The 55494-nt window shown below is 60.0% G+C and carries 55 protein-coding genes and 1 pseudogene (1 of these 56 only partly in view); 25 read left to right on the forward strand and 31 right to left on the reverse strand.

The window, feature by feature from the left end; translation table 11 throughout:
• Together F8N85_RS07060 and F8N85_RS07065 are read left to right on the forward strand one after the other, a co-directional pair.
• Window positions 1–93 (forward strand): annotated as a pseudogene (locus F8N85_RS07060) (prolipoprotein diacylglyceryl transferase); the annotation flags it as partial.
• A 48-nt stretch (window positions 94–141) separates the two neighbouring features.
• Complete coding sequence (locus tag F8N85_RS07065; protein ID WP_150802939.1) at window positions 142–1113, forward strand: thymidylate synthase; 972 nt, start codon at window positions 142–144, stop codon at window positions 1111–1113.
• Window positions 1114–1278: 165 nt separating this feature from the next.
• Here the strand turns inward: F8N85_RS07065 and cadR are convergent, their stop codons facing one another.
• Window positions 1279–1728: a Cd(II)/Pb(II)-responsive transcriptional regulator gene (gene cadR / locus F8N85_RS07070; protein WP_150802940.1), complete on the reverse strand. Its 450-nt coding sequence runs from the start codon at window positions 1726–1728 to the stop codon at window positions 1279–1281.
• 85 nt (window positions 1729–1813) lie between these two features.
• Between cadR and F8N85_RS07075 the strand changes: the two genes are divergently transcribed.
• The 8 genes from F8N85_RS07075 to F8N85_RS07110 all read left to right on the forward strand — a co-directional run bounded on the left by F8N85_RS07075 (window position 1814) and on the right by F8N85_RS07110 (window position 11643).
• Window positions 1814–4072 carry a heavy metal translocating P-type ATPase gene (locus F8N85_RS07075; RefSeq protein WP_150802941.1) on the forward strand — a complete coding sequence of 753 codons (2259 nt, stop codon included), beginning with the start codon at window positions 1814–1816 and terminating at the stop codon, window positions 4070–4072.
• 16 nt (window positions 4073–4088) lie between these two features.
• Entirely contained in the window at window positions 4089–4952 is an 864-nt protein-coding gene (locus F8N85_RS07080; protein ID WP_150802942.1) for a LysR family transcriptional regulator, read from the forward strand.
• Window positions 4953–5217: 265 nt separating this feature from the next.
• Window positions 5218–6294, forward strand: a complete 1077-nt coding sequence (locus F8N85_RS07085; protein WP_150802943.1) for a putative 2-aminoethylphosphonate ABC transporter ATP-binding protein — start codon at window positions 5218–5220, stop codon at window positions 6292–6294.
• Window positions 6294–8018 carry a putative 2-aminoethylphosphonate ABC transporter permease subunit gene (locus F8N85_RS07090; protein WP_150802944.1) on the forward strand — a complete coding sequence of 575 codons (1725 nt, stop codon included), beginning with the start codon at window positions 6294–6296 and terminating at the stop codon, window positions 8016–8018. Before F8N85_RS07085 ends, F8N85_RS07090 begins: the two co-directional genes overlap by 1 nt.
• Window positions 8019–8064: 46 nt before the next feature.
• Window positions 8065–9090, forward strand: a complete 1026-nt coding sequence (locus tag F8N85_RS07095; RefSeq protein ID WP_150802945.1) for a putative 2-aminoethylphosphonate ABC transporter substrate-binding protein — start codon at window positions 8065–8067, stop codon at window positions 9088–9090.
• A gap of 207 nt (window positions 9091–9297) precedes the next feature.
• Window positions 9298–10434, forward strand: a complete 1137-nt coding sequence (locus F8N85_RS07100; protein WP_150802946.1) for a TIGR03364 family FAD-dependent oxidoreductase — start codon at window positions 9298–9300, stop codon at window positions 10432–10434.
• The gene (locus tag F8N85_RS07105) at window positions 10431–10988 is read left to right on the forward strand and encodes a phosphonate degradation HD-domain oxygenase (RefSeq protein ID WP_150802947.1); all 558 of its coding nucleotides are present in this window, start codon (window positions 10431–10433) and stop codon (window positions 10986–10988) included. Before F8N85_RS07100 ends, F8N85_RS07105 begins: the two co-directional genes overlap by 4 nt.
• Before the next feature lie 118 nt (window positions 10989–11106).
• A complete protein-coding gene (locus F8N85_RS07110) occupies window positions 11107–11643 on the forward strand; it encodes a hypothetical protein (RefSeq protein ID WP_150802948.1) in 537 nt (178 codons plus the stop codon).
• 14 nt (window positions 11644–11657) lie between these two features.
• Here the strand turns inward: F8N85_RS07110 and F8N85_RS07115 are convergent, their stop codons facing one another.
• Both F8N85_RS07115 and F8N85_RS07120 read right to left on the reverse strand, forming a co-directional pair.
• Window positions 11658–13031 (reverse strand): GTPase/DUF3482 domain-containing protein, encoded by a 1374-nt coding sequence (locus tag F8N85_RS07115; RefSeq protein ID WP_150802949.1) that lies wholly within the window; start codon window positions 13029–13031, stop codon window positions 11658–11660.
• Window positions 13024–14403: a DUF2868 domain-containing protein gene (locus tag F8N85_RS07120; RefSeq protein WP_150802950.1), complete on the reverse strand. Its 1380-nt coding sequence runs from the start codon at window positions 14401–14403 to the stop codon at window positions 13024–13026. Before F8N85_RS07120 ends, F8N85_RS07115 begins: the two co-directional genes overlap by 8 nt.
• A 94-nt stretch (window positions 14404–14497) precedes the next feature.
• Here F8N85_RS07120 and F8N85_RS07125 point away from each other — a divergent pair, with 94 nt between their 5' ends.
• Entirely contained in the window at window positions 14498–15010 is a 513-nt protein-coding gene (locus tag F8N85_RS07125) for a dihydrofolate reductase (RefSeq protein ID WP_150802951.1), read from the forward strand.
• Between the two features lie 139 nt (window positions 15011–15149).
• Here F8N85_RS07125 and F8N85_RS07130 read toward each other — a convergent pair whose 3' ends face one another.
• Window positions 15150–16541: an L-cystine transporter gene (locus tag F8N85_RS07130; protein WP_150802952.1), complete on the reverse strand. Its 1392-nt coding sequence runs from the start codon at window positions 16539–16541 to the stop codon at window positions 15150–15152.
• A 241-nt stretch (window positions 16542–16782) separates the two neighbouring features.
• Here F8N85_RS07130 and F8N85_RS07135 point away from each other — a divergent pair, with 241 nt between their 5' ends.
• A complete protein-coding gene (locus tag F8N85_RS07135; protein WP_150802953.1) occupies window positions 16783–17838 on the forward strand; it encodes a haloacid dehalogenase-like hydrolase in 1056 nt (351 codons plus the stop codon).
• 224 nt (window positions 17839–18062) lie between these two features.
• Here F8N85_RS07135 and ilvD read toward each other — a convergent pair whose 3' ends face one another.
• The 5 genes from ilvD to F8N85_RS07160 form a co-directional block, all read right to left on the reverse strand.
• Window positions 18063–19904 carry a dihydroxy-acid dehydratase gene (gene ilvD, locus F8N85_RS07140; RefSeq protein ID WP_150802954.1) on the reverse strand — a complete coding sequence of 614 codons (1842 nt, stop codon included), beginning with the start codon at window positions 19902–19904 and terminating at the stop codon, window positions 18063–18065.
• Between the two features lie 258 nt (window positions 19905–20162).
• The gene (locus F8N85_RS07145; RefSeq protein WP_150802955.1) at window positions 20163–21368 is read right to left on the reverse strand and encodes a multidrug effflux MFS transporter; all 1206 of its coding nucleotides are present in this window, start codon (window positions 21366–21368) and stop codon (window positions 20163–20165) included.
• Entirely contained in the window at window positions 21361–22338 is a 978-nt protein-coding gene (locus tag F8N85_RS07150; RefSeq protein ID WP_150802956.1) for a diiron oxygenase, read from the reverse strand. Before F8N85_RS07150 ends, F8N85_RS07145 begins: the two co-directional genes overlap by 8 nt.
• Window positions 22335–23414, reverse strand: a complete 1080-nt coding sequence (locus F8N85_RS07155) for a SagB family peptide dehydrogenase (protein WP_150802957.1) — start codon at window positions 23412–23414, stop codon at window positions 22335–22337. The genes F8N85_RS07150 and F8N85_RS07155 overlap by 4 nt, the downstream gene beginning before the upstream one ends.
• Window positions 23415–23834: 420 nt before the next feature.
• Window positions 23835–25031, reverse strand: coding sequence for a class I SAM-dependent rRNA methyltransferase (locus tag F8N85_RS07160; protein WP_150802958.1), 1197 nt, complete (start codon window positions 25029–25031; stop codon window positions 23835–23837).
• Window positions 25032–25238: 207 nt separating this feature from the next.
• Here F8N85_RS07160 and F8N85_RS07165 point away from each other — a divergent pair, with 207 nt between their 5' ends.
• From F8N85_RS07165 to F8N85_RS07175, 3 genes are read left to right on the forward strand one after another with little or no spacing between them, the layout of a single operon-like run.
• Window positions 25239–26054: an HDOD domain-containing protein gene (locus F8N85_RS07165; RefSeq protein WP_191636136.1), complete on the forward strand. Its 816-nt coding sequence runs from the start codon at window positions 25239–25241 to the stop codon at window positions 26052–26054.
• A gap of 30 nt (window positions 26055–26084) precedes the next feature.
• Window positions 26085–26897, forward strand: coding sequence for a bifunctional DNA-formamidopyrimidine glycosylase/DNA-(apurinic or apyrimidinic site) lyase (mutM, locus tag F8N85_RS07170; protein WP_150802960.1), 813 nt, complete (start codon window positions 26085–26087; stop codon window positions 26895–26897).
• Window positions 26898–26952: 55 nt separating this feature from the next.
• Entirely contained in the window at window positions 26953–27288 is a 336-nt protein-coding gene (locus F8N85_RS07175) for a multidrug transporter (RefSeq protein WP_150802961.1), read from the forward strand.
• Between the two features lie 249 nt (window positions 27289–27537).
• Here F8N85_RS07175 and F8N85_RS07180 read toward each other — a convergent pair whose 3' ends face one another.
• From F8N85_RS07180 to F8N85_RS07200, 5 genes are all read right to left on the reverse strand, one after another.
• Window positions 27538–27789 carry a YfhL family 4Fe-4S dicluster ferredoxin gene (locus F8N85_RS07180; RefSeq protein WP_150642285.1) on the reverse strand — a complete coding sequence of 84 codons (252 nt, stop codon included), beginning with the start codon at window positions 27787–27789 and terminating at the stop codon, window positions 27538–27540.
• A gap of 133 nt (window positions 27790–27922) precedes the next feature.
• Complete coding sequence (gene coaD, locus F8N85_RS07185) at window positions 27923–28402, reverse strand: pantetheine-phosphate adenylyltransferase (protein ID WP_150802962.1); 480 nt, start codon at window positions 28400–28402, stop codon at window positions 27923–27925.
• Window positions 28403–28517: 115 nt separating this feature from the next.
• A complete protein-coding gene (locus F8N85_RS07190) occupies window positions 28518–30113 on the reverse strand; it encodes a GMC family oxidoreductase (RefSeq protein ID WP_150802963.1) in 1596 nt (531 codons plus the stop codon).
• A 62-nt stretch (window positions 30114–30175) separates the two neighbouring features.
• The gene (locus F8N85_RS07195; protein WP_150802964.1) at window positions 30176–30721 is read right to left on the reverse strand and encodes a twin-arginine translocation pathway signal protein; all 546 of its coding nucleotides are present in this window, start codon (window positions 30719–30721) and stop codon (window positions 30176–30178) included.
• A gap of 27 nt (window positions 30722–30748) precedes the next feature.
• Window positions 30749–32179 (reverse strand): coniferyl aldehyde dehydrogenase, encoded by a 1431-nt coding sequence (locus tag F8N85_RS07200; RefSeq protein ID WP_150802965.1) that lies wholly within the window; start codon window positions 32177–32179, stop codon window positions 30749–30751.
• A gap of 146 nt (window positions 32180–32325) precedes the next feature.
• Between F8N85_RS07200 and F8N85_RS07205 the strand changes: the two genes are divergently transcribed.
• On the forward strand, window positions 32326–32997 hold the full coding sequence (locus tag F8N85_RS07205) for a TetR/AcrR family transcriptional regulator (protein ID WP_150802966.1): 672 nt from the start codon (window positions 32326–32328) through the stop codon (window positions 32995–32997).
• A 33-nt stretch (window positions 32998–33030) separates the two neighbouring features.
• Complete coding sequence (locus F8N85_RS07210; protein ID WP_150802967.1) at window positions 33031–33885, forward strand: sulfurtransferase; 855 nt, start codon at window positions 33031–33033, stop codon at window positions 33883–33885.
• Between the two features lie 120 nt (window positions 33886–34005).
• Here the strand turns inward: F8N85_RS07210 and F8N85_RS07215 are convergent, their stop codons facing one another.
• The 8 genes from F8N85_RS07215 to F8N85_RS07250 form a co-directional block, all read right to left on the reverse strand.
• A complete protein-coding gene (locus F8N85_RS07215) occupies window positions 34006–34335 on the reverse strand; it encodes an AzlD domain-containing protein (RefSeq protein ID WP_150802968.1) in 330 nt (109 codons plus the stop codon).
• Entirely contained in the window at window positions 34332–35051 is a 720-nt protein-coding gene (locus tag F8N85_RS07220) for an AzlC family ABC transporter permease (RefSeq protein ID WP_150802969.1), read from the reverse strand. Before F8N85_RS07220 ends, F8N85_RS07215 begins: the two co-directional genes overlap by 4 nt.
• A 275-nt stretch (window positions 35052–35326) precedes the next feature.
• Entirely contained in the window at window positions 35327–36157 is an 831-nt protein-coding gene (locus F8N85_RS07225) for an AraC family transcriptional regulator (protein ID WP_150802970.1), read from the reverse strand.
• Window positions 36157–37161 (reverse strand): hydrolase, encoded by a 1005-nt coding sequence (locus F8N85_RS07230; protein ID WP_150802971.1) that lies wholly within the window; start codon window positions 37159–37161, stop codon window positions 36157–36159. Before F8N85_RS07230 ends, F8N85_RS07225 begins: the two co-directional genes overlap by 1 nt.
• Before the next feature lie 57 nt (window positions 37162–37218).
• Entirely contained in the window at window positions 37219–37839 is a 621-nt protein-coding gene (rsmD, locus tag F8N85_RS07235) for a 16S rRNA (guanine(966)-N(2))-methyltransferase RsmD (RefSeq protein ID WP_150802972.1), read from the reverse strand.
• On the reverse strand, window positions 37839–39329 hold the full coding sequence (locus tag F8N85_RS07240) for a M16 family metallopeptidase (RefSeq protein ID WP_150802973.1): 1491 nt from the start codon (window positions 39327–39329) through the stop codon (window positions 37839–37841). The genes rsmD and F8N85_RS07240 overlap by 1 nt, the downstream gene beginning before the upstream one ends.
• Complete coding sequence (locus tag F8N85_RS07245; protein WP_150802974.1) at window positions 39322–40677, reverse strand: M16 family metallopeptidase; 1356 nt, start codon at window positions 40675–40677, stop codon at window positions 39322–39324. Before F8N85_RS07245 ends, F8N85_RS07240 begins: the two co-directional genes overlap by 8 nt.
• A 202-nt stretch (window positions 40678–40879) precedes the next feature.
• On the reverse strand, window positions 40880–41026 hold the full coding sequence (locus F8N85_RS07250; RefSeq protein WP_191636134.1) for a hypothetical protein: 147 nt from the start codon (window positions 41024–41026) through the stop codon (window positions 40880–40882).
• Here F8N85_RS07250 and ftsY point away from each other — a divergent pair.
• The 4 genes from ftsY to rpoH all read left to right on the forward strand — a co-directional run bounded on the left by ftsY (window position 41025) and on the right by rpoH (window position 45257).
• Window positions 41025–42602 (forward strand): signal recognition particle-docking protein FtsY, encoded by a 1578-nt coding sequence (gene ftsY / locus F8N85_RS07255; protein WP_150802975.1) that lies wholly within the window; start codon window positions 41025–41027, stop codon window positions 42600–42602. The genes F8N85_RS07250 and ftsY overlap by 2 nt on opposite strands.
• A complete protein-coding gene (gene ftsE, locus F8N85_RS07260) occupies window positions 42599–43270 on the forward strand; it encodes a cell division ATP-binding protein FtsE (RefSeq protein WP_150802976.1) in 672 nt (223 codons plus the stop codon). The genes ftsY and ftsE overlap by 4 nt, the downstream gene beginning before the upstream one ends.
• Entirely contained in the window at window positions 43267–44289 is a 1023-nt protein-coding gene (gene ftsX / locus F8N85_RS07265; protein WP_150802977.1) for a permease-like cell division protein FtsX, read from the forward strand. Before ftsE ends, ftsX begins: the two co-directional genes overlap by 4 nt.
• A gap of 113 nt (window positions 44290–44402) precedes the next feature.
• The gene (rpoH, locus tag F8N85_RS07270) at window positions 44403–45257 is read left to right on the forward strand and encodes an RNA polymerase sigma factor RpoH (RefSeq protein ID WP_150802978.1); all 855 of its coding nucleotides are present in this window, start codon (window positions 44403–44405) and stop codon (window positions 45255–45257) included.
• Window positions 45258–45468: 211 nt separating this feature from the next.
• Here the strand turns inward: rpoH and mtgA are convergent, their stop codons facing one another.
• A complete protein-coding gene (mtgA, locus tag F8N85_RS07280) occupies window positions 45469–46191 on the reverse strand; it encodes a monofunctional biosynthetic peptidoglycan transglycosylase (protein ID WP_150802980.1) in 723 nt (240 codons plus the stop codon).
• A 74-nt stretch (window positions 46192–46265) separates the two neighbouring features.
• Here mtgA and F8N85_RS07285 point away from each other — a divergent pair, with 74 nt between their 5' ends.
• The 4 genes from F8N85_RS07285 to trmB all read left to right on the forward strand — a co-directional run bounded on the left by F8N85_RS07285 (window position 46266) and on the right by trmB (window position 48516).
• Window positions 46266–46646 carry a DUF423 domain-containing protein gene (locus tag F8N85_RS07285; protein WP_150802981.1) on the forward strand — a complete coding sequence of 127 codons (381 nt, stop codon included), beginning with the start codon at window positions 46266–46268 and terminating at the stop codon, window positions 46644–46646.
• 77 nt (window positions 46647–46723) lie between these two features.
• Window positions 46724–46924, forward strand: coding sequence for a sulfur carrier protein ThiS (gene thiS / locus F8N85_RS07290; RefSeq protein ID WP_175645494.1), 201 nt, complete (start codon window positions 46724–46726; stop codon window positions 46922–46924).
• Between the two features lie 62 nt (window positions 46925–46986).
• Window positions 46987–47781, forward strand: a complete 795-nt coding sequence (locus F8N85_RS07295) for a thiazole synthase (protein WP_150802982.1) — start codon at window positions 46987–46989, stop codon at window positions 47779–47781.
• 9 nt (window positions 47782–47790) lie between these two features.
• On the forward strand, window positions 47791–48516 hold the full coding sequence (trmB, locus tag F8N85_RS07300; protein WP_150802983.1) for a tRNA (guanosine(46)-N7)-methyltransferase TrmB: 726 nt from the start codon (window positions 47791–47793) through the stop codon (window positions 48514–48516).
• A gap of 142 nt (window positions 48517–48658) precedes the next feature.
• Here the strand turns inward: trmB and F8N85_RS07305 are convergent, their stop codons facing one another.
• The 8 genes from F8N85_RS07305 to putA form a co-directional block, all read right to left on the reverse strand.
• Entirely contained in the window at window positions 48659–48982 is a 324-nt protein-coding gene (locus tag F8N85_RS07305; RefSeq protein ID WP_150802984.1) for a DUF3392 domain-containing protein, read from the reverse strand.
• Window positions 48983–48991: 9 nt separating this feature from the next.
• The gene (hemW, locus tag F8N85_RS07310; RefSeq protein ID WP_150802985.1) at window positions 48992–50194 is read right to left on the reverse strand and encodes a radical SAM family heme chaperone HemW; all 1203 of its coding nucleotides are present in this window, start codon (window positions 50192–50194) and stop codon (window positions 48992–48994) included.
• Complete coding sequence (gene rdgB / locus F8N85_RS07315; protein WP_150802986.1) at window positions 50191–50784, reverse strand: RdgB/HAM1 family non-canonical purine NTP pyrophosphatase; 594 nt, start codon at window positions 50782–50784, stop codon at window positions 50191–50193. Before rdgB ends, hemW begins: the two co-directional genes overlap by 4 nt.
• Entirely contained in the window at window positions 50784–51218 is a 435-nt protein-coding gene (locus F8N85_RS07320) for a DUF4426 domain-containing protein (RefSeq protein ID WP_150802987.1), read from the reverse strand. Before F8N85_RS07320 ends, rdgB begins: the two co-directional genes overlap by 1 nt.
• Window positions 51219–51244: 26 nt before the next feature.
• Complete coding sequence (gene metW / locus F8N85_RS07325; protein WP_150802988.1) at window positions 51245–51865, reverse strand: methionine biosynthesis protein MetW; 621 nt, start codon at window positions 51863–51865, stop codon at window positions 51245–51247.
• 7 nt (window positions 51866–51872) lie between these two features.
• Window positions 51873–53012, reverse strand: a complete 1140-nt coding sequence (gene metX, locus F8N85_RS07330; protein WP_150802989.1) for a homoserine O-succinyltransferase MetX — start codon at window positions 53010–53012, stop codon at window positions 51873–51875.
• Window positions 53013–53144: 132 nt separating this feature from the next.
• Window positions 53145–54947 (reverse strand): acyl-CoA dehydrogenase, encoded by a 1803-nt coding sequence (locus F8N85_RS07335; protein WP_150802990.1) that lies wholly within the window; start codon window positions 54945–54947, stop codon window positions 53145–53147.
• A 259-nt stretch (window positions 54948–55206) separates the two neighbouring features.
• Window positions 55207–55494, reverse strand: the end of a protein-coding gene (gene putA, locus F8N85_RS07340; protein ID WP_150802991.1) for a trifunctional transcriptional regulator/proline dehydrogenase/L-glutamate gamma-semialdehyde dehydrogenase. The gene runs 3666 nt beyond the window's last position; only the last 288 of its 3954 coding nucleotides appear in the window; its start codon lies off the right edge, out of view; its stop codon occupies window positions 55207–55209.

Consider the following 55494-nt stretch of genomic DNA (forward strand, 5'->3'; position numbering starts at 1 on the left):
CAGGTGCTGTGCCTGCCGATGATCATCGGCGGCCTGGCATTGATCTGGCTGGCGTATCACCGCGCTCCGGCAAGCAAAAGCGCCGCGCTATAAACTCGAATCGCAGGGCCCGGGCCCTGCGATCAAGGACACAGGTAACTCATGAAGCAATATCTCGAACTGGTAGCCCACGTCATCAAGAACGGCACCAAGCAGGCCAACCGCACTGGCGTGAACACCATCAGCTTCCCCGGCGCCATGCTGCGCTATGACCTGAAGGAAGGTTTCCCGGCCATCACCACCCGCAGGATGGCTTTCAAATCGGCGATCGGCGAGATGGTCGGTTTCTTGCGTGGCGTGAACAACGCCGCCGAGTTCCGTGCCCTCGGCTGCAAGGTCTGGGACCAGAACGCCAACGAAAACGCCCAGTGGCTGGCCAACCCGTTCCGCCAGGGCGATGACGACCTCGGCGAAATCTACGGTGTGCAATGGCGTAAATGGCCGGCGTACAAGCAGATCCCGGTGAGTAATCAGGCTGCCATCGAACAAACGCTGAGCCAGGGCTATCGGCAGATCGCCGAAGGTGAAGAAGACGGTCAGGCCTACGTGGTGCTATACAAGGCCATCGACCAGGTTCGCCAGTGCGTCGATACCATCATGAAGGATCCAGGCAGCCGCCGGATACTGTTCCACGGCTGGAACGTCGCTCAGCTGGATGAAATGGCCTTGCCGCCGTGCCACCTGCTGTACCAGTTCCATCCGAATGTCGAAACCAAAGAAATCTCTTTGACCCTCTACATCCGTTCCAACGACCTGGGGCTGGGCACGCCGTTCAACCTGACCGAAGGCGCAGCGCTGCTGAGCCTGATCGGCCGCCTGACCGGCTACACGCCACGCTGGTTCACCTATTTCATCGGTGATGCCCACGTTTACGAAAACCACCTGGACATGCTCAACGAACAGCTCACCCGCGAGCCGTTCCCGATGCCGAAACTGGTGATTTCCGAGCGCGTGCCGGAGTTTGCCAAGACCGGTATCTACCAGCCGGAATGGCTGGAGCAGATCGAGCCGAGCGACTTCTCGCTAGAGGGTTATCAGCACCACGCGCCAATGACCGCGCCGATGGCGGTCTAAGCGTTCGCCACCCCGCCGGCCGCATACACCCGTGATATCGCGGATGTACACAAATCCTGTAGGAGCTGCCGCAGGCTGCGATCTTTTGATCTTCGGCGCTCCTGCAGGCGCCAAAAGATCGCAGCCTGCGGCAGCTCCTACAAAAGCGGTCCGCATACGAACCTTCTAATGCCCGTGGCTACGGCCGACATGTGAATGCTCAGCCTCGCTCGCCACAACCCCGCCGCTGACCTCCAGCCGCTGCAAAATCCCGCACTGATCGATATCCGGCCCTTCGCTGCAGCGTTGGCGCAGGTCGAGCAGTTGTTCCTGCAAGGCCAGCAAACCGTCGATCCGCGCCTTGACGTGGTGGATGTGTTCGTCGATCAAGGCGTTGACGCTTTGGCATTGGCCTTGTGGGCTGTCGCGCAGACCCAGCAGGCTGCGGATTTCCTCGAGGGTCATGTCCAGGGTGCGGCAGTTGCGGATAAAGGTCAGCCGCTCGCTATGGGCCTGGGTGTACAACCGATAGTTGCCTTCACTGCGCGCAGGCTCGGGCAGCAGGCCCTCGCGTTCGTAATAACGGATGGTTTCCACTGGGCAGTCAGTGAGTTTCGCCAGTTCGCCGATCTTCATAACGGCAATCTCCGAATGGGTGCTTGACCCTATAGTGGCTACAGGGTCTTTACTTGGCAACAGGCACCTTTCCGGATGGACCCTCATGAGCGATTCCCTACACACCCACAAACCCGAAGCGGGGCACGATCACAAGTTGCAGCCTGTGCAGAAGCACGAGCATGGCAGTCACGGTGATTCCTGCTGTTCTGCCAAAGCTGCGCCAGCGCGGATCTTGCTGAGCGAAACCCTGACCGCCGGCGCACGGCTGAGCAGCTTCCGCATCGAAGCCATGGACTGCCCGACCGAGCAGACGCTGATCCAGAACAAGCTCGGCAAGCTTGCGGGTGTGCAGCAACTGCAGTTCAACCTGATCAATCGGGTGCTGGAGGTAACTCACGACCTGCCGTCCACTGCACCAATCATCGAGGCGATCAAATCCCTTGGCATGCAGGCTGAACCCATCGAGCAGGGCACGGATGCCGAGATATCCATCCCGACTCCCGTGAAAAAGCCCTGGTGGCCGCTGGCCCTGTCCGGCGTCAGCGCCTTGGCCGCCGAAGTGATCCACTTCACCAGCGCGGCGCCGACCTGGGTGGTGGCGTTGGTCGCGCTGGTGTCGATCCTCAGCGGCGGTCTTGGCACTTATAAGAAGGGCTGGATCGCCCTGAAAAACTTCAACCTGAACATCAATGCACTGATGAGCATCGCGGTGACCGGCGCGGTATTGATTGGCCAGTGGCCGGAAGCGGCGATGGTGATGTTCCTGTTCACCGTGGCCGAGTTGATCGAAGCCAAATCCCTCGATCGTGCGCGCAACGCCATCAGCGGCTTGATGCAAATGACCCCGGAACGGGCCACGGTGCGGCAAACTGACGGCAGTTGGCTCGAACAGGAAGTGAAAGGCATCGAGCTGGGAGCGTTGGTGCGGGTTCGTCCCGGCGAGCGTATCGCCCTGGATGGTGAAGTGGTGTCCGGTAACTCGACCATCGATCAGGCGCCGATCACTGGCGAAAGTCTGCCCATCGAGAAAACCCTGGGCGATAAAGTCTTCGCCGGGACCATCAACCAATCCGGCTCCCTCGAATACAAGGTGACCGCTGCAGCCAATAACTCGACCCTGGCGCGGATCATTCATGCCGTCGAACAGGCACAGGGCGCGCGGGCACCGACTCAACGTTTCGTCGACAGCTTCGCCAAAGTCTACACACCAGTGGTGTTCATTTTCGCCTTGGGCGTGGCGGTGATAGCGCCGCTGTTCATGGGCGGTGTCTGGTTTGACTGGATCTACCGCGCGCTGGTGCTGCTGGTGGTCGCCTGCCCATGCGCCTTGGTAATTTCCACACCGGTGACCATTGTCAGCGGCCTCGCGGCGGCGGCGCGCAAAGGTATCCTGATTAAAGGCGGGGTCTATCTGGAAGCTGGTTACAAGCTCGACTACCTGGCTCTGGACAAGACCGGCACCATCACCCACGGCAAACCGGTGCAGACCGATTATCTGTCCCTTGATCCGATCGCCGAGCAGGTCGCACCGGGGATTGCCGCCAGTCTGGCTGGGCGCTCGGATCACCCGGTGTCGCGGGCCATTGCCAACGCGGCTGTGGATAAACAGCTAACGCTGCACTCTGTGGATAACTTCGAGGCATTGAGCGGTCGCGGTGTGCGCGGTGAAATTGGTGGTCAGCTTTATCATTTGGGCAACCATCGACTGGTGGAAGAGCTGGGACTGTGCTCGCCAGCTTTGGAAGAGAAACTGTTCGCCCTGGAGCAACAGGGCAAGTCGGTGGTGTTGCTACTCGATGCTTCTGGCCCCTTGGCGCTGTTCGCGGTGGCCGACACGGTCAAGGAGTCCAGCCGCGAGGCGATCCACCAACTGCACGAGTTGGGCATCAAGACCCTGATGTTGACCGGCGACAACGTCCACACTGCTCAGGCGATTGCTGCGCAAGTCGGCATTGATCAAGCCCGGGGCGATCTGCTGCCGATCGACAAACTGCAGGCCATTGAAGCCTTGTATGCACAGGGCCACCGAGTCGGGATGGTCGGCGACGGCATCAACGACGCCCCGGCTCTGGCCCGTGCCGAGATTGGTTTTGCCATGGCTGCCGCCGGTACCGATACCGCCATCGAGACTGCTGATGTCGCCCTGATGGACGACGATCTGCGCAAGATCCCGGCATTTATCCGGCTGTCGCGGCGGACCTCGAGTATCCTCAAGCAAAATATAGCCTTGGCCCTGGTCATCAAAGCGATCTTTCTTGGGGTAACCTTCGCCGGGCTCGCCACCATGTGGATGGCGGTGTTTGCCGACATGGGCGTGAGCTTGTTGGTGGTGTTCAATGGTTTGCGCCTGTTGCGCAAATAGACGATGAGAGGGTGCAGTGCTGAGTGCCGAGCTGAAGGCTTTTTACATGGTCGCCCGCCTGGGCAGCATTACCCAAGCGGCGAAAAAGCTCGGCCTGAGCCAACCGACGGTGACCACGCAGATTCGTCAGCTGGAAAGCCAGTACTCGGTTGAGCTGTTCTATCGCGGTGGTCGCCGCATGAGTGTCAGCGACGAGGGCGCGCGATTGCTGCCGATGGTCAAGACGCTGTTGCAGCAGGAAGCCGATATCGAATTTTTCCTGCGCAACAGCGGCCAGGTCCAAGGCACGCTACGCATCGCCGCCACGGCACCGTATTACATCCTCGATCTGGTGAAGACCTTCCGCGAGCGCTTGCCCCAGGTTGAGGTGTCGGTGGAGATCGGCAATTCGCAACAGGTGCTGGAGTCACTGGAGGAGTACCGGGTCGATATTGCCGCTTCGTCGCAGTTGCTCGAAGACTCGCGGCTGGTGCGCCGGGTGCTGGGCACTGATCCGCTGGTGCTGGCGGTGCATCGCAATCATCCGCTGGCGGTCCATGACCACGTGCCACTGAGTGCGTTGGCCGGGCATACCTTGTTGATGCGCGAAGCGGGCTCTACCACCCGCCAGTTGACCGAGGACCTGCTCAGGCACGCCAACGTCAACTTTGGCCCATTGCTGGAAATCGGCAGCCGCGAGTCCATTCGTGAAGGCGTGCTGCGCAATATCGGTATCAGCATCATCGCCCGCCACGAGGTGCCCCATGATCCGCAACTGCGGGTGTTGACCTTTGAGGGGGCGCCGCAGATCGCCGAGTATCTGTATTGCCTCAAGGAAAGAAAAGGCGCACGCCTGCCGGCGGCCTTTCTCGGGTTGGCGCAGGAGATGGCGGGTTGCTGAGGATTTGTAGCGACTTTGAGATCCTATCGCGAGCAAGCTCGCTCCCACAGTTAATCTCTGGTGTTCACAAATAGTGTGTCCACAGAAGATCCAGATGTGGGAGCGAGCTTGATCCGGGCGGCGATCCGACGATAGCGCCAGACCAGACACCCTAAAACTCAACCCAAATCCACCAATACCACTATCGGTAACTTTTGCCTCGTTGCCACATCTCCTACGCATTCGGTCCCTAGGATGAGCCTCATCTGCTTGATGAGGTCTGTCCATGAACCACTCGATCGCTACTGCCCTGACCAATCCCGGTGCGCCGATGAAGGTGCGCGGTGTGCAGAAACGCTTCGGCGCTTTCACTGCGCTGGATAACGTTTCCCTGGACGTCGCTGCTGGCGAACTGGTGTGTCTGCTCGGGCCGTCCGGCTGCGGCAAGACCACTTTGTTGCGCTGCATCGCCGGGCTGGAGCGGCAGGACAGCGGCGAGTTGTACCTCGGTGATCGGGATGTTTCGCACCTGGCGCCGCAGGCCCGGGACTACGGCATTCTGTTCCAGTCCTACGCGCTGTTCCCCAATCTCACCGTCGAAGCCAACATCGCCTACGGTCTTGCCGGCAGTGGCCGCGATGAAGTGCGCAAACGCGTCGCACAGATGCTTGAACTGGTCGGGCTGATCGGTAGCGAGAAAAAGTACCCCGGCCAATTGTCCGGCGGCCAACAGCAGCGCGTAGCGCTGGCTCGGGCCTTGGCCCCGGCGCCGTCCTTGCTGTTGCTCGACGAACCGATGTCGGCTCTCGACGCCCGGGTTCGTGAGCATTTGTGCACCGAGTTGCGTCAGCTGCAGCGCAACCTGGGCATCACCACCCTGATGGTCACCCACAATCAGGACGAAGCCATGCTGATGGCCGACCGGATTGCCGTGATGAACAACGGCAAGGTCGAGCAATACGCCACGCCCCAGGAAATCTACGACAGGCCGGCGACGCCGTTCGTGGCCGAATTCGTCGGCCAGGGCAACTGGCTGCCGTTCCAGCGCAACAGCGACAGTCACGCTCAGGTCGGCGGGATGAATGTGCGTCTGGCTGAAAACTCTGGCCGGGCAGCCTCCGGACGTTTGTTCTGTCGCCCGGAAGCCATCAGCGTCAACCCGCCGGTGCATGAAGAAAACCTGTTCCCGGCGCGGGTCCGGGAAATTACCTTTCTCGGCAACCGCTGCCGCATGAGCTTCGAACTCAACCAACTGCCGGGCCATCCGCTACTCGCCGAACTGGCACCAGAGGCCATGCCGCGCCTCGGCGCCCAGGACATCATGGTCGCCTTGCCGCCACGCAGCCTGCAGGTGTTTGCCTGATGAGCGCGCAGATCGCCCTGCCGATTCCGCGCAAGCAGCTACGGCAGACCTCCCGCGCCGAAATCGGTGACCGGGTGTTTGTGGTCGGCGGCAAGGTCTTGCTGCTGTGTCTGCTCAGCGTCGCGGTGTTGATGCCGTTGCTGGCGATCTTCTGGCGCGGTTTCAGTGCCGAGGACGGGCAGGGCGGTGGTCTGGTGGCTGCTCGCGAACTGCTGAGCAGCGCCAACTTCCACTGGCTGCTGGGTAACAGTCTGAAGGTCTCTCTCAGCGTTGCGGCCATTGTCGTACCGCTGGCCTATCTGTTTGCCTACGCCCTGCAACGTACCTTGATTCCCGGCAAGGGCATCTGGCGTGGGATGTCGCTGTTGCCGCTGATGGCGCCGTCGATGCTGCCGGGGATCGCTTTGGTTTATCTGTTCGGCAACCAGGGTATGTTGCGCGGTTTGCTCTCGGACAATATCTACGGCTTCTGGGGCATTGTGCTCGGAGAGGTCATCTACACCTTCCCACACGCCCTGATGATTCTGCTGTCGGCGTTGTCCTTGGCGGATGCGCGACTCTTCGATGCCGCCTCCAGCATGGGCGCAAGCCCGGCGAAGGCCTTTCGCAGCATCACTTGGCCGGCGACTCGTCAGGCTGTGTTCGCAGCGTTCTGTTTGGTGTTCACCCTGACCATCACCGACTTCGGCGTCCCCGTGGTAGTCGGTGGCGACTATCAGGTGCTGGCGCTGGAAGCCTACAAGGCTGTGGTCGGCCAACAGCAATTCGGTCGCGGAGCCTTGATCGGCATGGTGTTGCTGCTGCCGGCACTGTTCAGCTTTGGCGTCGACGCTTGGTTGCGGCGGCGTCATGGCGACTCCATGAGCGGTCGGGCCCAAGTCTTTCAGCCAGCGCCCTCGCGGCTGCGCGATGCCTGCTTCCTGGCCGTCGTGTTGCTGATTTGCGCGGTGCTGTTGCTGGTGTTCGGCATGGCGGTGTACTCGTCGCTGGTCAAATTCTGGCCGTACAACCTGTCGCTGTCGCTCAACCATTACCAGTTCAATGACACTGCGGGCGGCGGTTGGCTGGCCTATGGCAACAGCGTGAAGATGGCCTTGTGCACGGCGTTGATCGGCAGCGTAGTGATCTTCACCGGCGCCTACCTGATGGAGAAAACCCACGGCCAGCGTGGTTTGAATCTGGCCCTGCGCATGCTCAGTTTTGTGCCGATGGCGGTCCCGGGTTTGGTGCTCGGCCTGGGCTACGTGTTTTTCTTCAACCTCAACGGCAACCCGCTGCATGTGTTCTACGGGACCATGACCCTGCTGGTGGTCTGCACCATTGCTCACTATTTGACCACCGCGCAAATGACCGCCACCACGGCGTTACGCCAGCTCGATGCTGAGTTCGAAGCCGCCGCGCTGTCGCTCAAGGCGCCGCTGTACCGCCACTACCTGCGGGTCACCGTGCCGATCTGCCTGCCGGCGCTGCTGGATATCGTCCGCTACCTGTTCGTCTCGGCGATGACCACGGTTTCGGCGGCGATCTTTCTCTACAGCCCCGACACCATCCTCGCGGCAGTGGCGGTGCTGAACATGGACGACGCCGGCAACGTCGGCGGCGCGGCGGCCATGTCGACCCTGATTCTGTTCACCTCGGCGGGCGTCTCGCTGCTGCTGGCCTGGGCCTCGCGCGGCTTGCTGCGTCGCTCCCAGGCCTGGCGCCAGACCGCGCCCGGCAACTGATCTGCTGCACCCCTACTCTGATCCGCACTCACAAAGGAACTGCATCATGTTCAAGCCCCTGGCTCTTGCCGCTGCTGTCCTCTCCGCTTTCAGCCTGAATGCCTTTGCGGCGAAAACCGAGCTGACGGTCTACACCGCCCTCGAAGCCGAGCAACTGAAGACTTACAAACAGGCCTTCGAAGCAGCCAATCCGGATGTCGAGATCAAGTGGGTGCGCGATTCCACCGGGATCATCACCGCCAAACTGCTGGCTGAAAAAGCCCGGCCACAGGCTGACGCGGTCTGGGGCCTGGCGGCGTCGAGCCTGGCGATCCTCGATCAGCAGGGCATGCTGCAAAGCTACGCGCCGAAGGACCTGGGCAAGATCGGCAGCAACTACCGCGACGCAGCCAACCCGCCAGCCTGGGTCGGCATGGACATCTGGGCCGCGACCATTTGCTTCAACACCGTCGAAGCCGAGAAGCAAGGCCTGACCAAGCCCGTGAGTTGGCAGGACCTGACCAAGCCGGAGTACAAAGGCAAGATCGTCATGCCCAACCCGGCATCCTCCGGTACCGGCTTTCTCGACGTCAGCGCCTGGCTGCAGACCTTCGGCGAGAAGCAGGGCTGGCAGTACATGGACGACCTGCACCAGAACATCGGCCAGTACGTTCACTCCGGTTCCAAACCGTGCAAGCTGGCGGCAGCGGGTGAATTCCCAATCGGTATCTCCTTCGAATACCCGGCAGTGCAGCTCAAACGCCAGGGCGCACCCCTGGACATCGTCCTGCCAAAAGAAGGCCTGGGCTGGGAAATCGAAGCCACTGCGGTGATCAAGGGCACGCCGCATGAAGACGCGGCGAAGAAACTCGCCGACTTCTCCGCCAGCCCAGCGGCGATGGAGCTGTACAAGGAGAACTTCGCGGTACTCGCGCAGCCCGGTATCGCCAAACCGCAGACCGAACTGCCGGCCGACTACGAGCAGCGCCTGATCAAGAACGACTTCGCCTGGGCCTCGAAGAACCGCGACGAGATTCTCACCGAGTGGCGCAAGCGTTATGACGGCAAGTCGGAGAAGGTGGCTGCCAAGTAACTGACACAACCCCCCTGTGGCGAGGGAGCTTGCTGTGGCGAGGGGGCTTGCCCCCGCTGGAGTGCGAAGCGCTCCTAAAACCTGCAACCGAGTTCTGCCAGGTAGAACGCGTTGGATGGTTTTACGACTGCTGCGCAGCCGAGCGCGGGCAAGCCCGCTCGCCACAGGGGATCTCAGTTGTGCGCAAGAATTGTTCAGGGCATAAATATGGCTAATCACAGCGACATACTGATCGTAGGCGCCGGCATTCTCGGCCTGTCCCACGCTTATGCCGCGGCCAGACGCGGTCTCAAGGTCAAAGTTTTCGAACGCAGCGAAACGCCCTTGGGCGCTTCGGTGCGCAATTTCGGCCAGGCACTGGTCACAGGCCAACCCCCCGGGCCGATGCTTGATCTGGCGCGGGCCAGCCGCGATATCTGGGGTCAATGGGCACAACTGGCGGGTCTGCAACTCAAGCGCAACGGCTCGTACCTGTTTGCCCGAAACGAAGCCGAAGAACACTTGCTCGAAGCGTTCTGCGCCGGTCGCGCAGTGGAGCACGGCTACCGCGTCGAGCTGCTGCGCGGTGCGGCATTGCGCGACGTGTACGCTGGCCAGTTCACTCATCATCGCGCGGCATTGCACGGTCTGGATGATCAGCAACTGTACTCCCGCGAGGCGATTCCCCAACTGATCGACTACCTGCGCGGCGAGTTGGGCGTGGAGTTTCATTTCTCGACGCTGGTTCGTGACATCGAACCGGGTCAGTTGCACAGCACTGCGGGGATCTTCAGTGGCAAGCAGATCGTGGTCTGTTCCGGTCATGATTATCAGACGCTGCTGGCCGAGCAGATCGCTGAACTGAACCCGCAAATCTGTCGTCTGCAAATGCTCCGCGCCCGGCCGCAACTCAATCTGAATGTGCAACATGCATTGCTCACCGGTTTGAGTTGCGTGCATTACGGCGCCTTTGCCGATCTGCCGGAAGCCGCGGCGGTGCAAGCACAGATCCTTCGCCAGACGCCTCATCTGCACGAACACGGGATTCATCTGTTGATCAGCCCTACGCCTTACGGCGAGCTGATCATCGGTGACTCCCACGATTACGCCCGTGATCCATCTCCGTTCAACGGCGAGCAGGTGGATAGCTGGCTGATTGAACTGGCCGAGCAGACGCTGGGTTGCAAGGTGCAGGTGGTCGAACGCTGGCAGGGCGTCTATGGTTCTCGCGGGCCTGGTCCATTCTCGTTCCTGCGCCCGGCGCCGGGGGTGAGCGTGGCACTGATGCACACGGGTGTGGGCATGAGTGTCGGGCCGGCAATGGCTGAGCGAAATGTCGCAACCTTGTTGGGGGAGACTGGATGAACCGTAGTGAGCAGGTGATTGCCGAGGTCTTCGGCTTGTATGAGCAATTCGGTGCCAGCGATTACATCGGCGAACCGGTGTCGCAGCTCGAGCATATGTCCCAGGCCGCGCAGCTGGCACTGGCCGAAGGCTTCGACGATGAAGTGGTGCTGGCGGCGTTCTTTCACGATATCGGGCATCTCTGCGGGCAGGGTGCCGAGAACATGGGCGGGTATGGCGTGGTCAGCCATGAACGGCTCGGTGCGGATTATTTGCGCCGCGCCGGCTTCAGCGAACGCATGGCGCGGCTGGTGGAGTATCACGTCCAGGCCAAGCGTTATCTGACACTGAAAGAGTCGGGATACTACGACCGACTCAGCGAAGCCAGCCGGCGGACCCTGGAGTATCAGGGCGGGGTAATGACGATTGAAGAGGCTGAGGCGTTCGAGCAGGACCCATTGTGCTCCGTCAGCCTGCGGATGAGGCATTGGGATGAGCAGGCCAAGGACATGGGGGTGCCAGTGCTGGACCTTAAAGACTTGAAGGAAAAGGCCCGGCGCTTGCTGATGGCGTGACCTGATTGTCTCTCGCGGATTAGAGAAAGCTCTTACTGCAAAACAGGAGTTGTCACATGGGGCATTCTTGCGGCTGACGATAGTCTTGAAGCACCTTTTGCCTTCAAGAGACACCTGCATGCGCTATTTGAAAGTCACCGCCCAGGATCGCAGCGGCAATCACCGGGCCGATACGGTTCTTCTGCATTTTTTCGAAGAGGTCTGCGGCGCTGAAGACAAACTGATTCGCAAGGCTTACGCGCTGGATATCACGGCTGATGGTGGTGTCGACTTCCAGGCTGGCGATGCCAATGGCGACGGTCAGGAAACCATCAAGGACGAGCAGTTACTGAAGGCATTCGCCGACGCTTTCCTGAAACTCAACTGGTTCAATCATGGAGATACCTGGGCGCGTTACCTGAAGATTTTCACTGAGGACTTTTTCCAGGATGGCTCACCCGATACGGTGCGTTTGCATTTTCATGAGGGGACTGGAACCCCGCGCGATCAGACGATTGCCTATACCGCCTCGGCGTATGACACCAACAATGACGGCAAACTGGATTCGTTAATCCATTTTGACGTCAACAATGACGGTACCACCGGCAAGGCGGATTATGATCTGGTCAAGTTATTGAGTCGTGGATTTCTGGCATTCAACTGGTATGGCCATTAAGCAGTGCGGGATGCTCAGACTTCGCCGATTTGCTCCGAGAGAGCATCGATCTGCTCTTGCCTCTCTGCCTGACTCAACCGCGCATGCGGATTAAGCGACGACCATTGTGGGTGTGCCCGGGCCTTGTGCAGCGCTTCTGGCAGCTTGCCCTCGCGCCAGGTTTTATCTTGCGGGGTGGCGACCTGGATGCTGTCCATTGCCGCATGACCGCGCAGGTCCAACGCTTGCAGTAATTGCCGTTGGCGCAGGGCCAACAGACGCAGAACGCTGTCGTCGACGGTCAATTCGCGCTGGCCCCTGATCTTGCCGAGCAAGCGGCTGCCATAGCTGCGGGCGGTTTGCAGTGCGCCACCGGCAATCGCACCCGCTAATGCTGCCGCACCGAGGGTCAAGCCGCCCACCAGTAGATCGACTCCGGCACCGGCGGCCGCGCCCGCGGCGATCCCACCACCGACTCGAACGCCCAGTTGCTTGAGGGTTTCGGGGTTGAACAAGTCGTCACCCCAGCGGCCATCGAGCAGGGGTAAATCACTGGCGGCAGCGTCCTGCGGGCGGAAGGCGTAGAGCTTGAGCAGCGCTTCGACGCAGCGTTGTTCGCGCTGGCGAACGGCTTTGCGCAGTTCGCTGATAGCTTGCTGTTCTTGCTCGGCTTCGCTGACCACACTGCGGCGACAGGCCGCGCAATCAATCAACAGTTCGGCGATCAAGCGCGAGGCACTTTGCTGACGAGCCAGACGTTGCTTGTGCTGGTCGGCAATCAATCGCTCCAACTGGCCGCGCGAGCTTTCCAGCAGCAGAGAGAGGCTCTCGTACAGTCGCCGCTCGCCGTCCTGTGGCGGTGCCACGCTGTCGAAACGCACCAGTGCATGCAACCCCAGGCGGGCCAGGGCCTCGCGCCAATCGGGTTCGCGGTGGTTGGCACTGCTGACGAAATTCAGCACCGGCAACAGCGGCTTGCCGCAGCTGGAGAGCACCGCCAGTTCATCGCGGTACTTGGCCAATACCGGTTCGCGGGCGTCGATCACATAGAGCCCGGCATCCGAGGCCAGTAACTGGCGCAGGACTTTGGCTTCCTGTTCGAAACGCTGACGCGCCTCGCTGCCGTCGAGAAACCGAGTCAGTCGTGCGGGGCCGTCGAGGCGTTCGCCGGGACGCTCCAGGCGCTCCAGATAGTCGAGCAGGGCAATTGCGTCTTCCAGCCCCGGAGTGTCATAGAGTTCCAGCAAGGCGTCGCCGTCCACCGATAACCGCGCGCCTTCGACGTGGCGGGTGGTGCTTGGGCGATGGGAGACTTCGCCGAAGCCGACATCCCGGGTCAGGGTGCGCAGCAGCGAGGTTTTACCAACGTTGGTATGACCGACCACGGCCAGCTTCAGTGGCTTAGTCATGTCCATTCTCCAACCAGTTCAGCGGGGCGCAATCGGCGAAAGGTAACTCCAGCTGTTGCAGAGCGAGGTGCCAGTCGCCGAGGCGCTCGGCATCCAGTGCCTGGCCGGGCGGCGCTTGCAGCAGCCAGACGCGGGTCGCCGTGGCGCTGCGGGCCAGTTCGGCGATCAGCGCCAGGCTGCCGCGATCCGGCGAACGACGTGGGTCGCAGGCAATCGCCAGACGTGCCGGGGGAAAGCGGCTCATTTGCTCCAGAAGCTTTTGCCGGGATTCACGGCTGTCGAGGATGCCGGCGTCTTTAACGGTTTTTGGCATCTGCGGCGGCCATGGGCGTTGATCGTCCAGCTCGATGGCGACCAGCAATGCACCATCACTGTTCTGTGCGCTGACGCCGCTCTGGATCACCGGCAATTGCTCGGGTGCGGCATCGTTGATACCGAGCCGTTCACTGCTGGGCATCAAGCGTTCGCGCAATTGGCTATAGCCGGGCAGATTCAGGTCGAGGCGCAAGGCCTTGCGGCCGTGTTTCCAGCGCCATAAACAGAACAGCGCCAGCAGCAGGCGCGGTAATACCCCATAGACCAGCAGCACCCCGACCAGCCATCCAGCCCAGGCTTGTCGGGCGCTTTCGATATTCAGCCCGGCATCGCCGCTGGCGCGGATCATGTCCTCGGTTGGCACGCTGAAACCCAGCAGGGCGGGCAGTGCACCTAGCGCCTGGGTCATGGCGACAAAAGTCTCGCCACCGAGAATGGTGGTTTCCCAGACAAAGCCATAGCGCCGGGTCGCCAGCAGCATCAGCACAATCGCCAGGGCGCTGAGCAGTGCCAGCAGCCACAAGCCGTTGACCAACACGCCAACGGCCCAGCGATTGAGCTTCTTGCGTTGCAGTAATAGCAACAGGGCGGGTGCCAGTTGTGCGGCTTTGGCATCCCGGGCGAGTTTTTCGCCGAGCCACAACCATAAGCGTCCCAGGCTCGCGCTGTGTTCACCGGCGAACAGCAGACCCAGGGCCCAGCCGAGCAGCAGAATCAGATTCAAACCGAGCAGACTGCCCAGGGCCCAGAACACATTGACCGGAACCTGGCCGTCGCCCAGCGCGGCAAACGCCAGTCCGGCGCCGCCGACAATCGCCAGCAGCGCCAGCACGATCAATGCCAGCCGTGCGCCCTGCAGCCAATGGCGTAGCGCGTCGGTGAGCCCATCGCGGTCGGCCAGCCACCTGGCGCGGTACTGGATACGGCTCGGCAGGTCGCCCCCGGCGTTGCGGGCCAGGCGGTTGGCTTCGAGGTCTTCCAAAGGGCCTGCGTGGTCTTCACGCAGGCGTACGGTTTCAGTCAGCCAGAGACTTTCCAGCGGAGTCAGTGCAGTCACGCGCCATCCCATTGCTCAAGTGAGCCAAGAGCATAACCGCTGCGCGCCAATCGGGCACGTTGCGAGCATGCATGCCTCTGGTATCCTCGCCGACATGAAAAATACTCTCCCCCTCAGCCTGATCGCAGCCCTCGGTGAAAACCGCGTGATCGGCGTCGACAACAGCATGCCCTGGCACTTGCCGGGGGATTTCAAATATTTCAAGGCCACCACCCTCGGCAAGCCGATCATCATGGGGCGCAAGACCTGGGATTCCCTTGGTCGTCCGCTGCCGGGCCGGCTGAACATCGTGGTCAGTCGTCAGGCGAATCTGTGTTTGGAAGGCGCGGAGGTTTATCCGTCATTGGAGGCCGCCGTGGTCCGCGCTGAGGAATGGGCCCGCGAGCAGGGCGTCGATGAGGTGATGCTGATTGGTGGCGCGCAGCTGTATGCGCAAGGGCTGGCGCAGGCCGATCGGCTGTACCTGACCCGCGTGGCGCTAAGCCCGCAGGGCGATGCATGGTTTCCGGAGTTTGACCTGGCGCAGTGGAAGCTGGTGTCCAATACCTCGAACCCGGCGGTGGATGACAAGCCGGCGTATAGCTTCGAGGTGTGGGAGAAAGCTTAAAAGCATCGCGAGCAAGCTCGCTCCCACAGAATATCTGTCGATCACAATTTGTGATTTAGCCCTGAACCTGTAGGAGCTGGCGAAGCCTGCGATCTTTTGATCTTTGTGGCCGCTAAAAGATCGCAGCCTGCGGCAGCTCCTACGCCTGCACCAACTCCCCATGCTCGTCCGCATCCAGCAGCTCTTTATCAGTCTGCTGCATGATCTGGCTGGTGATCGCGCCAGCGGTCATCGAGCCGCTGACGTTCAACGCGGTACGGCCCATGTCGATCAGCGGTTCGACCGAGATCAGCAGTGCCACCAGCGCCACCGGCAAACCCATGGCCGGCAGTACGATCAGCGCGGCAAAGGTCGCACCGCCGCCGACCCCGGCAACCCCGGCCGAACTCAAGGTCACAATCGCCACCAGCGTCGCGATCCACAGCGGATCCAGCGGGTTGATACCCACGGTTGGCGCGACCATCACCGCCAACATTGCCGGGTAGAGCCCGGCACAGCCGTTCTGGCCGATGGTCGCGCCAAACGAGGCGGCGAAGCTGGCGATCGATTGCGGAATGCCCAGGCGACGAGTTTGCGCTTCGATGCTCAGCGGAATGCTCGCGGCGCTGGAGCGGCTGGTGAAGGCAAAGGTCAGCACTGGCCAAATTTTACGGAAGAAGCGCAGCGGATTGATCCCGGCCAGCGACACCAGCAGGCCGTGAACCACGAACATCAGCCCCAGGCCGATGTACGACACCACCACGAAACTGCCGAGCTTGATGATGTCTTGCAGGTTGGAGCCAGCGACCACTTTAGTCATCAGCGCCAGCACGCCATAGGGCGTCAGCTTCATCACCAGACGAACCAGGCGCATGACCCAGGCCTGCAGGGTGTCGATAGCGTTGAGCACTTTCTGGCCTTTTTCGACATCATCCTTGAGCAGCTGCAGCGCGGCGACCCCGAGGAACGCGGCGAAGATCACCACACTGATGATCGACGTCGGCTTGGCCCGGGCCAGGTCGGCGAAGGGGTTCTGCGGGATGAATGACAGCAGCAGTTGCGGGATATTCAGGTCGGCGACCTTGCCGGCGTAGTCGGACTGAATGGTTTGCAGGCGTGCCAGTTCCTGAGTGCCGGCTACCAGACCTTCAGCGGTCAGGCCAAACAGGTTGGTCAGACCGATGCCGATCAGCGCCGCGATGGCGGTGGTGAACAGCAGTGTACCGATGGTCAGGAAGCTGATCTTGCCCAGCGACGAAGCGTTGTGCAGGCGGGCCACGGCACTGAGGATCGAGGCGAACACCAGCGGGATCACGATCATTTGCAGCAGCTGCACGTAACCATTGCCCACCAGATCGAACCAGCCGATGGAGGCTTTCAGGATTGGGCTGCCGGCACCATAAATACTGTGCAGCGCGACGCCGAAGACCACGCCCAGCACTAGCGCCAACAAGACCTTCTTGGCCAGACTCCATGAGGTATGGCGGGTTTGTGCCAGGCCCAGCAGCAGGGCGAGGAATACCAGCAGATTGAGGATCAGCGGCAGATTCATTGAAGCTCCATAAAGACTTGTGCCAATCGCCTTGGGCTGCGATTGCGAACCGCGAATCCTAACAGTTTGATATCTAAGGAATTAATACCTGTATGGAATCAATACTGTCGTTTTTGGAATAAGCCGCTGACGCTCAGGCGAATGCCGATGACGTAATCAGGACGCAAGCAGTCGCGCGCAGGAGAGAGGTGTCATACGGATTTGTTAGCGTCGATAGCTTCAATTCAGGGAGAAAACGCACATGAAGCTCGCTCCGAGATTGTTTGCTGTCGCGCTGTGCCTGGGCCTTGCCGGTCAGGCGTTCGCCACCGACTTGAAACACTGGCCGCAGGATCAGGCCAGGCAACTGGACGCGATGATCGCGGCCAACGCCAACAAGGGTAACTACGCGGTGTTCGACATGGACAACACCAGTTACCGCTACGATCTGGAAGAGTCGTTGTTGCCGTTCATGGAAAACAAAGGCCTGATCACCCGCGACAAACTCGATCCCTCCCTGAAGTTGATCCCGTTCAAGGACAGCGCCGACCACAAGGAAAGCCTGTTCAGCTATTACTACCGCCTTTGCGAACTCGATGACATGGTCTGCTACCCATGGGTCGCGCAAGTCTTCTCCGGCTTCACCCTCAAGGAGCTCAAAGGCTACGTCGACGAGCTGCTGGCCTCGGGCAAGCCGGTGCCGAGCACCTACTACGAAGGCGATGTGGTCAAGACCATCGAAGTGAATCCGCCGAAAATATTCACCGGCCAGAAAGAGCTCTACAACAAGCTGATGGAAAATGGCATCGAGGTCTACGTGATGACCGCCGCCTCCGAAGAACTGGTGCGGATGGTCGCTTCCGATCCAAAGTATGGCTACAACGTCAAACCGCAGAACGTGATCGGCGTGAGCCTGCTGCTCAAGGACCCCAAGACCGGCGAACTGACCACCGCGCGCAAGCAGATCACTGCCGGCAAATATGACGAGAAGGCCAACCTCGGCCTCGAGCTGACACCCTACCTCTGGACGCCTGCAACCTGGATGGCCGGCAAGCAGGCCGCGATCCTGACCTACATCGACGAATGGAAAAAGCCGGTTCTGGTGGGCGGCGATACTCCGACCAGCGACGGCTACATGTTGTTTCACAGCGTCGACGTCGCCAAGGGCGGCATCCACCTGTGGATCAACCGCAAGGACAAATACATGACCCAGATTAACGGCATGATGGCCAAGCACGCCGCGGCTCAGGCCAAAGAAGGCCTGACGGTGACAGCGGACAAGAACTGGGTGATCGTTAAGCCGGAAGATATCTTGTAGGAGCTGGCGAAGCCTGCGATCTTTTGATCTTGATCTTTTGGGATTTGCACCATACCGCAAAAGATCGCAGCCTGCGGCAGCTCCTACGGGATCGCGCATAGCCAGAATTTCACGGGTGTACCCGATCGGCGTAGGAGCTGGCGCAGCCTGCGATCTTTTGATCTTTCTGAAAACAAAAAAATGCCCCGCACGTAGCGGGGCATTTTTATTGCTGCGATTGACGCTTACAGCCCGTCGAGCATCGCCTTGTTACGCACAGCGCCTTTGTCGGCGCTGGTCGCCAGCAGGGCGTAAGCCTTCAGCGCAGTGGTCACTTTACGTGGACGCTTTTCCACCGGTTTCCAGCCTTTCTGGTCCTGCTCGGCACGTCGCCCAGCCATCTCTTCATCGCTGATCAACAGGTTGATCGAGCGGTTCGGAATGTCGATCAGCACCTTATCGCCATCCTGAACCAGGCCAATTGCGCCGCCGGCAGCCGCTTCAGGCGAAGCGTGACCGATGGACAGGCCCGAGGTACCGCCGGAGAAGCGGCCGTCGGTGAGCAGGGCGCAGGCTTTGCCCAGGCCTTTGGACTTCAGATAGGAAGTCGGGTAGAGCATTTCCTGCATGCCTGGACCGCCTTTCGGGCCTTCGTAACGGATGATCACGATGTCGCCGGCCTTCACTTCGTCGGCGAGGATGCCGCGTACGGCGCTGTCCTGGCTTTCGAAGATTTTTGCGTTGCCTTCGAACACGTGAACCGACTCATCGACACCGGCGGTTTTCACCACGCAACCATCCAGGGCGATGTTGCCGTACAGCACGGCCAGGCCGCCTTCTTGCGAGTAAGCGTGCTCGACACTGCGAATGCAGCCGTTTTCACGGTCGTCATCCAGGGTTTCCCAACGGGTCGACTGGCTGAATGCGGTCTGGGTCGGGATACCGGCAGGGCCGGCCTTGAAGAAGGTGTGAACGGCTTCATCGTCAGTCTGGGTGATGTCCCATTTGGCGATGCCGTCGGCCAGGGTCTTGCTGTGTACAGTCGGCAGGTCGGTGTGCAGCAAGCCGCCACGGGCCAGTTCGCCGAGAATGCTGAAGATTCCGCCGGCGCGGTGCACGTCTTCCATATGGTATTTCTGGATGTTCGGCGCGACCTTGCACAGTTGCGGGACTTTGCGCGACAGGCGATCGATGTCCTGCAGGTTGAAGTCGATCTCGGCTTCTTGAGCCGAAGCCAGCAAGTGCAGAATGGTGTTGGTCGAGCCGCCCATGGCGATGTCCAGCGTCATGGCGTTCTCGAACGCCTTGAAGTTGGCGATATTGCGCGGCAATACCGACTCATCGTTTTCGTTGTAGTACTGACGGCACAGATCGACGATGGTGCGGCCCGCTTGCAGGAACAGCTGCTCGCGATCGCTGTGAGTGGCGAGTGCCGTACCATTGCCCGGCAAGGCCAGACCAAGGGCTTCGGTCAGGCAGTTCATCGAGTTGGCGGTGAACATGCCGGAGCATGAGCCACAGGTCGGGCAGGCGCTGCGCTCGTATTCAGCGACTTTCTCGTCAGAAGCGCTGGAGTCGGCGGCGATCACCATGGCGTCGACCAGGTCCAGGCCGTGGCTGGCGAGCTTGGTTTTGCCCGCTTCCATCGGCCCGCCGGAAACGAAGATTACCGGGATGTTCAGGCGCAAGGCAGCCATCAACATGCCGGGGGTGATCTTGTCGCAGTTGGAGATGCAGACGATCGCATCGGCGCAGTGGGCGTTGACCATGTACTCGACGGAGTCGGCGATGATCTCGCGGCTCGGCAGGGAATAGAGCATGCCGTCATGGCCCATGGCGATGCCGTCATCCACCGCAATGGTGTTGAATTCCTTGGCAACGCCACCGGCGCGCTCGATCTCGCGGGCGACCAGTTGGCCCATGTCCTTGAGGTGGACGTGGCCCGGTACGAATTGAGTGAACGAGTTGGCAATGGCGATGATCGGCTTTTTGAAGTCGGCATCTTTCATCCCCGTGGCGCGCCACAGTGCGCGAGCACCGGCCATGTTGCGGCCGTGGGTGGATGTTTTCGAGCGGTAATCAGGCATGTAGCACTCCGGGCGGCTAATCAGGTATCAAAAGGGAAGTGAGCTTCTATTGACGTCTGGAACACACAGAAATGGCCGTGTGCCCGGAAGATGCCGTTAACACTGCGGGATCGCCGCGTGTCTGGGCTTGAGCTCATAAACCCGCCGGGGGATGTCTGGCGATGAGTCGTGCGATTCTACACGGCTGGCGTCAGGAGGGAATGCCGGGAAGTGTTTGTCAGGCGCTGACGGAGCGTGTGGGATGACGACTGGCAACTATCACTCGGGATTCAGCACCTGGTGCTGCCGTGTGATCAACGCATTTAGACCAATGCCTGCAGTGCTCAGCAGCAGGAAACTTAGTGCCAGGGTTATTTGCAGATTGCTTTCGTTGAGGTTGATCAAGGCGCTGATCAGACCACCGAAGATAAAAATCAGCGTATTCCCGGCCGACGCCGAAGTGCCAGCGTTGTCCGGGAACACCTCCATGGCGTTGGATGTTGCGACCGGGCGGGCGATGGTCGTGCCAGCGGTGCAGATGATCATCGGGATCAACACCGTCAGAGTCGAAAGCCCCAACAGGCTTGAGAACAAAAGCATCACCAGCCCCGAGAAAAAGATCAGGCCAAGGCCCACGATAATCTGTGTGTTGGGCGTGATCCGGGTGGCGAGCACTCGAGCGACGACACCTCCGATGATGTAGGCCGCACCATAGAGCAGCAGGGTCAGTGAGAACTCGTACGGCGAAAGCTGCAACTGCTCCATGAAGATCAGCGGCGAGATGACAATGAAGGAAAAGTGGCAGGTGAATGCAATCGCTGCGATCAGCCAATAGCCGAGGAAACCGGCGTCGCGACAGACCATTCGGTATGAATGGATGATGCTCTGGCGTGGGGCTGTGACGGGCCGCTGGTTTTCAAGAAAAAAACAGGCCTTCAGAAATACGGCGACGGCCAAAGCAATAAAGGCAATGAAGCTCCCGGGCCAGTCCAGTACTTGTTGCAGCAGGGTGCCCAGCAGTGGCGAAACAGAAATGAAAATCCCGCTGGCGGTGACCATCAGGATCCGCAACTGATCGCGCTCCTTGCCGTCGAACAGGTCCTGAACAAGTGCCTGTGAGAGTACGAAACAACCGCAGCCGATGGCCTGAACCAACCGGAACATCAGGAACCAGGCGTACTCGGTTGACAGGACGCAACCCACCGCGCCGATGATCGAGACCGCCATTCCGGCCAGCAGCAGACCCTTGCGCCCGATAGCATCCGAGAGTGGCCCGATCAGTAGTTGAGACAGGGAAATGCCGATGGCAAACAGGCTGATGGAGAAGGCGATGTCGGCCGGTGTGGTCCGCAAGTGTTCGGCCAGCGCCGGGAAGGATGGTAGCAGGACATCAAGGGGGAAGACCCCGAGCAGCACCATGGTCATCAGCAAGATGATCGCCGCTCGACGTTTTTTGATACTGACAGCAGATTTTCCTTCATTCATCGACCAGCCCTGCCTTGGAGAAAAGTTGCCGGTTGGCAGGCAGCTCGAAGAATCCCGCCTTTTTCAATGCTTGCAGCGTGGCGCCGGCGCCTGATCGGGCGCGCAGGAGACATGCGTGAGGGCCTGCCAGATCACAGAGGATTTGCGCGATAGCTGTCTCGGCCACGCTGGCGCTGCGCAGGCTTTCCCTCAGCCAGCGCTCATCGACTTCAAAGAAAATCAGGAGAATCTCCAAAATCACTCTGGCGGCGAAAGGGCGTTGATCGCTGCTCAGGTGTAGCCACAAATAATGGAACACTTCGGAAAAATAGCGACTGTGTCGCGCCTCGTCGGCGAGGTGGTCCCTGAGCATTTCCTGGGCACTGCACACCAATACGTCGCGACAAACGTCGAGCAGTTCCTTGGCGATAATCGTCTCTGAAACGAAACCGACCAGAAACAACGCCAGCGCCTTGTGTTTGTCAGGCGTGCGGTCAAGCAGGGTGTTCAGTCGGGCTATCCGCTGGGGCATGACCGGCCGATCGGTCATTCCATAGAAGTCAGCAATCTGCTCGGCGAGGCTATTGGAGAACAGCGCGTGATAACCCTCATCGGTGTAGAGCTGCAACGCGGCCGTTTTCATCCGTAGGGGAACGCAAACACCGAGTTCGTCATGGACGATGGCTTCGACGGATCGGTTGACGATGCGATGTTCGAGCAGGGTGGTGTAGTCGAGGAAATACACCAGATGGTTGGCTGATAATCGATGGACGATCGCTCTACCTGCTTCCTTGATTGCAGGGTGATTCAGATAAGGCAGGAAAGCTGGCGGGAACCAGTGCCTGGTTTCCAGTTGCCGCTCCAGATCCGATGGCAATAAATAAGTGTGCTTGCTGGTTCGCACCGAGGCGCGGGCGTTCCAGTCACAGAGGGTGAAACGATGGGCCCAGAAGTCGGGGGCCGACGCTTGGTCGATGAGGGGCTCAGTCATTGTTCCTGCTCCCGCTCGTTTAACAGCGCTTTTAACTCCTTGCACATCACTTGCCCGTCGCTCTGGCCGCAGCCGACAAAAAACAACGGTTGTTCCGCGCTGTCATCGAGCCCCAGCAGCGTTTCGACCTGATCGTCCGCCAATGCGCCGGTCAACCAGGTGCTCAGTCCCAGTGAGGTGGCCACCAGTTGAAAGGTCTGGGAAATATGACCCGCCTCGACGTAAGCCATGCGGTAGGCCCGCGAGTGCTCATATTTCCACCACAGTTTGTCGAATCGACTGGTGATGAATAGGCCTACTGGCAGGTTATTGATGAAGTGTTGGCCGCAGAGAATTTGACCCAGAGGAGAGTCAGGGGGCGGGCTCACATAGCTCAAGGCGTGTTCGGCAGGGTGGTAGGTGTAAACACCGGGCTTCAGTCGATTGACGTTTTGCACCAGAAGAAAGCCTTCGCAGGCATTCAGTCCGCCGCCGGAGGGGCTGCTGCGTCGTGCGCCAAGACCTTCGACAATGGTTTCGTCGACGTCATTTTCGCGCTCATGCAAGTAACCGAGAGACAGGTAAAGCAGTGTGCCAAGCTCTTCGAGGGAAACGGTTTCACCCGTAAAGGCACGGCAGGTTTTTCGGTCGATCAGGGCTTTTGCAAGAGAGCCTTCTGGCAGGCAGGAGGGTTTTGGCAGCATAAGCAGCTCGCTTGCCAGGCATTCCGCGAGTCGGGGGTCCGGCGCGGGTGTAGTCAGTACTTCTGTGCAATGGTCCAGATAGTGTTTCGACCATTCATGGGTATTTTGGGGGATATGTTCGCAAGGAATGTTCTTGGTGCCGATATGGAATATTTTCGATAGTTCATCCCAGCCCCATTCGATAGTGTCTGGTATAGATGTTGTCAATATCCCTGCGCTCAGAAGCTGCGTGTCTACTATGTTGCGGTCATCAAACTCTTCGGGGTTGTCGATAAGCTGTGCGAGACGGGTTGAATACTCAAGATTCAATTCGAATTGTTTGTGGTTCTTGTAATCCCAAACTATTTGACCAGGAGTACTAGGAAGTATGAATAGGTAGGGGTTTATATACATGATGGGCGGTTCGCTCTGGACAGTACCATAGAAAACACTGGGTAGCCGGCACTCCCCAGCGCTTCATTTACTTAACGGACTTTTGGGGCAACCAGAAAAGCCAGGTTGGCGATGGTGTTAGCTTCCAGAGTAATTGCTTTCATGTTTGGAACTCCTTGTAATTGATAGCGAGTGCCACTTCGTGGTGACAACTCAATCATAGTTTGTAACGAACTATTATCAAGGAAATACTTGGTAGGAATTTTCCAGTAATTCTGTAGGAGGGATCTTGGGGCTGTCTTGTAAACTCTGTTATCTAAAATAAAAGACACAGAGAAACGTCCTGCAGGTCAGTAAGACTGCTGGAGTAAGAAGTTGGTGAGTTCAATACCAAATAGTATAGAACGGGGAGCCGGCTGGCTCCCCGTCAAACCGGTGTAATCAGCTGTTTGGCAGCAGTCGGCAAGTAATGCTCTTGATGTAACGCGTCTCGGCAATCGCCGGATGCACCGGATGATCCGGTCCCTGACCGCCACGCTCCAGTATCTGGATATTGCGGTCCAGGTGACGGGCGCTGGTCAGCAGGATGTTTTGCAGGTCGTCTTCGGGCAGGTGCATGGAGCACGAAGCGCTGACCAGGATGCCGTCTTTGCTGAGCAGGCGCATGGCTTGCTCGTTCAGACGACGGTAGGCGCCTTCACCGTTTTTCATGTCTTTCTTGCGTTTGATGAACGCCGGCGGGTCGGCAACGATAACGTCGAAGCGTTCTTCGCTGGCTTTCAGCTCTTTCAGGGCTTCGAAGACATCGCCTTCGACGCAGGTGATTTTTTCGGCAAAACCGTTCAGCGCAGCGTTGCGCTCGACGCCGTCGAGGGCGAAGGCCGAAGCGTCGACGCAAAACACTTCACTGGCGCCGAACGCGGCCGCTTGCACGCCCCAACCGCCGATGTAGCTGTACAGATCGAGAACGCGCTTGCCTTTGGCATAAGGTGCCAGACGCGCGCGGTTCATCCGGTGGTCGTAGAACCAGCCGGTTTTCTGTCCCTGGATGACCGGCGCTTCGAATTTCACGCCGTTCTCTTCCAGGGCCACCCACTCCGGCACCAGGCCAAAGACGGTTTCGACATAGCGATTGAGGCCTTCGGCATCACGGGCGGCGGAGTCGTTCTTGAACAGAATGCCGCTTGGCTTGATGACCTGAGTCAACGCAGCGATCACGTCGTCTTTATGGGCTTCCATGGTCGCCGAGGCGATCTGGACCACCAGGATGTCGCCGAAACGGTCGACCACCAGGCCCGGCAGCAGGTCGGAGTCACCATAGACCAGACGATAGAATGGCTTGTCGAACAGCCGATCGCGCAGGGACAGGGCCACGTTGAGGCGGTGCACCAGCAGCGACTTGTCCAGCGGCAACTTGATGTCCCGGGACAGCAAACGTGCGCAGATCAGGTTGTTTGGGCTCATGGCGACGATGCCCAGCGGCTTGCCGCCGGCAGCTTCCAGAATCGCTTGATCGCCCGCCTTGAAGCCGTGCAGTGGAGTGGCGGCTACATCGATTTCATTGCTGTAGACCCACAGGTGGCCGTTGCGCAGGCGACGATCGGCGTTGGCTTTGAGGCGCAGGCTTGGCAGGGACATGACGTCGCTCCGGAAAAAAGAGCGGGAGTATAGCCTGTTGTGTAGGGAATGGCCGCGCAGGCCGATGAAAGCCCGGCGTCGCTTCGGGTTTTGGAGGTGTCGGATCGGACTTTATAAAGGTTAGAATCGCCACCTAGCCCAGAGTGTGTACCTATGTCCCAAGAGCTTTCCCCCGAACAGATTCAACAGAGCCTGCAAGGCATCAGCGTGCCGCCTCAACCGCAAATCATGGTGGATTTGCAGATGGAGCAGTATATGCCGGACCCGGATCTGGAAGTCATCGCTCGGTTGATTGCCCAGGATCCAGGCCTCTCCGGTGCGTTGCTGAAGATCGTCAACTCGCCGTATTACGGGCTGAGCAACAAGATCGCGTCGATACAACGCGCGGTGAACTTGTTGGGCAGCCGCTCGATTATCAATTTGATCAACGCCCAGTCGATCAAGGGCGAGATGAACGACGACACCATCCTCACGCTGAACCGTTTCTGGGATACCGCCCAGGATGTGGCAATGACCTCCCTGACCCTGGCCAAGCGCATTGGCTCGCAAGCGGTCGATGAGGCCTATGCCCTGGGGTTGTTTCATGATTGCGGGGTGCCGCTGATGCTCAAGCGCTTCCCCAACTACATGAGCGTTCTTGAAGAATCTTATGCGGGTGCGGGCGCGCAATGCCGCGTGGTGGACACCGAAAATCGCGCGTTCAACACCAATCATGCGGTGGTCGGCTACTACACCGCGAAGTCGTGGCGCTTGCCGGACCACGTGAGCGATGCCATCGCCAATCACCACAATGCGCTGGCTATCTTCAGCGATGAATCGTCGCGTAATAATCAGTTGAAGAACCTGTTGGCGATTCTGAAAATGGCCGAACACATCTGTGCCTCGTACCGGGTGTTGGGCAATCAGATCGATGACCATGAGTGGAACAGCATCAGCCACCTGGTGCTCGATTATGTCGGCCTTTCGGACTACGACTTCGAGAACCTCAAAGAGTCGATTCGCGAGTTGGGCGCTCACCGTTGAGCGTCGGTTATTTTCTGACCTGAGAGCGCCATGCCTGAATTACCTGAAGTCGAAACCACCCGGCGCGGTATTGCCCCGCACCTGGAAGGCCAGCGCGTCAGCCGCGTGATCGTTCGTGACCGGCGCTTGCGCTGGCCGATTCCGGAAGACCTCGATGTGCGCCTGTCCGGGCAACGTATCGTGAAGGTCGATCGGCGGGCCAAATACCTGCTGATCAATGCCGAGGTCGGGACGCTGATCAGCCATTTAGGCATGTCGGGGAATTTGCGCCTGGTAGAAGTCGGCATGCCGGCGGCCAAACACGAACATGTGGATATCGAGCTGGAGTCGGGCCTGGCGTTGCGCTACACCGACCCTCGGCGGTTCGGGGCGATGCTTTGGAGTCTCGATCCACTCAATCACGCGCTGTTGATCCGCCTGGGCCCCGAGCCGCTGACCGATCTGTTTGACGGCGAGCGGTTGTTCCAGCTTTCCCGCGGGCGCTCGATGGCGGTGAAACCCTTCATCATGGATAACGCCGTGGTGGTTGGCGTAGGCAACATCTACGCGACTGAAGCGCTATTCGCGGCCGGCATCGATCCGCGACGCGAGGCCAAGGGCATTTCCCGGACGCGATATCTGAAGCTGGCGATCGAGATCAAGCGCATCCTCGCCCATGCCATTGAGCGCGGTGGTACGACCTTGCGCGACTTTATCGGTGGCGACGGTCAGCCCGGCTACTTCCAGCAGGAATTGTTCGTCTACGGCCGTGGCAATGAGCACTGCAAAGTCTGCGGTACGGGTCTGCGAGAGGTTCGCCTGGGACAGCGCGCCAGCGTCTATTGCCCACGTTGCCAGAGCTGAGTCGACCTCAAGGTCTATAGTGAGTCTTTGTTTGTTTGCTGAAGGACACCATGCCATGAAGCTGTTTCCCACCCTCGCTGTTGCGCTGGCCTTGAGCCTGGGCCTGCAAACATCGCCGGCCTTGGCCTCTTCTGGAAACGGCAGTGGCGACCCGAGTTACACCATTGAGAACCCGCCGGCCTTCGCCATGATCGGCGACCTGTTGATTGCCCGGCCATTGCTGGTGGTGGCGACCGTCATCGGGGCGGGGGTGTTTGTGGTGTCGTTGCCGTTTACTGCGTTTGGCGGTGGGATCGGCGAGGCCGGCCAGGCGCTGGTGCTCGATCCGGGCAAAGCGGCATTTGCGCGCTGCCTGGGGTGTACCGGAGAGGGGTATGGCCAGCGGGAGTGATTGAGGGTGTGGCTGCTGGCCCCCGTAGCAGCTGCCGAAGGCTGCGTTCGGCTGCGCAGCAGTCGTAAAACAGGCACTGCGGTATTTCAGACAAGCCGTGCATGCAGGATTTACGACTGCTGCGCCCGAGCGCGGACCGAGCCGAACGCAGGCTTCGCCAGCTGCTACGGTTCGCGTAAGGGTCTTGACTGACCGGCATTGGGGCTTGCTCGCGATGGCTGCCTGGCAGGCGCCACCATCATCCGAAACTTACACCTTGCCAGTAATGATCTTGTACTTGGCCATCAGCTGTTCTTCGGTTTCCGGATGGGCTTCATCCAGCGGGATGCAGTCGACCGGACAGACCTGCTGGCACTGCGGCTCGTCGTAATGACCGACGCATTGGGTGCACAGGTTCGGGTCGATCACGTAGATCTCTTCACCTTGAGAGATGGCAGCGTTCGGGCACTCGGGTTCGCAGACGTCGCAATTGATGCAATCGTCGGTGATGATCAGGGACATGGGGCACTCCTGCCGGGGCGGCTGGCCCAGGCATCTGAAAACTAATGCGCACAATTGTGCCGCATTGGCGCCCGCAGTGCACGCGGGCGCGATGGACTGCAAAAAAATTGCAGCCTTAGGCAGCCTATCTGCGTTACTTCTTGAACCGCAGTGTCAGCGCATCAGCGACGGCAGGGTGGACGAACTTGGCAATATCGCCGCCCAAGGCCGCGATTTCCCGAACCAGCGTCGAGGAGATGTACGAATAACGCTCCGACGGGGTGAGGAAGAGACTTTCCACATCCGGCGCCAACTGACGGTTCATGTTGGCCAGCTGAAACTCGTATTCGAAGTCCGATACCGCCCGCAGCCCTCGCAGAAAGATATTGGCGTCCTTCTCCTTGGCGAAATGCGCAAGCAGCGTGGAGAAGCCGACGACTTCGACGTTCGGCAAATGTTTGGTGACCTCGCGGGCCATCGCCACTCGTTGTTCCAGGGGAAACAACGGGTTTTTTTTCGGGCTGGCGGCGACGGCAATGATCACGTGGTCGAACAGGCGCGCGGCGCGTTCGACCAGATCGCCATGGCCCTTGGTAATAGGGTCGAAGGTACCTGGGTACAACACTCGGTTCATCGCGTCGTCCTGGCGGGAGTCCGTTGGGGAATCGGATGGTATCGCAGCCGTCCCGGTCGGCCAAGTCGCCTTTAAAGTAAGAAAGCACTATAGACAGTACGAATAGTGTGCTTTTTCACGAGTTTTTTAAACGTTCTGCCAGTGAAGTCGCCAGTTGCGCTGTCAGTCCGTAGACCGACAGCTGCGGGTTGGCGCCAATACTGGTGGGGAACAGCGAGCCATCATGGATCGACAAATTGCTCAGCTGATGATGCCGGCCGAGGCTGTCGCAGACGGCATTTTTCGGTTCTTCGCCCATGGCACAGCCGCCCATCACGTGAGCACTGCCCAGGCGCGTGCGATACAACTCAAGGCTCAGACCGTCGATCAGCGTACGGGCTTCGGCCAGGGTTTTTACAAAATGCGCATCGTTGTGCAGGGGCATGACTTGCCTGGCGCCTCCAGCAAACTGGATTTCGGCCATGCTGTGAAAGGCCCGGCGCAAACCGTCCCAGGCATAGGCTGAAACCTGGTAGTCGAGCACGGGTGTGCCGTCACCGCGAAGCTCGACGCCGCCGCCGGGGCTGTCCGGGTGGAAGCCATCTCGCAGCAGCGCGAGCATGGCGTGAGTATGGGGCAGCTGTTCCATGCGCAGGGCGTTGTCTGTGCCGAAACCGCCGAACAAGGTACTGGCCAACGCCGGGTGCAGTGGCGGTACCTCCAGTTTGTAGGACATCTTGCCGGTGGTGCCGTCCTGCCATTGAAAGTGGTCGGAATAAATCGATTGAGGCGCGCCGTAGAACGGATTGATCACCTCGTCGAAATGTCCGGCAGACATGTTCACCAGGTGCAGGAAGGTCCGTTTGCCGAGCCGCCGATGGGGGTCAGGCGCCTCGGAGCGCAACAGCAAGGCCGGGCTGTTGATGCCGCCACCGGCCAGCACATAGTGCCGCGCCTTGACGGTAATGCTGCGCCCGGTTGGCGCGACGCAACGCGCATCCATGGCTATGCAGTGCAGGCCGCTGATCTTGTCGTCCTTGATCAGCAGGCGCTCGGCGCGGGCCAGATACAACAGCTCGCCGCCTTTTTCCAGGGTCGCCGGAATGGTGGTCACCAGCATCGACTGTTTGGCGTTGGTCGGGCAGCCCATGCCGCAGTAGCCGAGGTTCCAGCAGCCGAGAACATTGCGTGGGATCACATGCCAGCCATAGCCGAGCTTTTCGCAACCCTTCTTGATCACATCGTTGTTGGCGTTGGGCGGCATGATCCAGGGTGCGATGCCCAGGCGTTGCTCCATTTTTTCGAACCAGGGTGCCATCTCGGCAGGGCTGTGGCCTTTGACCTGGTGTTCCTTGGCCCAGTGTTCGAGCGTCGGCTCCGGGGTGCGAAAGCTCGAGGTCCAGTTGATCAGCGTCGTGCCGCCGACCGCACGGCCTTGCAGGATGGTGATGGCGCCGTCCTTGCTCATGCGCCCGATGCCTTCCTGATAGAGGCTGGCGTAGGCCTGGTCTTCGAGCATCTTGAAATCGCTGCTGGTCTTGAGCGGGCCTTCTTCGATCAGCAGCACCTTGTAACCGGCGGCACTGAGAATTTCCGCCGTGGTCCCGCCACCGGCACCGCTGCCGATGATCGCCACATCCGCTTCCAGCGTCAGGTCCTGCTCGAGTTGCGAACCGTCCCGGGTTTTCCAGCCACGGGCCAGGCCCTCGCGAAACAGATCAGGTACGGGCATTTAAGGTTCTCTTGTTTTTGTTTTGTGGGAGCGGGCTTGCCCGCGAATGGAGCGCCGCACTCTCAAACCTTGGGCGGCCCCGGATACCCGCAATGCGCCCACGACTCCGCGCGGCCGTACCAGGCCATCATCATCAACTGCAAAATCGAGCTGTGGCCCATGCGCAGCAGGCTCAGCGAGCTGTTTTCCCAGCGCTTGAGAAAGTGCCGGATATCATCGGCGCTGGCGTTCTCCCAACTGCCCCAGACACCGGTCAACGGCCCACGGGTGACAGGCATGCCGAGCACGTCGAACAGCTGCCGGGTCAGCTTGAGCATTTCCGGCGACAGGTGATCAAGGCCGCGATCCAGGCTTTGCAGGGTGCCGTCGATGGCGGCGGGCATCTTCTCGGCAGCCGCGGCGCCCTCGAGCATCACCGGAATCAGCGCTCGCAGAAATGCCAGGTCACTGCTGCGCAGAATCGCAAAACCGCTGGCCACAGTGCCGGCCGAGCAACCGCTGAGGCTGGCGCCAAGCCCGGCGGTGGCCAGGAAGGCGCTGGCGCACAGGCTGAATTTCAATAGGCCGCGGCGAGACAGCTCGGGTGATTCGGACAGGCTTGGGATCATTATTGTTATTACCCGACGGCAGTATGGTCAGCGAATAAACAGCTTTTGAATCAGTTTCTGGATGGATTTGCCGTAAGGCGGATAAATCAACTTCGCCGCGTTCAGCCGTTGCTTGGTCAGTACGCCCTTGGCCTTGCTGAACGTCAGGAAACCTTCATGGCCGTGGTAATGGCCCATTCCCGATGCGCCGATGCCGCCGAACGGCAGGTCGTCCTGAGCGACATGCAGCAGGGTGTCGTTGATGCAAACGCCACCGGAGTGAGTCTCGTCGAGCACCCGACGTTGCTCGGCCTTGTCGTAACCGAAGTAGTAAAGCGCCAGTGGACGCGGCCGTTGGTTGATGTAGGCAAAGGCCTGATCCAGACCCTTGTAGGGCACGATGGGCAGCAGCGGGCCAAAGATTTCGTCCTGCATCACGGTCATCTCGTCGTTGACGTTCAGCAGCAGGCTGTGGCCCATGCGCCGGCCCTGGTTCTGTTCGAACAGCGGGATCAGCAGCGCGCCCTTGCTGGTGGCATCACTGAGGTAGCCGTTGAGTCGCGCCAGTTGCCGGTCATTGATGATGGCGGTGTAGTCCGGGTTATCGGCGAGTTTCGGATAAAACCCGCGAACGGCCTTGCGATAGGCTTCGACGAAGCTGCCCACCCGGTCCTCCGGTACCAGCACGTAATCCGGGGCGACGCAGGTTTGTCCAGCGTTCAGGGTCTTGCCGAAGGCAATGCGTTCAGCCGCATCCTTGAGCGGCACGTCGGCGGAAACGATGGCCGGGGACTTGCCGCCCAGTTCGAGGGTCACCGGAGTCAGATGTTCCGCTGCCGCGCGCATGACATGTTTGCCAATACTGGTGGCGCCGGTGAACAGCAGGTGATCGAAGCGCAGTCTGGAAAAGGCCATGCCGATCTCGGCTTCCCCCAACACCACACAGACCAGGTCTTCTGGAAAGACCCTGGCCAACAATTGCTTGAGCAACTGCCCGGTGGCTGGCGTCGACTCGCTGAGCTTGAGCATCACCCGGTTACCGGCGGACAACGCACCGACCAAAGGGCCGATGGCGAGGTAAAGTGGATAGTTCCACGGCACAATCACCCCGATCACGCCCAGCGGCTGATAGACGACCTTGGCCGAGGCCGGCTGGAAGGCCGCACCCACCGAGCGCCGGGACGCTTTCATCCAGTCTTTGAGGTGTTTGCTGGCATAGCGGATGCCGTGCAGGCTGGGCATAAGCTCGGCGAGCAAGGTTTCATCGGCGCTGCGATGGCTGAAGTCCTGGCTGATGGCGTCGATCAATGCCTGGCGTTCGTCGCTCAACACTTCACGCAGGGCCTTGAGCCACTGCTGGCGTTGCGCTGCCGGCGGCATCGGGTTGCCTGCGTAGGCCTGGCGTTGGGCGGCAAACAGGCGGTGAAGCTCGTCCAGTTGCGGTTGAGAGTCTTGCAGGTAGGCAATATCGGCAGACATGGACGGCTCCTTTTTATTTGAGTGATTGGGGTTTTAGAGTCTATGCTCTAAAAAGTCAAATGACATCCCTCGACAGCTTTGATTTATCCGATCCGGGATAGGTCGTAAGATGTTCGGCAACGCACTCTGAATTAAAGCCCAAGCCCATGGCCCCACGGATAAAAACCAGCGAGCGCATCGTCCAGAACAGCCTGGAGTTGTTCAATCAGCAGGGCGAACGCAGCGTCAGCACCAACCATATCGCCGCCCACATGGAAATTTCTCCGGGCAACCTGTACTACCACTTTCCCAACAAGCAGGCGATCATCGCCGTGCTGTTCAGTGAATACGAAAGCCTGGTCGACAGTTTTTTGCGTCCACCCCAAGGCCGCGCTGCCACCGTCGAAGACAAGCGCTATTACCTGCAAGCGCTGCTCGCCGCGATGTGGCGCTACCGCTTCCTGCATCGGGACCTCGAACACCTGCTCGACAGCGATGCGGAGCTGGCTGACCGTTATCGACGCTTTTCCCAGCGTTGTTTGATTCAGGGTGGAGCCATTTATGAGGGCTTCGTCGAGGCCGGCATTCTGCGAATGGACAAGGTCCAGATCGAATCTCTTACCCTCAACGCCTGGATCATCCTGACTTCCTGGGTGCGTTTTCTCTGCACCACGCGGGAAAATTCCACGCATCTGAGTGAAGAGGCCATCAAGCGAGGTGTTTACCAGGTGCTGGTGCTGGAAGCCGGATTTGTCACGGACCAGGCGCGGGACGCGGTGAATGCGTTATTCGAGGAGTTTTATGTGCCACTGGCGCAGGCACTGGAAGAAGTGCAGTAGGATTAACCTCTGACCTCATCACGGGAGCCCGCTATGCCCATTGCGCAATTGATCAGCCCTCAAGCTCTGGACCTGAAAAAGGAGCAGGACGGGTTGGTGATTCTGGATTGCCGTTTTGCCCTCGAAGACCCGGACTACGGCCAGCGCAGTTATGCCGAAGGGCATATCGCCGGTTCTTCCTTCGCCGATCTGGAGCGTGATCTCAGTGACCGGATGATCAAGGGCGTGACCGGGCGTCATCCACTGCCGGATCCCGCAAAGCTGATTGAGCGCTTGCAGGCCTGGGGTATCAATGCCGACAGCGAAGTCGTGCTGTATGACGACGGCCCTGGTGCCTTTGCCGCGCGCGCCTGGTGGCTGCTGGCCTGGCTGGGCAAGCGCGACGGAGTGTTTATCCTCGACGGCGGATTGAAAGCCTGGCATGCGGCGGGCTTGCCATTGAGCCTGGACGCGCCTGGCACCCCGCCTGGCACCTTTACCGGCACACCCGATAACTCGCTGCTATTGAGTGCCGAACAGCTGCAAAAGCGCCTCGGCCGGCCAACCCTGACCTTGCTCGATGCGCGCGCCGAGCCGCGATTTCGTGGCGAGGTGGAGCCGATCGACCCCGTAGCCGGGCATATCCCCGGCGCACAATGCGCGGCATTCAGTGAAAACCTGGGCAGCGACGGACGCTTTTTGCCAGCCGAGCAGCTCAAACAACGTTTCGCCGCGAAGCTGGGTGACCGTTCACCGAGTGAGCTGGTGGCGTACTGCGGTTCCGGCGTGACGGCGTGCCATAACCTGTTTGCGTTGTGCCTGGCGGGCTATCCGTTGGCCGGTTTGTACGCGGGATCGTGGAGTGAGTGGATTACCGATCCCACGCGTGGGGTTGCCAAAGGCGATTGATGCCGGGTCCGCTTTCATATTGAGTGTGCAGTGAAAGATCGCAGCCTGCGGCAGCTCCTACGCCGACCGCGTACCCTGTAGGAGCTGCCGCAGGCTGCGATCTTTTCGGCCATCACCGGATCAAATGGGCAACTGCCCCATCATCCAGCGCAACAGAAAGAACACCAGCAACCCGCCGCCAATGGTCGCCAGCAAATGCCGGGTCAACGCGGCAATGGCAATCGCTGCCAGCCCGGCCAGCAAATACGCATTACTGAGGTTCAGCGCCCAATGCTCGCCATCGGGCAGCAGCATGCCTGGCACCACAATGGCAGTGAGCACTGCAGTCGGCACGTAATGCAAACCCTGGCGCACCAGTGGCGGGAAACTCAGGTTTGGCCAGGCGAACAAGCTGTAGCGCAGAACGAAAGTGATGGTCGCCATGCCGAAAATCAGCCACCAGTAACTCATGGGTGCAGCTCCTTTTCCGAGCGCATCGCCAATTGCTGGCGCTCCAGCACGACGCCGACGGCAATTCCGCTGAACGCGGCGGCCATCAACCCGAGTTTGTAGGGCCAGCTGTAAGTCATCAGCGCCACGGCACCCGCCGCCAAGGCTGCAGCCACTTGCGGTTTGTTGCGTAGCAATGGCACGACGATGCCGATAAAGGTCGCCAGCATGGCGAACTCAAGGCCCCAGCTGGCCAGATCCGGCACGGCCTGGCCAAACAACACCCCAACCAGCGAGCTGAGTACCCAGCAGGCGTACAGTGAGCTGGCCACGCCCACCCAATACCAGTGCGCCAGCGGCCGATCACCGTGCAGCAGATAGAAACGCTGGACCACGGCAAAGGTTTCATCGGTCAACCAGAACGCCAGCAACACCCGCCAGCGCTGCGGCAACTGGCTGGCGTGGGGCTGCAGAGTGGCGCTGTAGAGCACGTGGCGCAGGTTGACGATAAAGGTCGTCAGCAAAATTACCACGGCGCTGGCGCCCACGCCGAACAGACTGATGACGATGAATTGCGCGGAACCAGCATAGACGAACAGCGACATGCCGACTGCCTGCCATAACGTCAGGCCGGCGGAGCCAGCCAGTGTGCCGAAGATCAGCCCGAAGGGCAGAATGCCCACGGCCATGGCAAAGCTGTCGCGGATACCTCGGGAAAAAAGCTGTTTGCGGGTCATCGAGACTCTCCTTATTGCCCGCATCTTAGGCAGTCGGGTTGAGTCCGTCTTGAACGATCTTGCGCTGTAACCTAAAAGATCGCAGCCCTTATGCCGAGCACCTGTCTATGGCGAGGGAGCTTGCCCCGCTGGGCTGCGTAGCAGTCCTAAAATCTGCAATCGCGTTTTGTCTGGTAAGACTCAGCGGTCGGCTTTACGGCCGCTTCGCGGACGGACGCGTCCCCGGCCGGCCGGGAGCAAGCTCCCTCGCCACAATTAATCATCTGGCCGTAGACCTACGGTAACTGCCGGGCATTTCGATAAGCCCCCGGGCCGACGCCATAGACCTGTTTGAACTGCCGGCTCAGATGGCTCTGGTCGGCGAAGCCCAATTGTGTCGCCACTTCCAGCGGCAGGCAGCCGTCGCGCAATAGCGCCCGTGCTCGAGCGATCCGTTGCTGCATCAGCCAGGTATGTGGCGGCATGCCCGTGGCGCGGCGGAACACTCGTGCGAAATGAAAGGGTGACAGGTTGACCGCAGTGGCCAGTTCTTCGAGGGATGGCGGTGCGGCCAGCTGAGACTGCAGCAGTTCCTTGGCCTGGGCGACTGCCCGATGTTCCCGCCCGGGTTTATCGGGCGTCGACACGCCAGCGTGGCGTTGCAGCAACGACAACATCATTTCCCGCCAGACCGTTTGCTGTTGCAGCGCCGAGGCCGGGCTTTCCAGCAATCGGTGCAATTGGCAGAAACCGTCGACCAGATCCGGATCGCGATAGAGCGTGGCACCGAATGCAGGCAGGCTGTTGGCCGGTAGTTCGAGTTCGGCCAGTAGCGAAAGAATCTGCTCATTGTCGGGATAAAACGCCCGGTACAACCAACCGTCATCAGTGCCTTTATGGCCCGTGTGCAATTCGTCCGGGTTGATCAGCACCAGGGTTCCGCTACCCGCCAGGTGGTCTGCGCCGCGATAGCGATAACGCTGGGCGCCGGCCATGATCAGGCCGATGACATAGCCGTCATGCACATGGGGCACAAAACGCTGCTCGATGTAGCGGGCGGCCAATAACTCGACGCCGGCCAGCGGCGCGGTTTGCCAGAAACGGACCGACTCACCCTCAAGCTTCATTAGTGCTCCCTGAGGCCCGCGCCAGTCAGCCATTGCGGAATCCTGCGCTCCAGGTAGTAGCCAGGAGTGCGCAAGGTTCCATCGACAAAACCGACATGCCCACCCCGGGCCTGCAATTCGAATTGTGTGGTCGGCGACAGCTCGCTGGTTTGCGGTAGGCTGTGGGGAAAGACGAAAGGATCGTCAGCGGCCTGAATGATCAGGGTCGGCGTGCGGATGGCGCCGAGAAAGTAGCGACTGGAAGCACGCCGGTAATAGTCCTGCGCATCGACAAACCCGTTCAGTGGTGCGGTGACCCGGCCGTCGAAATCCCAGAAGGTCCGCATGTTGTCCAGCGAGCCCAGTTGCGCCAGAGTCGCCAGGCCTTCGCGGCGGCCATCATGGTGGAATTGCCGCTGCTTGTTTTTGATATAGGCGAGCATCTGGCGCATGAAGTGCGCCTGATAGACCTTTGAAAATCCCTGGCCGATACGATCGGCGCACTGGTCGAGACGAAAGGGTACCGAAACCGCCACCGCGCCCAGCAGTTCGCTGCGGTCGCCGGATTCCCCCAGATACTTGAGCAGCACGTTGCCGCCCAGCGAATAGCCAACCGCATACAACGGTGCCAAGGGTCGCTGGGCGCGCAAATGGCTGATGGCTGCCGCGAGGTCTTCACTGGCGCCGGAGTGATAACTGCGCGGCAGCAGGTTGGGTTCCCCGGAGCAGCCGCGCCAGTTCAGGGCCACACTGCCCCAGCCCTGAGCTGCAAGGGCTTTTTGCAGTCCGGCCACGTAGGGCGAATTCGAGGAGCCAGTCAGGCCGTGCAATACCAGCACCAAAGGCGCATCGAGGCTATGGGGGCCAAGCCAGTCGAGGTCGAGAAAATCGCCGTCCTCAAGCCACAGCCGTTCACGTTGTCGATCGAGATGGGTGGTTTTGCGCCACAACGGGCCCCACAAGGTTTGCAGGTGCGGGTTGCCCAGGCCCAGGGCAGGGGTGAAACGATCTGGCGGTGTGGGCACGGTTGTTCTCGATGCAGCGGTGCGTACCTGGGTACGCACCTTTTTCAGGCCGGTCGATTAACCGGCTGTCTCTGCCATACGTTGCCACAATGCATAGTAGACCCGCCCGGATTTTTGTTCCCGATGCAGGCGCCAGCTGGCCGGAAGGCCAAGGGTCGACGGCGCAGTTTCGCTTTCGGTATAGATCCAGGCGTTGTCGGCCAGCCACTGGCGCTCTTCGAGCAGCGCGCAGACGACGGGCAGCAGGTTCTGGTTGAACGGCGGATCGAGAAATACCAGGTCGAACGCCGTCGCCGGCTGGCTTTCCAGATAACGCAAGGCGTCGGCGGTCTGCACCTGGCCGGTGGTGCAGCGCAGGGTCCCCAGGTGCTCGCGCAGGCTGGACACGGCGATGTTGCTGCTGTCCAGCGCCTGGCCCATGGCGGCGCCACGGGACAACGCTTCGAGGAACAACGCGCCACTGCCGGCGAACGGGTCGAGCACTTTGGCCCCGGCGACGTACGGCGCGAGCCAGTTGAACAGGGTTTCGCGGACCCGGTCCGGCGTCGGGCGCAGGCCCGGAGCGTCGGGGAAGCTCAGGCGACGGCTACGCCATTCGCCGCCGATGATGCGCAATTGGTTAACGCCGTTATGGACGTTGTGCAGCGGTTTCTTGCTGGGACGCGATGGGCTTGCCATTAATGCTCCGGAACCCCGAGCGGCTGCTCGGCGGGTTTATCAGTAGGGGCCGGTAACGGCTTTTGTGGCACGGTCGGACCAGCGCTGACAATGACCATCTTGTCGGTGTTCAGATGGTTGTTCAGTGCGGTCCTGACCTGCTCGACGGTCAGGCTCTGGGACTGTTGCATGAAGTCTTCGAGATAGCTGAGCGGCAGGTTATAGAAACCCATGGCGCCCAGTTGCCCGACGATATCGGCGTTGCTGGCGGTGGACAGCGGAAAGCTGCCGGCCAGTTCACGCTTGGCGTCGTCCAGTTCTTTCTGGGTCGGACCGGTTTTCAGGTAATCGGCGAGAACGTCCTGGACCAGTTTCAGCGTGCCTTCGCTCATCTCGGCGCGGGTCTGCAGGTTGATCATGAACGGCCCGCGAGCCTGCATCGGGGTGAAACCGGAGTATACGCCGTAAGTCAGGCCACGCTTCTCGCGGACCTCACTCATCAGCCGCGTACCAAAACCGCCACCGCCGAGGATCTGATTGCCCAGAGACAGTGCCGCGTAGTCCGGATCGTCGCGGTCGATGCCCAGTTGCGCGAGCATCAGGTTGGTCTGATTGGACGGGAACTCGATATGGCCGATGCTGGCCTTGGGCTCAACCGGCGGTTCGATTTTGGCCATCCCCGGACCTTTTGGCAGTCCAGCGGAGACTTGTGCGGCAATGACCTCGGCTTCGGCGCGCGACAGATCACCGACCAACGCGATCACCACGTTGCCGGCGGCATAGGCCTTGGCGTGGAACGCCTTTAGCTGAGCGAGGCTGATGGGTGGAACACTTTTCGCTGTGCCATCACTGGAGTGGGCGTAAGGATGATCGCCGTACAGACGACTCATCAGCTCAAGGCTCGCCAGTTTGCCGGGACTCTGCTTCTGGTATTCGAAACCGGCGAGCATCTGGTTTTTGATTCGCGCCAACGAGTCGGCCGGGAAGGTCGGTTTACCCACCACTTCGGTAAACAGCTGCAGGGCCGGTTCGCGTTTATCCACCGCGCTCAGGCTGCGCAGCGAAGCGACGGCCATGTCTTTGAACGCGCCATTGCCGAAATCTGCCCCCAGGCCTTCGAAACCTTCGGCGATCCCACCGACGTCTTTGCCGGCGATGCCCTCGTTGAGCATGGCGTTGGTCAGCAATGCCAGGCCGTGCGCAGTGCCATCCTGGCTGCTGCCGGCAGCAAAGGTCAGGCGCATGTCGAACATTGGCAATTCACGGGCTTCAACGAACAGCACCTTGGCGCCTTCGGCGGTTTTCCAGGTCTGTACGTCCAGCGCGCGGCGGCCAGGCGCCTTGCCATCCAGTTCGGCCAATGATTGCAGCTTCTTGCTGGCTTTAGCCTTGTCCAGTGCCTGGCTGGCATCGGATTCGTTCGGGCGGCTGAGGTAGAAACCCAGCGAGCCGATCAGTGCGACGAGTACCAGGCCGATCAGGGCCAGGCGTGATTTTTTGCGCTCACTCATGGGCGGTCTCCTCGGGCAATACATGCGCAACGCTGAGACGTTCGCGGGTGAAATAAGTGCGGGCGGCGTTCTGGATATCTTGCGGGGTCACGCTTTGCAGCTCATCGAGCTCGGTGTCCATCAGTTTCCAGGACAGGCCGACGGTTTCCAGCTGGCCGATGGCGGTGGCCTGGCTGGTGATCGAATCGCGTTCGTAGACCAGGCCGGCGATCACTTGGGCGCGGACCCGTTCCAGCTCTTCAGCCGTCGGCGCGGTGGTTTTCAACTGCTCGAGCAGGCGCCACAAACCAGCCTCGGCCTGGGCCATGGTTTTGTTTTTCTGCGAGTTGGGGGTTGCGGAGAGCGTGAACAGGCTGTCACCGCGAGTGTAGGCGTCGTAACTCGACGAACCGCCGGAGACCAGCTCTTCGCCGCGCTCCAGTTGGGTCGGGATGCGGGCACTGTAACCACCGTCGAGCAGGGCCGAGATCAGCCGCAGGGCATTCACCGAGCGCTTGTCCACAGCGGTGGCAATGCTTGGCACATTGAAACCGAGCATCAAGCTGGGCAGCTGGGTCTTCACGTGGAGAGTGATCTGGCGTTCGCCGGGCTCGGCCAGTTCCATCGGGATCTTCGCCGGCGGTACGTCGCGCTTGGCAATCGGGCCAAAGTAGCGCTGAGCCAGGGTCTTGACCTCATCCGGGGTCACGTCGCCGACCACCACCAGCGTGGCGTTGTTCGGCACATACCAGGACGTGTACCAGTTGCGCAGTTCCTCGACCTTCATGCGGTCCAGGTCAGCCATCCAGCCGATGGTCGGCGTGTGGTAGCCGCTCGCCGGGTAGGCCATGGCCTTGAAGCGCTCGTAGGCCTTGGACATGGGTTTGTCGTCGGTGCGCAGGCGGCGCTCTTCCTTGATCACTTCGATCTCGCGGCTGAACTCGTCGGCCGGCAGGCGCAGGCTGGCCATACGGTCGGCTTCCAGCTCGAAGGCCACGGCCAGGCGGTCGCGGGCCAGTACCTGGTAGTACGCGGTGAAGTCGTCGCTGGTGAAGGCGTTCTCTTCCGCGCCCAGATCGCGCAGGATCAATGAGGCTTCGCCGGGGCCGACTTTCTCGCTGCCCTTGAACATCATGTGTTCCAGAGCGTGGGACAAACCGGTCTGGCCCGGGGTTTCATAGCTGGAACCGACCTTGTACCAGACCTGCGAAACCACAACAGGCGCGCGATGGTCTTCGCGCACGACCACTTTAAGGCCGTTGTCGAGGGTGAACTCATGGGTGGGTTGTGGATCGGCAGCCAATGCTGAAAGGGGCAGACAAACTGTGCTGAACAGCAGGCCTGCGGCGCGGCGGGCTAGAGCATTCATTCGTTTTTAAACCTGTTGGGCTGCCCGCTTGGTCTTAGCGTCGGCGGGCGAGAGGGTGCTAGGATACTGATCGATTTTACTGGCGGCCACGCCTATCAGGCCTTTGATCGGTCAGCAGGTTGTATGAGTTTCCGGCAGAAGCTTTGAGTTTGTCAGCTAAACTCTGGGTTTTCGCCGACGATGCCGTTCCAGTCCTTCGTATTTAGTCGACCTTTGAGGTGCCGATAAGCACCTCGACAAAATGTTGCGCGTGAACAAGCTGAGTAAAAAACAGTCTGTTCTGCATCGAATATTTATTTGCCGAGGCGCCACATTGGCGCGTCGCTACCTTGAGATAGCCGTCATCCATGTTTGGTTCCAACGACGACAAGAAGACCCCAGCTGCGGCTGGCGAGAAAAAAGGCCTGTTCGGATGGCTGCGCAAAAAGCCGCAGGAAACCGTCGTCGAACAGCCGCAAGCCAATCCTGAGCCTACCCCTGAGCCGGTTGACGCCGCACCGGTGGTAGAAGTACCCGCTCCGATCGTTTTGCCTGTCGCCGAGTCGGTCCTTCAGCCGGTAGCCGAGCCTGAGCCTGTCGCACCAGCGCCGATCGCGCATGCCGAGCCTAAGCCGTGGCTGGTTCTGCCGGTGGCGGAAGAGCCGGTCGGGCTGGTCGAAGATGAACTGGCGCCGCATATCACCCCGCCGATTCCTGCGCCGACAGAAATTCAGCAAGCGGTACAGCTGCTGGTGAGCGAGCCGGTTGCAGTGGTCGAGCCGGTGACAGCGGAAACGATAATTGCCGAGCCCGATGTTCCAGAGGCAGTGATTGCTGCATTTGTGGTTCCGGAACCGGTCCCGACACCAGCGCCTGCACCCGTGGCTGCAGCGGTTGTTGCTGCACCTGTTGCACCTGTTGCTCCTGTTGTTACACCTGTTACGCCAGTGCCCGCTGCGCCGGTCGCATCGCCCGTAACCGTCGAACCGGCCCGCGCCAGCAGCGAAGAAAACAAAGTCGGCTTCTTTGCTCGCCTCAAACAAGGCCTGTCCAAGACCAGCGCCAGCATCGGCGAGGGCATGGCCAGCCTGTTCCTCGGCAAGAAGCTGATCGATGACGAACTGCTCGAAGACATCGAAACCCGTCTGCTGACTGCTGACGTCGGAGTCGAAGCGACTTCGGTGATCATCCAGAGCCTGACCCAGAAAGTCGCACGCAAACAGCTGGCCGACGCCGATGCGCTGTACAAATCCCTGCAGGCCGAGCTCGCGGCCATGCTCAAACCGGTCGAGAAGCCGCTGAACATCATTTCGCAGAACAAGCCGTTTGTGATTCTGGTGGTCGGCGTCAACGGCGCCGGCAAAACCACCACCATCGGCAAACTGGCGAAGAAGCTGCAGCTCGAAGGCAAGAAGGTCATGCTCGCAGCCGGTGATACCTTCCGCGCTGCGGCAGTCGAGCAGTTGCAGGTATGGGGCGAGCGCAACAAGATTCCGGTGATCGCCCAGCACACCGGGGCTGATTCCGCCTCGGTGATCTTCGACGCGGTACAGGCCGCCAAGGCCCGTGGCATTGACGTATTGATCGCCGACACCGCCGGTCGCCTGCACACCAAAGACAACCTGATGGAAGAACTGAAAAAGGTTCGCCGGGTCATTAGTAAGCTCGACGCCGATGCGCCGCACGAAGTGCTGCTGGTGCTCGACGCCGGTACGGGTCAGAACGCGATCAGCCAGGCCAAGCAATTCCATCAGACAGTCGAGCTGACCGGTCTTGCGTTGACTAAGCTCGACGGTACGGCCAAAGGCGGGGTGATCTTTGCCCTGGCCAAGCAATTTGGCCTGCCCATTCGCTACATCGGTGTCGGTGAAAGCATCGATGATTTGCGTACTTTTGAAGCTGAACCCTTTGTCCAGGCACTGTTTGCCGAACGGGAGCGTTCATGATTCGTTTCGAACAGGTCGGTAAGCGCTATCCGAACGGTCACGTCGGCTTGCATGAGCTGAGCTTTCGAGTCCGTCGGGGCGAGTTCTTGTTTGTCACCGGCCATTCCGGCGCCGGTAAAAGCACCTTGCTGCGACTGTTGCTGGCCATGGAACGTCCGACCACCGGTAAACTGCTGCTGGCCGGTCAGGATCTGGGCCAGATCAGCAACGCACAGATTCCTTTCCTGCGTCGGCAGATCGGCGTGGTGTTCCAGAATCACCAGTTGCTGTTCGACCGTACTATATTCAACAACATCGCCTTGCCGTTGCAGATTCTCGGTCTGTCCAAGGCTGAGATTACCAAGCGCGTGGATTCGGCCCTGGAGCGTGTGGCGCTTTCGGACAAGACCGATCTGTACCCTGGCGATCTGTCCACCGGTCAACAGCAGCGCGTCGGCATCGCCCGCGCCATCGTTCACCGCCCGGCGTTGCTGCTGGCGGACGAACCGACCGGTAACCTCGACCCGCGTCTGGCGGCAGAAATCATGGGTGTATTCGAAGACATCAACCGGCTGGGCACCAGCGTGCTGATTGCCAGTCACGACCTTGCGCTGATTGCCCGCATGCGCCATCGCATGCTGACGCTGCAGCGTGGCCGGTTGATCGGCGACGGGGAGGCCGGGGTATGAGTGCGACACGCAGTCCGAAAGTTTCCGAGCGTGTGGCGCCCAAAGCCGCCGACCCGCAACCGCAGAAGAAAAAACGCGACGAGGACGACGGCCCGGACTTCAGCACCTTGCTGCGTGCCTGGATTGAAAGTCATCGGGCCAGCATGCTGGACAGCCTGCGTCGCCTGGGTAAACAGCCGATCGGCAGTTTTTTTACCTGCCTGGTGATGGCGGTTGCCCTGAGCTTGCCGATGGGGCTGTCACTTTTGCTGAGCAACGTCGAACGCCTCGGCGGTTCCTGGCAGCGTGCGGCGCAGATTTCTCTGTACCTGCAACTCGATGCCAGCACCACCGAAGGTGAGCAGTTGCGTGAACAGATCAAGGGCCTGCCGGGTGTCGCGCAAGCCGAATACATCAGTCGCGACCAGGCCCTGGAAGAGTTCCAGCAGCAGTCCGGGCTGGGCGAGGCGCTCAAGGAGCTGCCGCAGAATCCGTTGCCAGGCGTAGTCCTGGTGACGCCGAACGAAGTCGACAAGCCGGCCCTTGAAGCATTAAGACAAAGACTTTCCGAGCTGCCGAAGGTACAACAGGCACAACTTGATCTAGTCTGGGTCGAGCGCTTGGCAGCGATCCTCAAGCTGGGCGACCGTTTTGTCTTCGGTTTAACCGTGCTTCTGGTTTCTGCATTACTTTTGGTGATAGGCAATACCATTCGTCTTCATATTGAAAACCGCCGCACCGAGATAGAAGTGATTAAACTGGTCGGCGGCACTGACAGCTATGTGCGTAGGCCCTTTCTCTATATGGGTGCGCTGTATGGCTTCGGTGCGGGGATTTTTTCCTGGGGTTTACTGGCGTTCGGCCTCGACTGGTTGAACGATGCGGTAGTCGGGCTGGCCGGATTGTATGGCAGTGATTTCGCGCTGGCCGGTGTGCCAGTCGCCGACGGTCTGTCACTCTTGCTTGGCGCGGTCCTGTTGGGGTATATCGGTGCATGGATTGCGGTAGCACGCCACCTTCGGGAGCTTGCGCCGAAATAATGTCTTTTTGCTTGTATTGACTTTTCAGCTTTCTAGGGAACTTGTCGTTCGGTTTCCGGTCAATTTTCGCAGTGCTGAACTGCACGAGTTATGTGAGTCGGAGGTTTTTTCGTATGACCACTTCTTTGCAACCTGCATATGCTTTAGTCCCAGGCGCAAACCTGGAGGCTTATGTGCACACGGTGAACAGCATTCCATTGCTGACGCCGGAGCAGGAGCGTGAACTGGCCGAGAGTCTCTACTATGAGCAGGATTTGGGGGCGGCTCGGCAGATGGTGCTCGCCCACCTGCGTTTTGTTGTACATATTGCCCGCAGCTATTCCGGCTACGGCCTGGCCCAGGCTGACCTGATCCAGGAAGGCAACGTCGGGCTGATGAAAGCGGTAAAGCGCTTCAACCCGGAAATGGGCGTGCGTCTGGTGTCATTCGCCGTGCACTGGATCAAGGCTGAGATCCACGAGTTCATCCTGCGCAACTGGCGCATCGTCAAGGTCGCCACGACCAAGGCCCAGCGCAAGCTGTTCTTCAACCTGCGCAGCCAGAAAAAACGTCTGGCCTGGCTGAACAACGAGGAAGTCCATCGCGTGGCGCAAAGCCTCGGCGTAGAGCCGCGGGAAGTGCGCGAGATGGAAAGCCGCCTGACCGGCCATGACATGGCCTTCGATCCGGCTGCGGAAGCGGACGACGACAGCGCCTTCCAGTCGCCGGCCAACTATCTGGAAGACCACCGGTACGACCCGGCCCGTCAACTGGAAGATGCCGACTGGAGCGACAACTCGAACCACAACCTGCACGAAGCGCTGGAGGTGCTCGACGATCGCAGCCGCGACATCCTCTACCAGCGCTGGCTGGCGGAAGAGAAAGCCACGCTGCATGACCTGGCGCAGAAGTACAACGTGTCGGCCGAGCGTATTCGTCAGCTTGAGAAAAGCGCGATGAACAAGCTCAAGTTGTCGATCGCCGCTTAACTGCAGCGATAAGCAATAAAAAACGCCCTGATCAATGATTGGGGCGTTTTTGTTTGTGCTCAATAATCCTGATCCAGCACAAAACCAGTGTGGGAGCGAGCTTGCTCGCGAATGCGGACTAACATTCAACATTGATGCTGAATGTCATGACCCCTTCGCGAGCAAGCTCGCTCCCACAGGGAATGTTCTGTGTTCAAAAGATAGTGCTCGGCTATTGAGACCAGGGCGCCCTGCGTGAGTCGTTCAGCCCTGCCAGATAACCCTCGCCACCCAATTGCCCCATCTGTCGGCGGATCCAGCCGGCGCGGCGCGCCACATAGCTGCTTGGATGGCCGGCGCTCCATGCTCGCGGGTTGGGCAGCACGGCCGCCAGCAGGCTGGCTTGCTGGCGCGACAGTGAGCCTGCGCCAACGCCGAAGTGGTGCCGAGACGCTGCTTCGGCGCCGAAGACCCCGGCATCCCATTCCACGCTGTTGAGGTAGACCTCAAGGATCCGCTGCTTGGGCCAGAGTATTTCGATCAGCCCGGTAAACCAGGCCTCCAGCCCTTTGCGCAACCAGCTGCGCCCCGACCACAGAAACAGGTTCTTCGACACCTGCTGGCTCAGGGTGCTGGCGCCGCGAATCGAGCCACCGCGTTCGTTATGGGCAAATGCCGCCTGAATGGCACCGAAATCAAAACCCCAGTGCTCGGAGAACTTCTGATCTTCGCCAGCAATCACTGCGATCTTCAGGTGGTCAGAGATCTTCTCCCATGGCTGCCAGTCACGTTGCAGGTCGATCGGCTCGCCGTTGAACCAGGATGCGACCTTGCGCTCGACCATGAGCGCCGTTCCCGGTGGCGGCACGAAGCGAAACACCAGCACCAGCAGAATGCTGCCAGCTGCGAACCAGAGCAGGGCTTTGGTGAATTGACGAATAAATAAACGCAGCATAGAGATGGCTTGGCCGAACCCGTTGAGCGGGCCATTATACAGACCCTGTTGAATGATTCTGACTGGAGTTCTACATGCTGCGTGGCTTTCTGATGCTGGCTGCCTTCTTCGGGTTTACCGGCGTCGCCCTCGGCGCGTTTGCCGCCCACGGCCTGAAAAATCGCCTCAGTGCGGAATATCTGGCGATCTTTCACACGGGGGTCACCTATCAGTTAGTGCATACCCTGGCGTTGCTGGGGGTTGCGCTACTGGCCGCTCAAATACCCGGACGGCTGATGACATGGGCGGGCGTCTCGTTTGTCATCGGCATTCTGTTGTTCTCCGGCAGCTTGTATCTGTTGACCCTGACGGGCATCAGCAAGCTCGGTATCGTGACGCCCTTCGGTGGTCTGGCCTTCCTCATCGGCTGGTTCTGCCTGGGGCTTGCAGCCTGGCGCCTGCAGCTCGCCGCTTGAGGCGACCGACAGGGCTTGGGTCGGCCTGACTGATCGGGCTAGAATGCTGACCCCTAAAAATGATGACGGCATCCGGTATGCGCATTCAGTTGAACGGTGAATCCTTTGAACTGCCCGACGGCGAAACCGTTGCGGCCCTGCTGACCCGCCTGGATCTGACCGGACGCCGGGTGGCGGTCGAACTCAATCTGGATATCGTCCCGCGCAGCCAGCATGCCGAGACTGCGCTCAGTGAGGGCGATCAGGTCGAAGTGGTCCACGCCATCGGCGGCGGCTAGGGCTCCCGGTCATTTCATCAGCAAAGAATTCTGCAGAACCTCACCCCCACAGAGGATTTCCCATGAGCAACGTTCGTAGCGATAAGCCCTTCGTCCTGGCCGGTCGTACTTACCAGTCGCGTTTGCTGGTTGGCACCGGCAAGTACCGCGACATGGAAGAAACCCGTCTGGCCATCGAAGCCTCGGGCGCGGAAATCGTCACCGTTGCCGTGCGCCGGACCAATATCGGCCAGAACCCGGGTGAACCGAACCTGCTCGATATCCTGCCGCCGGATCGTTACACCATCCTGCCAAACACCGCCGGTTGCTATGACGCGATCGAGGCCGTGCGCACTTGCCGTCTTGCCCGTGAGCTGCTGGATGGCCATAACCTGGTCAAGCTGGAAGTCCTGGCGGATCAGAAGACCCTGTTTCCCAACGTGATCGAAACCCTCAAAGCCGCGGAAATACTGGTCAAGGATGGTTTCGACGTGATGGTCTACACCAGCGATGACCCGATCATCGCCCGGCAACTGGAGCAAATCGGCTGCATCGCCGTGATGCCATTGGCCGGCCTGATCGGTACCGGGCTGGGGATCTGCAACCCGTACAACCTGCGGATCATCCTCGAAGAAGCCAAGATCCCGGTGCTGGTGGATGCCGGCGTGGGTACCGCCTCCGATGCGACCATCGCCATGGAGTTGGGTTGCGAAGCGGTGCTGATGAACTCGGCCATCGCCAATGCACAACAGCCGATCATGATGGCTGAAGCCATGAAGCACGCGATTGTTGCAGGTCGTCTGGCTTATCTCGCCGGGCGCATGCCGAAAAAACTCTATGCCAGCGCCTCCTCGCCGCTGGATGGTCTGATCAAGTAAGAGCCATTGATGACTGAATCAAACGACACGCCTATCGCGCCTGCAGAAGGCGAAGAACGCCAACACCGCCGCATCAAGAGTTTCGTGATGCGCGCCGGGCGTATGACTGAAGGCCAGCAAAAAGGTCTGGAGCAAGGTACGCCGCTGTTCGTTCTGCCACTGGCCGATGCGCCGGTGGACTTCGACCAGGTGTTCGGCCGCTCGGCGCCGCGCACCCTGGAAATCGGTTTCGGCATGGGGCATTCGTTGCTGGAAATGGCCGCAGCTTCACCTGAGCAGGATTTCATCGGCGTTGAAGTCCACCGCCCGGGTGTCGGCGCGCTGCTTAATGGCGTGCTGACTCAAGGCCTGACCAACCTGCGGGTCTACGATTGCGACGCGATCGAAGTGCTCAACCGCTGTATTGCGGATAACAGCCTCGATCGTCTGCTGCTGTTTTTCCCGGACCCTTGGCACAAGAGCCGTCACCACAAGCGCCGTATCGTTCAGGCGTCCTTCGCCGAACTGGTGCGCAGCAAGTTGAAAGTCGGCGGTGTGCTGCATATGGCGACCGATTGGGAACCCTATGCCGAGTACATGCTGGAAGTCATGGACGTCGCGCCGGGCTACCGCAACCTGGCCGAAGACGGCAAATGCGTGCCGCGCCCGACCGAACGCCCGATCACCAAGTTTGAACGTCGTGGTGAGCGTTTAGGGCATGGGGTTTGGGATTTGAAGTTCGAGAAGTTGGATTAAGAGCTAAAGCTCCTGCCGAAGTGCAATCTATGTGGGAGCGAGCTTGCTCGCGATGAGGCCATAACAGTCGACATTTATGTTGACTGAAAGACCGCTATCGCGAGCAAGCTCGCTCCCACATTTGTTTTGGGTTGTGTTCGGGTTAGCGGCGGTCTGCGACAACCCCGATCAACACCAGCACCACCAACAACACTGGCGCCAGGCTGTAGTTGTTGAACTGGCTCAGGCCCTTGATGATCCAGGGTGTGGCATAGATCAGTGCGACGCCGCTGCCGACCATGCACAGCAGGGCCATCAATGGTACGCGCAGGGCGCCGGCAATGCCGCCCAGGCGTTGTTCGATCCAGCCTTTGATGTCCGCGCCGAACAGCACCAGCAGGCAGCCGACCAGCGCCAGAGAGATTTCCGAAAGGTTGCTGCGGCTCCAACGAGACACGGTGGCGAGCAGGTCGAGTACCAAATCCATTCGATTTCCTTATGTCAGAAATTTCTGCAGCAAGTCATTGAGAAAGAGTTGTCCGCGCTCGGTGGCTACCAGGCGTGACGGTTCGACCTGCAACAAGCCACTTTGTTCGGCTTCGCGACGGCCTTCGGCGAGGCTTTCCAAAGGCAGCCCGGTGCGCTCCGGATAGAGCCTGGATTCGACGCCATCGGTCAGGCGCAAGGCATTCATCAGGAACTCGAACGGCAACTCTTCGTTGCTCAGGGATTTCTCGCCGGCCTGAAAGCTTTTGGCCGGGTTCAGGTAGTCCTTGGGCAGGCGGGTTTTCCAGGTGCGAATGATGCGCCCGTCGGGATGGCTGAGCTTGCCGTGGGCGCCCGCACCGATGCCGATGAAGTCGCCAAAACTCCAGTAATTGAGGTTATGCCGCGCCGGGCGTCCGGGCAGGGCATACGCGGAGACCTCGTACTGTGCGTATCCGTGCTCGGCCAGCAGTGCCTGGCCGGCTTCCTGAATGTCCCACAGGGTGTCGTCTTCGGGCAGTGTCGGTGGCTGGTTCCAGAACACCGTATTAGGTTCCAGGGTCAGCTGATACCAGGACAAATGGGTTGGGTTCAGCGCAATGGCCTGGCGCAGGTCGCTCAGGGCATCGTCCAGGGACTGATCGGGCAAGCCATGCATCAGGTCCAGGTTGAAGTTGTCGAAGCCCGCCTGACGGGCCATGCCGGCGGCACGTACGGCTTCGTCACCGTTGTGGATCCGGCCCAGCGCCTTGAGTTTCTCTTCCTGGAAACTCTGGATACCGATCGACAAGCGATTGATGCCCAGGGCGCGGTAAGCGACGAATTTCTCTTGCTCGAAGGTCCCGGGGTTGGCTTCCAGGGTGATCTCGATGTCGTCGGCAAACGGGATACGTTGTTCCACGCCTTTGAGCAGGCGGCCCAAAGCGTCGGCGCTGAACAGGCTGGGCGTGCCGCCGCCGAAAAAGATCGAGCTCAGTTCGCGGCCGTAGACGGCGTGCAGGTCCTGATCAAGGTCGGCCAACAGCGCGTCGACATACTCCTGTTCCGGTAGCACGGGGCTTGCGGTATGGGAGTTGAAGTCGCAATACGGGCATTTGCGTACACACCAGGGAATGTGGATGTACAAGGCCAGAGGCGGCAGCTGGGCCAGGGCCGCGCGAGGCGTTTGCGCGCCGCCGAAAATCAGCGGCTGCGCGGATGAATCCTTACTCATGCCAGCCCCAGACGCTGGCGCAGCAGGGCCATGGCGCGGGCGCGATGGCTCAGTTGGTTTTTTTCGCTCGGGCTGAGTTCGGCGCTGGAGCAATTGCGCTCCGGGACCCAGAACAGCGGGTCGTAGCCGAAACCGTGTGCCCCGCTGGCGGCAGGCAGGATACGCCCATGCCACAGCCCTTCGCAGAGAATCGGCAGCGGGTCGTCGGCGTGTCGAACCAGGGCCAGCACGCAAACGAACTGCGCGCCGCGCTCGGCTTCAGGCACATCCTTCAAGACCTCCAGCAGCTTGGCGTTGTTGGCCGCGTCGCCCTGGCCGTCGGCATAGCGTGCGGAGTAGATGCCGGGCGCGCCGCCGAGAAAATCTACCGCCAGCCCGGAGTCGTCGGCCAATGCTGGCAGACCGGAAATGCGCGAGGCATTACGGGCCTTGAGGATGGCGTTTTCGACGAACGACAGGCCGGTTTCTTCCGGTTCGATGCTGCTGAACTCGCCAATCGAGTGCAAATGCACGGACTCACCGAGCATGGCCTGGAGTTCTTTGAGTTTGCCGGCGTTGTGGCTGGCCAATACGAGTTGCGTGAAATTCATTATTCGCCCGGGAAAAGCTCTTGGTTAAAACTGAAGCTGTTGGTTTTGCCGCCAGTTTTAACATTGATCGTGAAGGTGCGGGTTTCCTGTTGGTCCACAGGGAACTGCGCAATGTAATAGATCGCGCCTTGCTCGGTGATCTGCTTGAACTTCAGCGGAATGGGGGCGCTGATGAGGTCCTTGACCGTGCCGCTGACGTCGGAGACCAGCGGTTTTCCGTCCTTGATCACGGAGACATTGATTACGCCCTGATTCTTGCTGCGCACCAGTTCGGCGGCTTTGGCGATGTCCGGCTGGATGAACGTCGAGTTGAAGGTGTTGTAGTGCACGGTGACGTCACCGAACACTTCCTTGCGTTCACCTTTGATGACATCGGCCGCCATGGCGGTCAGGCTCAAGCAGGCAGTAAGTAGAAAAATAGCCAAGCGACCCATGTTCGTTCTCCTCGATATAGCGTGGTTTATACCGCGACCCGGTGATCCTGCAGGCCAGGGCTGCTGACGCGGTAGATGCCGATCTCACCTAATAGATTAGGCCATAGCTTACTCGCCCACCCATGTCGATGTTGTTGATCGACGGCAAGTCGATCGATGACTCGCGCTTTACGCTCGCTGCACAGGGCTTCGAAGTCTTCAAAGGTGCAAAAGTGAATGTTCGGCGTGTTGTACCAGGTGTAGGGGAGGAAGTCCGAGACGGGCATCCGGCCTTTGCTGGCCAGGTACCAGCGGCAGCGCCAGTGACCGAAGTTGGGGAAGGTAATGATGCATTGGCGACCGACCCGTAACATTTCGTCGAGGATCCGGTCCGGGTAGTGCACGGCTTGCAGGGCCTGAGTCATGACGACAACATCGAAACTGTTGCTGGCAAAGTTACCCAGCCCCTTGTCCAGATCCTGCTCGATGACGTTGATGCCTTTGGCTACGCATTCGGCAATGTTGTCCGGGTCGTTTTCCAGGCCGTAGCCGGTGACTTGCTTGTTGTCCCGCAGCCAGGTGAGCAGTTCGCCATCGCCGCAGCCGAGGTCGAGCACGCGGCTGCCGGCGGGGATCCAGTCTTGGATGATTTCCAGGTCGGCTCTCATGGCGTCCTCAAAGCGAAATTCGGTTCATGTAGTTGCTGAAAGCCTGCAAGTAGCGCGGGATCGGAATCAGGAAGGCGTCGTGGCCTTGCGGAGCATCGATCTCCAGGTAGCAGACGTCTTTCCTGGCGGCCATCAGCGCGTCCACCAGTTCCCGCGAGCGGGCCGGAGAGAAGCGCCAGTCGGTGGTGAAGGACATCACGCAGAACCTGGCTTTGGCCCCGGCGAAGGTTTTTGCCAGGTCGTCATCGTAATTCGCCGCCGGATCGAAGTAGTCCAGGGCCTTGGTCATCAGCAGGTAGGTGTTGGCATCGAAACGTCCGGAGAACTCCTCACCCTGATAACGCAGATAGCTTTCAACCTGGAACTCGACGCTGTGGAAGTCGTAGTTGAGCTTTTCGCTCTTCAGGCCACGGCCGAATTTCTCGCCCATGGAGTCATCCGACAGGTAGGTGATGTGCCCGACCATCCGCGCCAACATCAGTCCGCGCTTGGGGATCACGCCCTGTTCCTGGAACGAGCCGCCGTGGAACTCGGGGTCGGTCAGGATGGCTTGGCGCGCCACTTCGTTGAAGGCGATGTTCTGCGCCGACAGCTTGGGGGCCGAGGCGATCGCCAGGCAGTGACGGATGCGCTCGGGGTAGCTGATGCTCCACTGCAAGGCCTGCATGCCACCCAGGCTGCCGCCGATCACCGCGGCCCACTGGCTGATGCCCAGCAGGTCGGCCAGGCGCGCCTGGCTGTGGACCCAGTCTTCGACGGTCAATACCGGGAAGTCGGCGCCAAAGGGTTTGCCACTTTCCGGGTTGATGCTGCTCGGGCCGGTGGAGCCGTTGCAGCCGCCGAGGTTGTTCAGGCTGACGACGAAGAACTTGCTGGTATCGATCGGTTTGCCGGGGCCGATGCAACTGTCCCACCAACCGGGTTTACGGTCGTCGGGGTTGTGAAAGCCTGCGGCGTGGTGGTGGCCGGACAGCGCATGGCAGATCAGCACGGCATTGCTGGCCGTGGCGTTCAGCGCGCCATAGGTTTCGTAGATCAGATCATAGGCTGGCAGGGAGCGGCCGCAGGCAAGGGCCAGGGGCTCGCTGAAGTGCGCCATTTGCGGCGTCACCAAACCAACGGAATCGTGGGGAAAGACAGTGGACATCGACCCTGCTCTCGCTTAAATGAGGCGTAAGTCTAATGAGCGCTGTCCCCAGCAGCAAGCAAAGGCCGGGGCATCTGGAAATTAGTCTGTTTCCAGAAACCCCGGCATCGGCGTCTCGGTGGTTTCAGGTGATCAAAACCACTCATCGCGCATGGTTAGGCACGTGTCATCGCGGGCCTCGAGAATCGCCAGCTCATGATGGCAGCCCGGTACTTCCCAGGTCAGGAAGTAGCGGGCGGCTTGCAGCTTGCCTTTATAGAAGCCGAGATCCGCCTCATTGCCCTTGAGCAGTCCCTCTTCAGCGCGGATCGCCTGTTCCAGCCAGCGCCAGCCGATCACCGTGTGGCCGAAGGCTTTGAGGTACAACGCCGAATTGGCCAGGCTGCTGTTGACCTTGCCCTGACCGAGGTCGGTCAGCAGGCCAAGGGTGACGGTTTGCAGTCGTGCGACCAGTTGCTCCAGTGGTTGGCGCAGCGGCGTCAGGGATTCATGGGCCTGGGCCCGCTCGGCGGTGTTGGCGATCAGCCGAATCAGCTGCTTGAGCCCGGCCCCGCCGTTCTGCGCGAGTTTGCGCCCCAGCAGATCCAGTGACTGGATGCCATGGGTGCCTTCGTGGATCGGGTTCAGGCGATTGTCACGGTAGTACTGTTCCACCGGGTATTCGCGGGTGTAGCCGTGACCGCCGAGAATCTGGATCGCCAGTTCGTTGGCTTTCAGGCAAAACTCCGATGGCCAGGATTTAACGATAGGGGTCAGCAGGTCCAGCAGTTCGTGGGCTTGTTTACGTTCGGTTTCGGTTTCGAGAGTGGTGGTGTCGTCGAACAATCTCGCGGCATACAGACCCAGGTCGAAAGCGCCCTCGACGTAAGCCTTTTGAGTCAGCAGCATGCGTTTGACGTCGGCGTGCTGGATGATCGAGACCGGTGCGGTATTCGGGTCCTTGCTGTCCGGCAGGCGACCTTGCGGACGCTCGCGAGCGTACTCCAGGGAATACAGGTACCCGGCGTAGCCAAGCATCACCGCGCCCATGCCGACGCCGATCCGTGCCTCGTTCATCATCTGGAACATGTAGCTCAGGCCCTGGTGCGGCTTGCCCACCAGATAACCGACACACTCGCCGTTATCGCCGAAGTTAAGTGCGGTGGAGGTGGTGCCGCGCCAGCCCATCTTGTGGAATAGCCCGGCCAGCAGTACGTCGTTGCGCGGGCCGAGACTGCCGTCATCGTTGACCAGGAACTTGGGCACGATAAACAGCGAAATGCCTTTCACCCCCGCGGGCGCATCCGGCAGCTTGGCCAGAACCATGTGCACAATGTTTTCCGACAACGAATGATCGCCGCCGGAGATGAAGATCTTGTTGCCCTTGAGCCGGTAAGTGCCATCGGCGACCGGTTCGGCGCGGGTGCGGATATCCGATAGCGACGAGCCGGCGTGGGGCTCGGTCAAGGCCATGGTGCCGAAGAAACGCCCGTCGATCATTGGCTGCAGGAAGCGTTGTTTCTGCTCCTCGGTACCGAAGCTTTCGATCAGGTTCGCTGCACCCATGGTCAGGAACGGGTACGAAGTCGATGCCGCGTTGGCCGATTGGAAATGCGCGAAGCAGGCTTGCGAGAGCAGGGTCGGCAACTGCATGCCGCCGGCCTCGAAACTGCGCGCGGCGTTGAGGAAGCCGGCTTCGAGGAAGGCATCGACCGCCGGTTTTACCTCTGGAATCAGGATCGCCTGGCCGTCTTCGTAGCGCGGTTCGTTCTCGTCGCCCTTGCGGTTATGCGGGGCAAAGAACTTCTCGGCAATGCTTCGGGCGGTGCCAATGGCAGCATCGAAGGTTTCGCGATTGTGTTCAGCGAACCGCTCACGCCGAGTCAGGCCTTCGGCATCAAGGACTTCATACAGCTCGAAAGCCAGATTGCGGGAACTGAGCAACGTCTCGGACATGGCGGCCTACCTTTTTTTGGAGTGGACCGAGTCTAGGCGGGGGGAGGGCAGGGTGAACAGGATGATTGATGAGCGTGATGGTGGAGCAGAGCAGCGACTTAGCAGGCGCCACAAAATAAATGTGGGAGCGAGCCTGCTCGCGAAGAGGCCGGCACATCCAGCATCTATGTTGGATGACACACCGCTATCGCGAGCAGGCTCGCTCCCACAGGGATTTGTACACCAGGCACCTATTGCAGATGCCTGGTCTTGTTACGGTTTAACCGATAGTCATCAAGCTGGCATTACCACCCGCAGCAGCAGTGTTAACGCTCAGTGCACGCTCGATCACCAGACGTTCCAGCGCAATGCTGGTTTCGCCTTGGGACAGGCCGTGAACCCCGACGATAGCGCCGGCACGTTTGGCCACTTGCTGGCAGACCGCACGCAGCTGGTCGGAGTGGCCGTGATGCAGGACTGCATCGAAAACCACTTCGTCCTTGCTCCAGTCGTTGACCAGTGTGATGCGTGCTTGCACTTCTTTCGGCAGGCGAGTGTAAAGCGCCTT

The sequence above is a fragment of the Pseudomonas fluorescens genome (genome assembly GCF_902497875.1).
GTDB lineage: Bacteria > Pseudomonadota > Gammaproteobacteria > Pseudomonadales > Pseudomonadaceae > Aquipseudomonas > Aquipseudomonas fluorescens_BR.

Excerpts from the sequence above, each read along its gene's own strand:
- F8N85_RS07065 (WP_150802939.1), top strand. The coding sequence starts at position 142 with ATGAAGCAATATCTCGAACTGGTAGCCCACGTCATCAAGAACGGCACC.
- cadR (WP_150802940.1), bottom strand. The coding sequence starts at position 1,728 with ATGAAGATCGGCGAACTGGCGAAACTCACTGACTGCCCAGTGGAAACC.
- F8N85_RS07075 (WP_150802941.1), top strand. The coding sequence starts at position 1,814 with ATGAGCGATTCCCTACACACCCACAAACCCGAAGCGGGGCACGATCAC.
- F8N85_RS07085 (WP_150802943.1), top strand. The coding sequence starts at position 5,218 with ATGAACCACTCGATCGCTACTGCCCTGACCAATCCCGGTGCGCCGATG.
- F8N85_RS07090 (WP_150802944.1), top strand. The coding sequence starts at position 6,294 with ATGAGCGCGCAGATCGCCCTGCCGATTCCGCGCAAGCAGCTACGGCAG.
- F8N85_RS07095 (WP_150802945.1), top strand. The coding sequence starts at position 8,065 with ATGTTCAAGCCCCTGGCTCTTGCCGCTGCTGTCCTCTCCGCTTTCAGC.
- F8N85_RS07100 (WP_150802946.1), top strand. The coding sequence starts at position 9,298 with ATGGCTAATCACAGCGACATACTGATCGTAGGCGCCGGCATTCTCGGC.
- F8N85_RS07105 (WP_150802947.1), top strand. The coding sequence starts at position 10,431 with ATGAACCGTAGTGAGCAGGTGATTGCCGAGGTCTTCGGCTTGTATGAG.
- F8N85_RS07110 (WP_150802948.1), top strand. The coding sequence starts at position 11,107 with ATGCGCTATTTGAAAGTCACCGCCCAGGATCGCAGCGGCAATCACCGG.
- F8N85_RS07115 (WP_150802949.1), bottom strand. The coding sequence starts at position 13,031 with ATGACTAAGCCACTGAAGCTGGCCGTGGTCGGTCATACCAACGTTGGT.
- F8N85_RS07125 (WP_150802951.1), top strand. The coding sequence starts at position 14,498 with ATGAAAAATACTCTCCCCCTCAGCCTGATCGCAGCCCTCGGTGAAAAC.
- F8N85_RS07130 (WP_150802952.1), bottom strand. The coding sequence starts at position 16,541 with ATGAATCTGCCGCTGATCCTCAATCTGCTGGTATTCCTCGCCCTGCTG.
- F8N85_RS07135 (WP_150802953.1), top strand. The coding sequence starts at position 16,783 with ATGAAGCTCGCTCCGAGATTGTTTGCTGTCGCGCTGTGCCTGGGCCTT.
- ilvD (WP_150802954.1), bottom strand. The coding sequence starts at position 19,904 with ATGCCTGATTACCGCTCGAAAACATCCACCCACGGCCGCAACATGGCC.
- F8N85_RS07145 (WP_150802955.1), bottom strand. The coding sequence starts at position 21,368 with ATGAATGAAGGAAAATCTGCTGTCAGTATCAAAAAACGTCGAGCGGCG.
- F8N85_RS07150 (WP_150802956.1), bottom strand. The coding sequence starts at position 22,338 with ATGACTGAGCCCCTCATCGACCAAGCGTCGGCCCCCGACTTCTGGGCC.
- F8N85_RS07155 (WP_150802957.1), bottom strand. The coding sequence starts at position 23,414 with ATGTATATAAACCCCTACCTATTCATACTTCCTAGTACTCCTGGTCAA.
- F8N85_RS07160 (WP_150802958.1), bottom strand. The coding sequence starts at position 25,031 with ATGTCCCTGCCAAGCCTGCGCCTCAAAGCCAACGCCGATCGTCGCCTG.
- mutM (WP_150802960.1), top strand. The coding sequence starts at position 26,085 with ATGCCTGAATTACCTGAAGTCGAAACCACCCGGCGCGGTATTGCCCCG.
- F8N85_RS07175 (WP_150802961.1), top strand. The coding sequence starts at position 26,953 with ATGAAGCTGTTTCCCACCCTCGCTGTTGCGCTGGCCTTGAGCCTGGGC.
- F8N85_RS07180 (WP_150642285.1), bottom strand. The coding sequence starts at position 27,789 with ATGTCCCTGATCATCACCGACGATTGCATCAATTGCGACGTCTGCGAA.
- coaD (WP_150802962.1), bottom strand. The coding sequence starts at position 28,402 with ATGAACCGAGTGTTGTACCCAGGTACCTTCGACCCTATTACCAAGGGC.
- F8N85_RS07190 (WP_150802963.1), bottom strand. The coding sequence starts at position 30,113 with ATGCCCGTACCTGATCTGTTTCGCGAGGGCCTGGCCCGTGGCTGGAAA.
- F8N85_RS07195 (WP_150802964.1), bottom strand. The coding sequence starts at position 30,721 with ATGATCCCAAGCCTGTCCGAATCACCCGAGCTGTCTCGCCGCGGCCTA.
- F8N85_RS07200 (WP_150802965.1), bottom strand. The coding sequence starts at position 32,179 with ATGTCTGCCGATATTGCCTACCTGCAAGACTCTCAACCGCAACTGGAC.
- F8N85_RS07205 (WP_150802966.1), top strand. The coding sequence starts at position 32,326 with ATGGCCCCACGGATAAAAACCAGCGAGCGCATCGTCCAGAACAGCCTG.
- F8N85_RS07210 (WP_150802967.1), top strand. The coding sequence starts at position 33,031 with ATGCCCATTGCGCAATTGATCAGCCCTCAAGCTCTGGACCTGAAAAAG.
- F8N85_RS07215 (WP_150802968.1), bottom strand. The coding sequence starts at position 34,335 with ATGAGTTACTGGTGGCTGATTTTCGGCATGGCGACCATCACTTTCGTT.
- F8N85_RS07220 (WP_150802969.1), bottom strand. The coding sequence starts at position 35,051 with ATGACCCGCAAACAGCTTTTTTCCCGAGGTATCCGCGACAGCTTTGCC.
- F8N85_RS07225 (WP_150802970.1), bottom strand. The coding sequence starts at position 36,157 with ATGAAGCTTGAGGGTGAGTCGGTCCGTTTCTGGCAAACCGCGCCGCTG.
- rsmD (WP_150802972.1), bottom strand. The coding sequence starts at position 37,839 with ATGGCAAGCCCATCGCGTCCCAGCAAGAAACCGCTGCACAACGTCCAT.
- F8N85_RS07240 (WP_150802973.1), bottom strand. The coding sequence starts at position 39,329 with ATGAGTGAGCGCAAAAAATCACGCCTGGCCCTGATCGGCCTGGTACTC.
- F8N85_RS07245 (WP_150802974.1), bottom strand. The coding sequence starts at position 40,677 with ATGAATGCTCTAGCCCGCCGCGCCGCAGGCCTGCTGTTCAGCACAGTT.
- ftsY (WP_150802975.1), top strand. The coding sequence starts at position 41,025 with ATGTTTGGTTCCAACGACGACAAGAAGACCCCAGCTGCGGCTGGCGAG.
- F8N85_RS07250 (WP_191636134.1), bottom strand. The coding sequence starts at position 41,026 with ATGGATGACGGCTATCTCAAGGTAGCGACGCGCCAATGTGGCGCCTCG.
- ftsE (WP_150802976.1), top strand. The coding sequence starts at position 42,599 with ATGATTCGTTTCGAACAGGTCGGTAAGCGCTATCCGAACGGTCACGTC.
- ftsX (WP_150802977.1), top strand. The coding sequence starts at position 43,267 with ATGAGTGCGACACGCAGTCCGAAAGTTTCCGAGCGTGTGGCGCCCAAA.
- rpoH (WP_150802978.1), top strand. The coding sequence starts at position 44,403 with ATGACCACTTCTTTGCAACCTGCATATGCTTTAGTCCCAGGCGCAAAC.
- mtgA (WP_150802980.1), bottom strand. The coding sequence starts at position 46,191 with ATGCTGCGTTTATTTATTCGTCAATTCACCAAAGCCCTGCTCTGGTTC.
- F8N85_RS07285 (WP_150802981.1), top strand. The coding sequence starts at position 46,266 with ATGCTGCGTGGCTTTCTGATGCTGGCTGCCTTCTTCGGGTTTACCGGC.
- thiS (WP_175645494.1), top strand. The coding sequence starts at position 46,724 with ATGCGCATTCAGTTGAACGGTGAATCCTTTGAACTGCCCGACGGCGAA.
- F8N85_RS07295 (WP_150802982.1), top strand. The coding sequence starts at position 46,987 with ATGAGCAACGTTCGTAGCGATAAGCCCTTCGTCCTGGCCGGTCGTACT.
- trmB (WP_150802983.1), top strand. The coding sequence starts at position 47,791 with ATGACTGAATCAAACGACACGCCTATCGCGCCTGCAGAAGGCGAAGAA.
- F8N85_RS07305 (WP_150802984.1), bottom strand. The coding sequence starts at position 48,982 with ATGGATTTGGTACTCGACCTGCTCGCCACCGTGTCTCGTTGGAGCCGC.
- hemW (WP_150802985.1), bottom strand. The coding sequence starts at position 50,194 with ATGAGTAAGGATTCATCCGCGCAGCCGCTGATTTTCGGCGGCGCGCAA.
- rdgB (WP_150802986.1), bottom strand. The coding sequence starts at position 50,784 with ATGAATTTCACGCAACTCGTATTGGCCAGCCACAACGCCGGCAAACTC.
- F8N85_RS07320 (WP_150802987.1), bottom strand. The coding sequence starts at position 51,218 with ATGGGTCGCTTGGCTATTTTTCTACTTACTGCCTGCTTGAGCCTGACC.
- metW (WP_150802988.1), bottom strand. The coding sequence starts at position 51,865 with ATGAGAGCCGACCTGGAAATCATCCAAGACTGGATCCCCGCCGGCAGC.
- metX (WP_150802989.1), bottom strand. The coding sequence starts at position 53,012 with ATGTCCACTGTCTTTCCCCACGATTCCGTTGGTTTGGTGACGCCGCAA.
- F8N85_RS07335 (WP_150802990.1), bottom strand. The coding sequence starts at position 54,947 with ATGTCCGAGACGTTGCTCAGTTCCCGCAATCTGGCTTTCGAGCTGTAT.